Source organism: Nonomuraea sp. NPDC048892 (assembly GCF_040649735.1).
GTDB lineage: Bacteria > Actinomycetota > Actinomycetes > Streptosporangiales > Streptosporangiaceae > Nonomuraea > Nonomuraea maheshkhaliensis.
Window position 1 is genome coordinate 109,346 of the sequence record NZ_JBEZFZ010000016.1, and the last position, 54,987, is coordinate 164,332.

At 70.5% G+C, this 54,987-nt stretch carries 58 protein-coding genes and 1 tRNA gene (2 of these 59 only partly in view); 23 read left to right on the forward strand and 36 right to left on the reverse strand.

The window, feature by feature from the left end; genetic code table 11:
• Positions 1–72, forward strand: the 3' portion of a protein-coding gene (locus tag AB0C28_RS38335) for a hypothetical protein (protein ID WP_357848153.1). 495 nt of this gene lie to the left of the window's left edge; only the last 72 of its 567 coding nucleotides appear in the window; its start codon lies beyond the left edge, outside the window; the stop codon is at positions 70–72.
• Between the two features lie 52 nt (positions 73–124).
• Entirely contained in the window at positions 125–970 is an 846-nt protein-coding gene (locus AB0C28_RS38340) for an alpha/beta fold hydrolase (RefSeq protein ID WP_358080358.1), read from the forward strand.
• A gap of 45 nt (positions 971–1,015) precedes the next feature.
• On the opposite strand, the gene AB0C28_RS38345 is transcribed toward AB0C28_RS38340, so the two are convergent.
• The 5 genes from AB0C28_RS38345 to AB0C28_RS38365 form a co-directional block, all read right to left on the reverse strand.
• A complete protein-coding gene (locus AB0C28_RS38345) occupies positions 1,016–1,387 on the reverse strand; it encodes a hypothetical protein (protein ID WP_357848149.1) in 372 nt (123 codons plus the stop codon).
• 34 nt (positions 1,388–1,421) lie between these two features.
• Complete coding sequence (locus AB0C28_RS38350; RefSeq protein WP_357848147.1) at positions 1,422–1,796, reverse strand: roadblock/LC7 domain-containing protein; 375 nt, start codon at positions 1,794–1,796, stop codon at positions 1,422–1,424.
• 29 nt (positions 1,797–1,825) lie between these two features.
• Entirely contained in the window at positions 1,826–2,626 is an 801-nt protein-coding gene (locus tag AB0C28_RS38355; RefSeq protein WP_357848145.1) for a hypothetical protein, read from the reverse strand.
• Between the two features lie 3 nt (positions 2,627–2,629).
• A complete protein-coding gene (locus AB0C28_RS38360; protein WP_357848143.1) occupies positions 2,630–3,007 on the reverse strand; it encodes a roadblock/LC7 domain-containing protein in 378 nt (125 codons plus the stop codon).
• Between the two features lie 139 nt (positions 3,008–3,146).
• Positions 3,147–3,497: a helix-turn-helix domain-containing protein gene (locus AB0C28_RS38365; RefSeq protein ID WP_346111959.1), complete on the reverse strand. Its 351-nt coding sequence runs from the start codon at positions 3,495–3,497 to the stop codon at positions 3,147–3,149.
• 54 nt (positions 3,498–3,551) lie between these two features.
• On the opposite strand from AB0C28_RS38365, the gene AB0C28_RS38370 reads away from it, so the two are divergent.
• Positions 3,552–4,154, forward strand: a complete 603-nt coding sequence (locus AB0C28_RS38370; protein WP_357848141.1) for an NAD(P)H-binding protein — start codon at positions 3,552–3,554, stop codon at positions 4,152–4,154.
• A gap of 29 nt (positions 4,155–4,183) precedes the next feature.
• Here AB0C28_RS38370 and AB0C28_RS38375 read toward each other — a convergent pair whose 3' ends face one another.
• Positions 4,184–5,407 carry a DUF4032 domain-containing protein gene (locus AB0C28_RS38375; protein WP_357848138.1) on the reverse strand — a complete coding sequence of 408 codons (1,224 nt, stop codon included), beginning with the start codon at positions 5,405–5,407 and terminating at the stop codon, positions 4,184–4,186.
• Positions 5,408–5,429: 22 nt separating this feature from the next.
• Here AB0C28_RS38375 and AB0C28_RS38380 point away from each other — a divergent pair, with 22 nt between their 5' ends.
• Complete coding sequence (locus tag AB0C28_RS38380) at positions 5,430–6,998, forward strand: DUF885 domain-containing protein (RefSeq protein WP_358080359.1); 1,569 nt, start codon at positions 5,430–5,432, stop codon at positions 6,996–6,998.
• Positions 6,999–7,002: 4 nt separating this feature from the next.
• On the opposite strand, the gene AB0C28_RS38385 is transcribed toward AB0C28_RS38380, so the two are convergent.
• Positions 7,003–7,647, reverse strand: a complete 645-nt coding sequence (locus AB0C28_RS38385) for a class II aldolase/adducin family protein (RefSeq protein WP_357848134.1) — start codon at positions 7,645–7,647, stop codon at positions 7,003–7,005.
• A 19-nt stretch (positions 7,648–7,666) separates the two neighbouring features.
• Complete coding sequence (locus tag AB0C28_RS38390; protein WP_357848132.1) at positions 7,667–8,326, reverse strand: TetR/AcrR family transcriptional regulator; 660 nt, start codon at positions 8,324–8,326, stop codon at positions 7,667–7,669.
• 45 nt (positions 8,327–8,371) lie between these two features.
• Between AB0C28_RS38390 and AB0C28_RS38395 the strand changes: the two genes are divergently transcribed.
• Both AB0C28_RS38395 and AB0C28_RS38400 read left to right on the forward strand, forming a co-directional pair.
• Complete coding sequence (locus AB0C28_RS38395) at positions 8,372–9,286, forward strand: carbohydrate kinase family protein (protein WP_358080360.1); 915 nt, start codon at positions 8,372–8,374, stop codon at positions 9,284–9,286.
• A 31-nt stretch (positions 9,287–9,317) separates the two neighbouring features.
• On the forward strand, positions 9,318–10,532 hold the full coding sequence (locus AB0C28_RS38400) for an aminotransferase class III-fold pyridoxal phosphate-dependent enzyme (protein ID WP_358080361.1): 1,215 nt from the start codon (positions 9,318–9,320) through the stop codon (positions 10,530–10,532).
• 101 nt (positions 10,533–10,633) lie between these two features.
• Here AB0C28_RS38400 and AB0C28_RS38405 read toward each other — a convergent pair whose 3' ends face one another.
• A complete protein-coding gene (locus tag AB0C28_RS38405; protein WP_358080362.1) occupies positions 10,634–11,488 on the reverse strand; it encodes an alkyl sulfatase dimerization domain-containing protein in 855 nt (284 codons plus the stop codon).
• 17 nt (positions 11,489–11,505) lie between these two features.
• Entirely contained in the window at positions 11,506–11,874 is a 369-nt protein-coding gene (locus AB0C28_RS38410) for an MBL fold metallo-hydrolase (RefSeq protein WP_358080363.1), read from the reverse strand.
• Between the two features lie 144 nt (positions 11,875–12,018).
• On the opposite strand from AB0C28_RS38410, the gene ngcE reads away from it, so the two are divergent.
• From ngcE to AB0C28_RS38435, 5 genes are all read left to right on the forward strand, one after another.
• Positions 12,019–13,464, forward strand: coding sequence for an N-acetylglucosamine/diacetylchitobiose ABC transporter substrate-binding protein (gene ngcE, locus AB0C28_RS38415; RefSeq protein WP_358080364.1), 1,446 nt, complete (start codon positions 12,019–12,021; stop codon positions 13,462–13,464).
• Between the two features lie 3 nt (positions 13,465–13,467).
• Positions 13,468–14,382, forward strand: a complete 915-nt coding sequence (locus AB0C28_RS38420) for a sugar ABC transporter permease (protein ID WP_357848122.1) — start codon at positions 13,468–13,470, stop codon at positions 14,380–14,382.
• Positions 14,383–15,237: a carbohydrate ABC transporter permease gene (locus AB0C28_RS38425; protein WP_346111945.1), complete on the forward strand. Its 855-nt coding sequence runs from the start codon at positions 14,383–14,385 to the stop codon at positions 15,235–15,237.
• Positions 15,238–15,271: 34 nt separating this feature from the next.
• Positions 15,272–15,547: a 4a-hydroxytetrahydrobiopterin dehydratase gene (locus tag AB0C28_RS38430; RefSeq protein WP_358080365.1), complete on the forward strand. Its 276-nt coding sequence runs from the start codon at positions 15,272–15,274 to the stop codon at positions 15,545–15,547.
• Between the two features lie 95 nt (positions 15,548–15,642).
• Positions 15,643–16,182 (forward strand): hypothetical protein, encoded by a 540-nt coding sequence (locus AB0C28_RS38435; protein ID WP_357848117.1) that lies wholly within the window; start codon positions 15,643–15,645, stop codon positions 16,180–16,182.
• Positions 16,183–16,275: 93 nt separating this feature from the next.
• Here AB0C28_RS38435 and AB0C28_RS38440 read toward each other — a convergent pair whose 3' ends face one another.
• Complete coding sequence (locus AB0C28_RS38440; protein ID WP_358080366.1) at positions 16,276–16,824, reverse strand: sigma factor; 549 nt, start codon at positions 16,822–16,824, stop codon at positions 16,276–16,278.
• Positions 16,825–17,076: 252 nt separating this feature from the next.
• On the opposite strand from AB0C28_RS38440, the gene AB0C28_RS38445 reads away from it, so the two are divergent.
• Together AB0C28_RS38445 and AB0C28_RS38450 are read left to right on the forward strand one after the other, a co-directional pair.
• Entirely contained in the window at positions 17,077–17,247 is a 171-nt protein-coding gene (locus tag AB0C28_RS38445; protein WP_357848887.1) for a hypothetical protein, read from the forward strand.
• A gap of 37 nt (positions 17,248–17,284) precedes the next feature.
• On the forward strand, positions 17,285–17,710 hold the full coding sequence (locus AB0C28_RS38450) for a response regulator transcription factor (protein WP_358080367.1): 426 nt from the start codon (positions 17,285–17,287) through the stop codon (positions 17,708–17,710).
• Between the two features lie 34 nt (positions 17,711–17,744).
• Here the strand turns inward: AB0C28_RS38450 and AB0C28_RS38455 are convergent, their stop codons facing one another.
• The 5 genes from AB0C28_RS38455 to AB0C28_RS38475 all read right to left on the reverse strand — a co-directional run bounded on the left by AB0C28_RS38455 (position 17,745) and on the right by AB0C28_RS38475 (position 21,741).
• Positions 17,745–18,896, reverse strand: a complete 1,152-nt coding sequence (locus AB0C28_RS38455) for a DUF418 domain-containing protein (RefSeq protein ID WP_358080368.1) — start codon at positions 18,894–18,896, stop codon at positions 17,745–17,747.
• A gap of 17 nt (positions 18,897–18,913) precedes the next feature.
• Positions 18,914–19,555, reverse strand: coding sequence for a GPP34 family phosphoprotein (locus tag AB0C28_RS38460; protein WP_357848109.1), 642 nt, complete (start codon positions 19,553–19,555; stop codon positions 18,914–18,916).
• Entirely contained in the window at positions 19,530–19,802 is a 273-nt protein-coding gene (locus AB0C28_RS38465; protein WP_358080369.1) for a hypothetical protein, read from the reverse strand. The genes AB0C28_RS38460 and AB0C28_RS38465 overlap by 26 nt, the downstream gene beginning before the upstream one ends.
• Positions 19,803–19,807: 5 nt before the next feature.
• Entirely contained in the window at positions 19,808–20,758 is a 951-nt protein-coding gene (locus tag AB0C28_RS38470) for an SPFH domain-containing protein (RefSeq protein ID WP_357848105.1), read from the reverse strand.
• A 161-nt stretch (positions 20,759–20,919) separates the two neighbouring features.
• Entirely contained in the window at positions 20,920–21,741 is an 822-nt protein-coding gene (locus AB0C28_RS38475; RefSeq protein WP_358080370.1) for a fused MFS/spermidine synthase, read from the reverse strand.
• Between the two features lie 123 nt (positions 21,742–21,864).
• On the opposite strand from AB0C28_RS38475, the gene AB0C28_RS38480 reads away from it, so the two are divergent.
• The 4 genes from AB0C28_RS38480 to lat all read left to right on the forward strand — a co-directional run bounded on the left by AB0C28_RS38480 (position 21,865) and on the right by lat (position 25,990).
• Positions 21,865–23,325 carry a penicillin-binding transpeptidase domain-containing protein gene (locus AB0C28_RS38480; RefSeq protein ID WP_358080371.1) on the forward strand — a complete coding sequence of 487 codons (1,461 nt, stop codon included), beginning with the start codon at positions 21,865–21,867 and terminating at the stop codon, positions 23,323–23,325.
• Positions 23,326–23,378: 53 nt separating this feature from the next.
• Positions 23,379–24,026 (forward strand): hemolysin III family protein, encoded by a 648-nt coding sequence (locus tag AB0C28_RS38485; protein WP_357848099.1) that lies wholly within the window; start codon positions 23,379–23,381, stop codon positions 24,024–24,026.
• An 87-nt stretch (positions 24,027–24,113) separates the two neighbouring features.
• Positions 24,114–24,656, forward strand: coding sequence for an HdeD family acid-resistance protein (locus AB0C28_RS38490; protein ID WP_357848097.1), 543 nt, complete (start codon positions 24,114–24,116; stop codon positions 24,654–24,656).
• A 65-nt stretch (positions 24,657–24,721) separates the two neighbouring features.
• On the forward strand, positions 24,722–25,990 hold the full coding sequence (gene lat, locus AB0C28_RS38495) for an L-lysine 6-transaminase (RefSeq protein WP_357848095.1): 1,269 nt from the start codon (positions 24,722–24,724) through the stop codon (positions 25,988–25,990).
• A gap of 19 nt (positions 25,991–26,009) precedes the next feature.
• On the opposite strand, the gene AB0C28_RS38500 is transcribed toward lat, so the two are convergent.
• From AB0C28_RS38500 to AB0C28_RS38540, 9 genes are all read right to left on the reverse strand, one after another.
• Entirely contained in the window at positions 26,010–27,230 is a 1,221-nt protein-coding gene (locus AB0C28_RS38500; protein WP_358080372.1) for an NAD(P)/FAD-dependent oxidoreductase, read from the reverse strand.
• A gap of 157 nt (positions 27,231–27,387) precedes the next feature.
• On the reverse strand, positions 27,388–27,582 hold the full coding sequence (locus tag AB0C28_RS38505; protein WP_326636162.1) for a LuxR C-terminal-related transcriptional regulator: 195 nt from the start codon (positions 27,580–27,582) through the stop codon (positions 27,388–27,390).
• Between the two features lie 186 nt (positions 27,583–27,768).
• Positions 27,769–27,844: transfer RNA gene (locus AB0C28_RS38510), tRNA-His, on the reverse strand.
• A 68-nt stretch (positions 27,845–27,912) separates the two neighbouring features.
• Positions 27,913–28,506 (reverse strand): oligoribonuclease, encoded by a 594-nt coding sequence (orn, locus tag AB0C28_RS38515; RefSeq protein WP_346111927.1) that lies wholly within the window; start codon positions 28,504–28,506, stop codon positions 27,913–27,915.
• 68 nt (positions 28,507–28,574) lie between these two features.
• Positions 28,575–29,789, reverse strand: a complete 1,215-nt coding sequence (locus AB0C28_RS38520; RefSeq protein WP_358080373.1) for a DUF2510 domain-containing protein — start codon at positions 29,787–29,789, stop codon at positions 28,575–28,577.
• A gap of 135 nt (positions 29,790–29,924) precedes the next feature.
• Entirely contained in the window at positions 29,925–31,304 is a 1,380-nt protein-coding gene (locus tag AB0C28_RS38525; protein WP_358080374.1) for a hypothetical protein, read from the reverse strand.
• A 23-nt stretch (positions 31,305–31,327) separates the two neighbouring features.
• The gene (locus AB0C28_RS38530; protein ID WP_357848086.1) at positions 31,328–33,001 is read right to left on the reverse strand and encodes a protein kinase; all 1,674 of its coding nucleotides are present in this window, start codon (positions 32,999–33,001) and stop codon (positions 31,328–31,330) included.
• A gap of 109 nt (positions 33,002–33,110) precedes the next feature.
• Positions 33,111–35,504: a protein kinase gene (locus AB0C28_RS38535; protein ID WP_358080375.1), complete on the reverse strand. Its 2,394-nt coding sequence runs from the start codon at positions 35,502–35,504 to the stop codon at positions 33,111–33,113.
• Between the two features lie 86 nt (positions 35,505–35,590).
• The gene (locus AB0C28_RS38540) at positions 35,591–36,229 is read right to left on the reverse strand and encodes a pyridoxamine 5'-phosphate oxidase family protein (RefSeq protein WP_357848082.1); all 639 of its coding nucleotides are present in this window, start codon (positions 36,227–36,229) and stop codon (positions 35,591–35,593) included.
• 71 nt (positions 36,230–36,300) lie between these two features.
• Between AB0C28_RS38540 and AB0C28_RS38545 the strand changes: the two genes are divergently transcribed.
• The gene (locus tag AB0C28_RS38545; RefSeq protein WP_358080376.1) at positions 36,301–37,689 is read left to right on the forward strand and encodes a PLP-dependent aminotransferase family protein; all 1,389 of its coding nucleotides are present in this window, start codon (positions 36,301–36,303) and stop codon (positions 37,687–37,689) included.
• Here the strand turns inward: AB0C28_RS38545 and AB0C28_RS38550 are convergent.
• Positions 37,667–38,791: a DegT/DnrJ/EryC1/StrS family aminotransferase gene (locus tag AB0C28_RS38550; protein ID WP_357848079.1), complete on the reverse strand. Its 1,125-nt coding sequence runs from the start codon at positions 38,789–38,791 to the stop codon at positions 37,667–37,669. The genes AB0C28_RS38545 and AB0C28_RS38550 overlap by 23 nt on opposite strands.
• Positions 38,788–39,870: a GNAT family N-acetyltransferase gene (locus tag AB0C28_RS38555; protein ID WP_357848077.1), complete on the reverse strand. Its 1,083-nt coding sequence runs from the start codon at positions 39,868–39,870 to the stop codon at positions 38,788–38,790. Before AB0C28_RS38555 ends, AB0C28_RS38550 begins: the two co-directional genes overlap by 4 nt.
• Positions 39,871–40,027: 157 nt before the next feature.
• Here AB0C28_RS38555 and AB0C28_RS38560 point away from each other — a divergent pair, with 157 nt between their 5' ends.
• The 4 genes from AB0C28_RS38560 to AB0C28_RS38575 all read left to right on the forward strand — a co-directional run bounded on the left by AB0C28_RS38560 (position 40,028) and on the right by AB0C28_RS38575 (position 43,691).
• Positions 40,028–41,053, forward strand: a complete 1,026-nt coding sequence (locus tag AB0C28_RS38560; RefSeq protein WP_357848075.1) for a phosphotransferase family protein — start codon at positions 40,028–40,030, stop codon at positions 41,051–41,053.
• 40 nt (positions 41,054–41,093) lie between these two features.
• On the forward strand, positions 41,094–41,846 hold the full coding sequence (locus AB0C28_RS38565) for an SDR family NAD(P)-dependent oxidoreductase (protein ID WP_358080377.1): 753 nt from the start codon (positions 41,094–41,096) through the stop codon (positions 41,844–41,846).
• Positions 41,847–41,974: 128 nt separating this feature from the next.
• On the forward strand, positions 41,975–43,366 hold the full coding sequence (locus tag AB0C28_RS38570) for a xylan 1,4-beta-xylosidase (RefSeq protein WP_357848071.1): 1,392 nt from the start codon (positions 41,975–41,977) through the stop codon (positions 43,364–43,366).
• Positions 43,367–43,559: 193 nt separating this feature from the next.
• Positions 43,560–43,691 (forward strand): hypothetical protein, encoded by a 132-nt coding sequence (locus AB0C28_RS38575; RefSeq protein WP_357848069.1) that lies wholly within the window; start codon positions 43,560–43,562, stop codon positions 43,689–43,691.
• A gap of 103 nt (positions 43,692–43,794) precedes the next feature.
• On the opposite strand, the gene AB0C28_RS38580 is transcribed toward AB0C28_RS38575, so the two are convergent.
• From AB0C28_RS38580 to AB0C28_RS38595, 4 genes are all read right to left on the reverse strand, one after another.
• Positions 43,795–44,637, reverse strand: a complete 843-nt coding sequence (locus AB0C28_RS38580) for a hypothetical protein (protein ID WP_358080378.1) — start codon at positions 44,635–44,637, stop codon at positions 43,795–43,797.
• A gap of 272 nt (positions 44,638–44,909) precedes the next feature.
• Positions 44,910–45,575: a GNAT family protein gene (locus tag AB0C28_RS38585; RefSeq protein ID WP_358080379.1), complete on the reverse strand. Its 666-nt coding sequence runs from the start codon at positions 45,573–45,575 to the stop codon at positions 44,910–44,912.
• A 33-nt stretch (positions 45,576–45,608) separates the two neighbouring features.
• Entirely contained in the window at positions 45,609–46,889 is a 1,281-nt protein-coding gene (locus tag AB0C28_RS38590; protein WP_358080380.1) for a DUF418 domain-containing protein, read from the reverse strand.
• Positions 46,890–46,931: 42 nt separating this feature from the next.
• A complete protein-coding gene (locus tag AB0C28_RS38595; RefSeq protein ID WP_357848061.1) occupies positions 46,932–49,229 on the reverse strand; it encodes a hypothetical protein in 2,298 nt (765 codons plus the stop codon).
• A gap of 199 nt (positions 49,230–49,428) precedes the next feature.
• Here AB0C28_RS38595 and AB0C28_RS38600 point away from each other — a divergent pair, with 199 nt between their 5' ends.
• Entirely contained in the window at positions 49,429–49,680 is a 252-nt protein-coding gene (locus AB0C28_RS38600; RefSeq protein WP_358080381.1) for a hypothetical protein, read from the forward strand.
• Positions 49,681–50,401: 721 nt separating this feature from the next.
• On the opposite strand, the gene AB0C28_RS38605 is transcribed toward AB0C28_RS38600, so the two are convergent.
• The 5 genes from AB0C28_RS38605 to AB0C28_RS38625 all read right to left on the reverse strand — a co-directional run.
• Positions 50,402–51,718 (reverse strand): hypothetical protein, encoded by a 1,317-nt coding sequence (locus AB0C28_RS38605; RefSeq protein ID WP_358080382.1) that lies wholly within the window; start codon positions 51,716–51,718, stop codon positions 50,402–50,404.
• Positions 51,711–52,514, reverse strand: a complete 804-nt coding sequence (locus tag AB0C28_RS38610; protein ID WP_357848055.1) for a polysaccharide deacetylase family protein — start codon at positions 52,512–52,514, stop codon at positions 51,711–51,713. Before AB0C28_RS38610 ends, AB0C28_RS38605 begins: the two co-directional genes overlap by 8 nt.
• The gene (locus AB0C28_RS38615; protein WP_357848053.1) at positions 52,511–53,452 is read right to left on the reverse strand and encodes a glycosyltransferase; all 942 of its coding nucleotides are present in this window, start codon (positions 53,450–53,452) and stop codon (positions 52,511–52,513) included. The genes AB0C28_RS38610 and AB0C28_RS38615 overlap by 4 nt, the downstream gene beginning before the upstream one ends.
• Positions 53,453–53,466: 14 nt before the next feature.
• The gene (locus AB0C28_RS38620; RefSeq protein WP_357848051.1) at positions 53,467–54,300 is read right to left on the reverse strand and encodes a glycosyltransferase family 2 protein; all 834 of its coding nucleotides are present in this window, start codon (positions 54,298–54,300) and stop codon (positions 53,467–53,469) included.
• Positions 54,301–54,473: 173 nt separating this feature from the next.
• Positions 54,474–54,987, reverse strand: partial view of a GNAT family N-acetyltransferase gene (locus AB0C28_RS38625; protein ID WP_357848049.1) — the end only. 590 nt of this gene lie beyond the right edge of the window; only the last 514 of its 1,104 coding nucleotides appear in the window; its start codon lies beyond the right edge, outside the window; it ends in the stop codon at positions 54,474–54,476.

Genomic DNA, 54,987 nt, shown 5'->3' on the forward strand with positions numbered 1-54,987 from the left:
TTCTCGACCCGCGCGTGGGCCGAGCGTGACCGCAACCCGGCCACCCCGCCGCAGGACGAGGCCCAGAGCTGACGCAGGACGTCCGCCTTTGCAGAGTCAAGACCAGAATGTCATTCTGGTCTTCGTGACCAACCGCGCAGCCGCGAACGGCATCGACATCGCCTACGAGAGCTTCGGCTCACCGCAGGGCCGGCCCCTGCTCCTCATCATGGGCCTCGGCGCCCAGCTGATCCAATGGGACGAAGGGCTCTGTGAGCTCCTCGCGGAGCAGGGGCACCACGTCGTCCGGTACGACAACCGCGACGTGGGGCTGTCCACCCACTTCCACGACGCGGGCGTACCGGCGGCGGGATCGCCCGCCCCCTACCTGCTGGACGACATGGCCGACGACGCCGCGGCCCTCATGGACGTGCTCGGCTGGCCGTCCGCCCACGTGGTGGGGGCCTCGATGGGCGGCATGATCGCCCAGGCGCTGACCATCCGCCACCCCGAGCGGGTGCTGACCCTCACCTCGATCATGTCCACCCCCGCCCCGTCCGTCGCCCCGCCCACCGAGGCCGCCTCCGCGGCGCTCATGGGTCGCCCGCCCGCCGACCGCGAGTCGGCGCTGGAGCAGGCGGTGGAGCGGTGGGCGGTCATCGGCTCGCCCGGCTACGAGCTGGACCGCGAGCGGATCATAGAGATGGCCGGGCGTTCCTTCGACCGCAGCTTCGACCCGGCGGGCACGGCCAGGCAGTTCGCCGCCATCATGGCGTCGGGCGACCGTACGGAGGGGCTGAAGGGGGTGCGCGTGCCGACGCTGGTGCTGCACGGCGAGGCCGACCCGCTCGTCCCCGTGGCTGGCGGCCGGGCGACGGCGGCGGCCGTCCCGGGAGCGCGGCTGGTGACCTACCCCGGCATGGGGCACGACCTGCCGCGCGAGCTCTGGCCCGCCTTCACCGCCGAGATCACCAAGCTGACCTCCGCCTGAGGCGGCGAGCGGTGGCCCGCGCCGCGCGCGCGGGCCACGGCGCTGTCAGATCTCCAGCTTCTCCTCGATGCCCCGCAGCTGGTGCCGGGCCAGCGCCAGGTTGGCGCGCGAGCGGTCGAGCGCGAGGTAGAGGAACAGCCCCTTGCCGCCGCGCCCGGTGATCGGGCGGATGATGTGGTACTGGGTGCTCAGCGAGATCAGGATGTCCTCGATGCTCTCCTTGAGCCCGAGCGAGTCCATCGTGCGGAGTTTGGCCTTGACCACCTCGGTGTTGCCGGCCGCGGCGATCTGGAGGTCGAGGTCCTTGGAGCCGCCGAGCGTGCCCAGCGCCATGCCGCTGCCGTGATCGACGATGGCCGCGCCGATCGTGCCGTCGATGCTCATCATCTCTTTGAGAGAGACGTCAATTCCGGCCATGCTTCTTCCTCTCTTGTCTCTGAACGGGTTCCGCTCAGTGCTTGCGTGCTGCGACGGCGGCCACCGCGGCGGCCGTCTTCCTGCCCTCCAGCCGCAGCAGCCCGACGTTCGCGCCGGGTCCGGCCAGGACCGTGAGGACGATGGTGGGGCCGGCGGCGTAGAAGGCCACGAAGCCGGCGGTGCCGGAGATGAGCGTCTCCTCCAGGGCCCCCTGGCCGGTGATGACCAGCATCCGCCTGCTCATCGCGAGCAGCGCCGCCGACAGCGCCGCGATCTGCTCGGCGGTACGGCTCTCCAGGTCGCAGGCGATCGGCAGGCCGTCCACCGTGCAGGCGACGCTGCCGGCCACGTCCGGCGTACGTCCGCGGAGGAGCGTCATCTCCTCCAGCACCTCTTGTCGTAGCTCCACCGGTGGCCTCCTCCTGAGTGAGGGGAACCTCACGACAGCTCCTCCAGCGCCTTCTTCAGCCGCATCAGCAGCGCCAGATCGGTCGGATCGCCCGTGACGGGCGGCCCCAGCGGCTGGGGGGCCGCCCCGGGATCGTGCGGCGGTCTCCCCGCCGCCGCGTGCTGGCCGCGTTTGGGCAGGCCGGCGGGCTCCGGCTCGGCGAGCAGGCCCGAGGCGGCCAGCCTCCTGACGGCCAGCAGCACCGGGTATGCCGGCCGCCCGATCTGCTTGGCCAGCTCCAGCGGCGTCGCCTTGTGATCGGCCCGGACGACGACCTCCCACTGCACCCGGCTCAGCGTCACGCCCTGCCCGGGCAGCCGCGCCAGCGGGCGTACCGGAAGCGTGTCCACCTCGGCCGACGGCCAGATCTGGGCCAGGTGCGCCCGCCGCCGCGCGCACTCGCGCACCAGCCCCGAGACGTCGAAGAACCACTGCCCGCCCAGCCAGTGCCGCTCGCCCGGCCGGAACTTCGGCCGCGCCCCGCTGACCGGCAGCAGGAAGAAGGCCGCGTCCAGCACCCCGCCGAGCACCGCGTACTGCAGTTCGCCCGCCGTGAGTGGCCCCTCCTCGATCAGCCGCGCGCAGCCGCCGTCGTCCCGCAGCCGGCGCAGCGCCGCCTCGCTCATCAGGCCCCTGGCGGCCAGCAGCCGCTCGACGCTGGGCGCCTGGGCGCACTCCATGTACGTCACGCGCCCGTCCGCGAGGAAGATCGTGCCGCTCCTGCCGACCCGGAGCGCACCCGTGGAGCGCTCGCGGGCCAGGCCGGCCAGGAGGGTGTCCAGCCTGGTCATGGGTCACTTCGTCGTCAGGGCGCTGGAGATGTTCTGCAGGCGGTGCCTGGCCAGGGCCAGGTTGGAACGTTCCCGGTCCAGGCGTACGTAGATGACCAGCGGCCCCTCGAACACGGTCTCCAGCAGCCGCAGCAGATGGTGACCCTTGTCCGTGGTGACGAGCATGTCGTCGATGCGCACGACGTCGCCGGGGCACGTGCGGGCCAGCCCGTCGGTGGTCGCCCGCAGCGCCTCGGTGAGCGCCGCCGCCGACCGGTCGGCGTCCACCCCGGACGCGCTGCTGAAGGCCACCGCCATCCCGCTGGTGTGGTCGACCAGCATGGCGTCCAGCGCCCCCGGTATGGACATGACCTCTGCCAGGCAGGTGTCGACTCCGAGCACGGGACCTCCCTCGCCTTTCATGGAACGGAGGCAAGCGTAAGGGCCCGGCGTCATCCGCTCGCGGCGGAGGAATGGTGGTGTTGGGCTTTTATATGGCTACGGGTAAGAAAAACACCACCAGTACGGATAACTCTACGATTTATGAATGCATCTCACGGCTTCGGAGAATTTGGCCGACATTCTGCTCGGCCCACGTGGCCACCGCCGCCATCGGGCCGTGCAGCGAGTGTCCGAGGTCCGTGAGCGCGTACTCCACCCGCGGCGGCACCTCCGCGAACACCTCGCGCGTCACCAGCCCGTCCTGCTCCATGGCCCGCAACGTCTGGGTGAGCACCTTCGGCGTGACCCCGCCGATGCGCTCCCTGAGCTTGGTGAAGCGCATCGGGCCGCCGACGAGGCAGAGCAGCACCAGCGCCGACCACTTGTCGCCGATCCTGTCCAGAACCACCCTGGTCGGACAGTTCGGGTCGAAGACATCGCCGGTATCCATAAGGTACTTATAGCACGATGAAGTAACCAGTATCCGATGGATACTCTTGGTCGCATGAAGATCCTTCTCTTTGGCGCGACCGGCATGGTCGGGCAGCGCATCGCCGCCGAACTCAGCGACCGCGGCCACGAGGTCACCGGCCTCAGCCGCCGCGGCCCCGTCAAGGGCGACATCCACGACACCGCCACCCTGGCCAAGGGCTACGACGCGGTCATCTCCGCCATCGGTCCCGCGCGCGACGTGGACGAGCCCGAGCAGCCCTTCCTCGACGCCAACCGGGCCCTGCTCGACGGCCTGCGCGCGGCCGGGGTGAGCCGCGTGATCGCCATCGGCGGGGCCGGCAGCCTCCAGGTGGCCCCCGGCCTCGACCTGGTCGACACGCCCGAATTCCCCGAGGAGTACAAGAAGGAGTCGCTGGCCGCGCGCTCCGCCCTGCGCATGTATCGGGAGGTGGACGACCTCGACTGGACCTTCGTCTGCCCGCCCGCCGTCATCGCCCCGGGAGAGCGTACGGGGACCTTCCGGGTCGGTGGCGACGAGCTTCTGAGCGATGACGAGGGCAACAGTCACATCTCGGCCGAGGACTTCGCCGTCGCCATCGCCGAAGAGGTGGAGCGGAACGCCAACCCGCGCCGCCGCATCACCGTGGCCTACTGACCGGCCTACTGGCGGGCCTACTGGCGGGCCTACTGACCGGCGAGTTCCTCGCCGGGGTCGTCGGGCAGCAGCGCCTGCTCGTCGGGCTTGTGCACCAGCACGTTGTCCACGTACGACTTCACCGCGGCGGGCAGCCCGACGTCGGCGCCCTCCTGCTCCGACAGGTACCAGCGATGGTCCAGCAACTCGTGGAAGAGCTGCGCGGGCTCCAGCTTCCCGCGCAGCTCCATGGGGATGGCCTCGACCGTCGGCTGGAACACCTCCGCCAGCCACCGGTGCGCCACGATGGCCTCGTCCTCGTGCCGCAGCCCCTTCGCCACCCGGAAGCCGTCGAGGTCGTTGAGCAGCCGCCGCGCCTGGTTCTCCTCGACGTCGAGCCCGGTCAGCCGGAGCAGCCGCCGCTGGTGGTGGCCGGCGTCCACGACCTTGGGCCGGACGATCAGCCGCCCGGTGCCGACCTTGCGCCGCACCATCATCTCGGCCACATCGAAGCCGAGCAGGTTGAGCCGCCTGATGCGCTGCTCCACGCGGTGCCAGTCCACCTCCTCGATGATCTCGCTCTCGTTGATCTCGTTCCACAGGCGGTGGTAGCGGGCCACGATGTCCTCGGCGGTCTCCATCGGGTCGATCGACGGGTGTAGTAGCCCGCCGGCCTCCAGGTCGAGCATCTCGCCGAAGATGTTGGTGTGCGCGGTGTCGATGTCGCCCAGCCGCTGCCCCTCGCTGATCATGGGATGCATCTCGCCGGTCTCGGCGTCCACCAGATAGGCCGCGAACGCCCCCGCGTCGCGCCGGAACAGCGTGTTGGACAGCGAGCAGTCGCCCCAGTAGAAGCCGTTGAGGTGCAGCCGCACCAGCAGCACGGCGAGCGCGTCCAGCAGCCGGGTCAGCGTGTCGGGGCGCAGGGTGCCGGACATGACGGCGCGGTAGGGGAGCGAGTACTGCAGGTGCCGGGTGATCAGGGCGGCGTCCAGCCCCTCCTCACGGCCGGTGACGTACGCGACCGGCTCGACCGAGGGGGCGTCGAGCCTGGCCAGGTCCCACAGGAGCTGGTATTCGCGCTTGGCGTAGCGTTCGCTGATCTCCTTGATCGCGTACACCTTGCCGGACAGCCGGGCGAAGCGCACCACGTGCCGCGAGATGCCGCGCGGCAGATCGACCAGATGGCGTTGCGGCCAGTCTGCGAGCGGGACCTCCCACGGGAGGCGGATCAGGTCAGGGTCGCCTAGCGCGCCGGTGATCTGCAGGGGCATTTCCACAGGATAAGGTGCATCAGTGGACGAGTTTCTCAAGTGGTACTTTTCTCACAATCCCGTCGCCGCCGCCTCTCTCGGGGCCGAAGGCCACGACCACACCCTCGGTGATCTCACCGCCTCCGGCTGGCAGACACGCGAGCGCGAGCAGGTCCAGTGGCTCGACCGGCTCTCGGCGGCCGAGGCTCCGTCCCTGGACGACGCGATCGACAGGGATCTCGTCCTGTCGCAGCTGAGGGGCTCGATCGCGCTCGCGTCCTGGCCCGAGTGGCGGCGCGACCCCGCCGTCTACCTCTCGACGATCTTCGCGTCCATGTACACCCCGTTCCAGCGCCGGCTCAAGCCCGAGGCCGAGCTGGTCGAGTCGGCCCTGTCCCGGCTGGCCGAGGTGCCCGGGGTGCTGGCCGCCTGCCGCGCGAACCTGGACCCCGACCTGGCCGCCCCGCTGCTGGTCACGCGCGGGCTCGGCCAGGCGCGCACCGGCCGCAACCTGCTCACCCGCACCATCCCGGCCATGGTCGAGGACGCCGAGCTGCGCGCCCGCCTGGCCGAGGCCGCGGAGCCGGCCGCGCGCGCCTTCGACGACCTCGTCGCCTTCCTGGAGGGCTTCGAGTGCGGCGGCACCTGGCGGATGGGCGAGAAGCTCTACTCCACGCTGCTGCGCGAACGCGAGATGCTCGGGTACGGCGCGGCCGAACTGCACGCCAAGGGCCAGGCCGCCTGGTCGGAGCTGGACGCGCGCATGCGCGAGGTGGCGGTCAGGGTCAACGGCGGCGACGACTGGCGGGCGGCCATGGAGTCCCTCATGGACGACCACCCGCCGACGCTGGCCGACATGCGCGCCGAGTACGAGGCCGAGACGCGGCGGGCGCGCGAGTTCGTCCGCGAGCGGGACCTGGTGACGTTCGCCGACGGCGAGGAGTGCGAGGTGCTGCCGTCGGCCGAGTACACCCGGCCGGTCCTGGCCGTGGCCCACTACCTGGCGCCGCCGCCGCTCAGCGCCTCGCGCAGGGGCATCTTCTTCGTGCCGTACACGCCGGACGACTTCACCCCCGAGCAGGTACGCCAGCGCCTGCGCACCAACTCGCGGGCCCAGATGCCCTCCATCGCCGTCCACGAGGCCTACCCCGGGCACCACTGGCACCTGTCGTACATGGCGGGCAACCCCCGTACCGTCAGGAAGGTCTTCAGGACGCCGTACTTCACCGAGGGCTGGGCCCTCTACGTCGAGAAGCTGCTGCACGAGCAGGGCTACTTCGACACCCCGGCCACCGAGCTGGCCCACCTCGACTGCCGGATCTTCCGCGCCGCCAGGATCGTCGTCGACACCGCGCTGCACTGCGAGGACATGTCGGTCGAGGAGGCCGAGACGTTCATGTCCACGAAGGCGTCGCTGTCGCCGGGGACGGCCCAGGGCGAGGTGAGCCGCTACTGCGCCTGGCCCACGCAGGCGCCCTCCTACCTCACGGGTGCCATCGAGATCGACCGCATCCGCGAGTCGTTCCAGGGCACGCCGAAGGAGTTCCACGACCGGATCGCCGGGTCGGGCGGGCTGCCGCTCGGGCTGGCCGAGCAGGCCGCGCTCGCGTAGCCGATCAGCGCCGGCTGTCTGAGCGGGGGAAGGCGGGCGGGTTCGCCGCCCGCTCGATCACGGCGCCGAGCTGCTCGTCCGTCAGGACGGCCGGGCGGCCGACGCCGAGCCCACGCACGTAGACCTCGCACAGCCACTCCAGCAGCCGGGTGGCCTCGAACGCCTCCTCCAGGCTCGCCCCGATGCTCACCCCGCCGTGGTTGGCCATCAGGGCGGCCCGCTTGCCCTCCAGGGCGGCGCGCACGTTCGCGGCCAGCTCCGGGGTGCCGTACGTGGCGTACGGGGCCACCCGCACGACGCCGCCCAGCAGCAGCGCGTTGTAGTGCACGGGCGGCAGCTCGGTCATCGTCGTGGCCACCACCGTGCCGAACACGGAGTGCGTGTGCACGATGGCCTGCGCGTCGGTGGTCTCGTAGACGGCCAGGTGCATCGGGGTCTCGCTGGACGGCTGCAGATCGCCCTCCACGAGGTGGCCGCTCACATCCACGACCGGGCACGTCTCCGGCGTCAGCCGGTCGAGCGCGACCCCCGACGGCGTGACCGCGACCAGGTCGCCCTGGCGCACGCTGAGATTGCCCGAGGTGCCGATGACCAGGCCCAGCTCGACGGCGCGGCGGCCGTACTCGCACAACTGCTCGCGAAGGCTCATAGGCGTGGAATGTAGTGCATCACAGGCGATCGAGGGCCCTGAGCATGACGCGCTCGGCGTCGGCGCGGGTCAGGCGTTCCGGGTAGAGCAGCACGTGCAGGCTGAGGCCGTCCATCAGGGCGAGCAGGTGCTCGGTGAGGTCGTCCAGCTCCTCGGTGCCGCTCGGCTCGGTGGTGTGATCCGGGGCGGCACTGTTACGCAGCTCGCCGGCCGTGCGGGCCCGGCCGAGCAGGTCGCGTACGGCGGCGCGCAGCTCGTCCGCCTCCGCCCGCTGCACCTCGGCCAACCGTTCCGAGGCCAGGCTGCGGCTCCAGAAGCTCACCTCCAGCCGGGTCTCGCGGGCCCGCTCGTCGTCCAGCGGCAGGTTGTCCAGCAGCAGCTCGCGCAGCGCCGCGAGGGCGGAGCCGCCGGGACCGCCCGCGCCGGTCACTGCGCCGGTCACTGCGCCGGTCACTTTGCCGGTCAGCCGTGCGCGGATGCGCTGGTGCGACTGGCGCAGCGCCGACAGCAGGATCTCGTCCTTGTCGGCGAAGTAGTGGGCCAGCACGCCGTTGGAGTAGCCGGCCTCCTTGGCGATGGCCCGGGTGGTGGCGGCGTCGATGCCGTCCCTGACGATCACCCGGCCGGCCGCCGACAGGACCTCGCGCCTGCGCTCGTCGTGATCGACGATCTTCGGCATCGAACCTCCGTTGACTTTTTATTCGGACGTCTGTCTATTTAGACTATGACCGTCGTCACCGTCGGCGTCCACATCGTCGACATACTCGCCCGGCCCGTCGATCACATCCCCGAGGGCCAGGACACCGTACTGGTAGACCAGATCCGCCTCACCGCCGCGGGCGCCGCCGCGGGCACGGCGGTCGACCTGGTCAAACTGGGCCACGACGTGGTCACCATGGGAGCGATCGGCGACGACGAGCTCGGCGACTTCCTGCTGATGATCCTGGCCAAGCGCGGCGTGGACGCTTCACGTCTCGTCCGCAGGCCGGGGGAGCAGACGGCGGCCTCGATCCTGCCCATCAGGCCCGACGGCGGGCGGCCCAGCTTCCACGTGCCGGGCGCCAACCTCGGGGTCACCTTCGCCGACCTCGACACCGAGACGCTGCTCCAGGCGCGGGCGATCCACCTGGGCGGCATGGACGTCACGTTCGGGCTCGGCGATCCCGCGTTCTTCGAGCTGCTGGACACCGCCCGCGCGAACGGCGCCGTCGTCACCATGGACCTGCTCTCCGAGCTGCCCGACCTGCTCGGCATGGCCCGCGCGTTCCTCCCGCACGTCGACTACGTGCTGCCGAACGAATCCCAAGCTTTACTCATGGCCGGCTCCGACGATGTGGAGTCCGCCGCGCGGGTCCTGCTCGCCGACGGGCCGCGCGGCGTCCTCGTCACGCTGGGCGAGGCCGGCAGCCTCGTCGTGACCGAGGACGGCGCACGGCAGGTCCCGGCGCTGAAGACGGACGTGGCCGACACCACGGGCTGCGGCGACGCCTACTGCGCCGGCTTCATCACGGGCCTGCTGCATGACCAGGACGTTCTGACGGCCGCCCGCTGGGGCACGGCCGCCGCCGCCCGGGTCGCCACCGGCCTCGGTTCCGATGCCGGCCTGACCGACCTCGACTCCACCCTCGCCCTCCTCTGAGATCTCCTCCACTCAACCCCAAGGACCCCTCATGACCGACGCAGAGCTCCGCCTGCGGGCCCAGAAAGTCGTCCCGGGCGGCATGTACGGCCACCTCAACGCGGCCCTGTTCGCCCCCGGCTTCCCCCAGTTCTTCGAACGCGGCGAAGGCTGCCGCCAGTGGGACGTGGACGGCCGCGAGTACATCGACTTCATGTGCAGCTGGGGCCCCATCGTGCTCGGGCACCGCCACCCCCGCGTGGAGGAGGCCGCCGCCCGCCAGGCCGTACTCGGCGACTGCCTCAACGGGCCGGGCCCGATCATGGTGGAGCTGGCGGAGCTGGTGGTCGACACCGTGCCGAGCGCGGACTGGGCGATGTTCTCCAAGAACGGCACGGATGCCACCACGCAGGCGCTCATGGTCGCCAGGGCCGCGACGGGGCGCACCAAGGTGCTGATGGCGCACGGGGCCTACCACGGGGCGGACCCGTGGTGCACGCCGTCCCTGTCGGGCACCACACCGAACGAGCGGGCCGACCTGGTGGAGTTCGCCTACAACTCGCTGGAGTCCCTGGAGGCTGCGGCGGCCACCGTGGAGGGCGACGTGGCGGCGATCATCGTCACGCCGTTCAAGCACGACTCGTTCGAGGATCAGGAGCTGGTCGAGCCCGCCTTCGCCCGCGGCGCCAGGGCGCTGGCGGACCGGCTCGGGGCGGCGCTGGTGATCGACGACGTGCGGGCCGGGTTCCGGATCGACCTGCGCGGGTCGTGGGAGCCGTACGGCGTGCGGCCGGACCTGACGGCCTGGTCGAAGGCGATGGCGAACGGCTACCCGATCGCCGCGGTAACCGGGACCGACGCGCTGCGCGGGCCCGCGCAGACGCTGTACTCGACGGGCTCGTTCTGGTTCTCGGCGGTGGCGATGGCGGCGGCCAAGGCGACCATCGAGACACTGCGCGACGAGGACGGCATCGGCGCCATGGAACGGGCGGGGACGCAGTTGCGTGACGGCCTGTGCGCGCAGGCCAAGGCGCACGGGTTCACGGTGAACCAGACGGGGCCCGTGACGATCCCGTGGCTCAGCTTCGACGGCGACGCCGACCTGTCGGTGGCCATGTGGTGGAGCGACGCCTGCCTGCGGCACGGGGTCTACCTGCACCCGTGGCACAACTGGTTCATGTCGGCCGCGCACACGGAGGCGGACGTGGCCAAGGCCCTGGAGGGTACGGACCAGGCGTTCGCGGAGACCCGCGCCCACTTCGGCTGAGGCGCCCGGATCAGCCGCCCGAGACGGGCCCAGCCGCCCGTGACGAGCCTGGCCTGCTCGTGACGGGCGCGAGCCCGCCCGTCACGCCGGCCGAGGTCTCCCTACTCACCCGCCCGCCGCTCGGACTCCGCGGCGGCCCAGGTGAAGACGCCCGTGGCCATGGTGGACAGCTCGTTCGCCGCCCTGGCGGCGAACACCTCCGCACGTACGCGGTGCACCCCCGCGTCGTCGGGCGCCGCCAGGGCGGCCATCTCCGCGAGGTGGCCGGCCAGCCGCTCGTCCCCCTCGGACAGCGCCTTGCGGGCCGCGTCCGCCAGCGCGGCCGGGCCGCCGGCGAGCTCGGCCACGGCTTTGGCCAGGACGGCGTCGGGGGCGGGCTTGAGATGGGCGGGGTTCCCGTCGTACCAGCCGCCGTAGAGCCGCCACAGGTTGCGGACCACGAACTCCGGCTCGTCGTAGCGCGCCCGCAGGTAGGGCCGGTCGGACAGGTGCGCCGGCGGCCGTACGGAATGGACGATCTCGTCCAGTCGCGCGCCCGCGTTGAGCAGGTCGAGCGTCTGCGTGACCAGAGACTCCAGCCATTCGGCCGTCTCCAGCAGCGCCTGCCGGATGCGGTCGGCGCCGAAGATCGGCGCGCCGTGACTGGGCAGCATGATCTCCGCCTCCAGCCCGGCCATCAGGCGCAGGGCGTGCACCCACTCCCTGGGGTAGCGCTGCACCTTCTGTGGGTTGCCGCAGTTGGGCGTCACCCAGATGAACAGGTCGCCGGGGAGCAGCAGCCGGTGCTCGGGCACCCAGCCGATGCTGGCGTCGTCGGTCTCGCCCTTGGCGTGGATCAGGTCGAACGTCAGCCCGCCGCGCCGCACGGTCAGCCGGTCGGCGTAGGTGACGTCAGGATGCCGGTAGGCGTCTGGCCAGCGCAGTCGCGGCGCCTGGAACTGGCGCTGGTTGATCACCGCGTTGTAGCCGTTGGTCAGCAGGTAACGCTCGAAGCGGGCGACGACCGCCTCGTGGGCGTAGACCGTGGCCCGCCGCCCCTCCTCCTCTCGAAGGGGCCCGTGCCGAAGACGTGGTCGATGTGCCCGTGCGAGTAGAACGCGGTGGTCAGCGGCGCGCGCGTCCAGGCGCGGACGTCCTCGTGCAGCCGCTTGGCCGAGAAGGGGCTGCTGGTGTCGAACAGCGCCAGCTCACCCTCGGTCTCGAACGCGATCACGTTGCCGAAACCCGGCCACCAGCCCACGCCGCCGGCGACGGTGAGGACGCCCCTGCCCTGCATGCCCGGGTCGACGATGCTGTCGTCGGCCTCGCCCCGCCACACGCGCTCCGCGTACTCGGCAATCATGGATCAACTCTAATTCTAGAATTTTGTTCTGTGCAAGCCCGTCACGGCAAGGTCACGTCTCGATCGCACCCCCTTGACGCCCCCGCGGACCCGTTCGTACGTTGCGGAGATCGTTTAGGAAACTTTCCTAATTCAGGAGCCCCCATGACCCACCCCGGTGACATCACCAGGCGTCAGCTGCTCCGCCGGATCGGCATCACCGCGCTCGCCGCCGGCCCAGGCGCCGGACTGCTGAGCGCCTGCGCCACCGCCGGCACCGGAGGCGAGCCCTCCGCCGCCCCCTCCACCTCGCTCCCCGCCTCCGCCGACCCGAAGAACCCCTTCGGCGTGGACGCCAAGAAGCCGCTCGAAGTGGTCATCTTCAGCGGCGGGTACGGCGACGCCTACGCCAAGGACCTGCACGAGGAGCTCTACAAGAAGTCCTTCCCCGGCGTCACGATCAAGCACACCGCCACCCAGGAGATCGGCACCCAGCTCCGCCCGCGCCTGATCGGCGGCGACGCCCCCGACGTGATCAACAACTCGGGCCCCAAGTCGATGGACCTGGCCGCCCTGGCCGCCGAGGGGCACCTGGCCGACCTGACCCCGCTGTTCGACGCCCCTTCGGTGGACGACCCGGCCAAGAAGGTGCGCGACACGATCACCCCGGCCGTGCTGGAGAACGCCAAGGTCACCGGCAAGGACCTGGTGCTCAACTACTCGGTGTCGCACCGGGCCCTCTGGTACAACGCCAAGCTGTTCGCCGCGAAGGGCTGGACGGTGCCGGCGACCTGGGAGGAGTTCACGGCGCTGGGTGAGACCGCCAAGAAGGAGGGCATCCTGCTCTTCGCGTATCCGGGGCAGAAGGGGCCGTACTACCAGCTCTGGAACGTCCTCTACACCGCCGCCAAGATCGGCGGGAACCAGGTCATCATCGACATCGACAACCTGGTCGACAACGCCTGGAACGCCGAGCCCATGAAGCGCGCGGTCACCGTCTGGGCGGACGTCCAGGCGAAATATGGCGACAAAGCGTACTTCGGTCTCGACCACACCCAGACCCAGATCAAGCAACTGCAGAACAAGGTCCTCTTCTACCCGGTCGGCTCCTGGATCGAGAACGAGATGGCCAAGGACATGCCGGACGACTTCGAGTACGCCATCGCCCCCATCCCCGAGGTCACCGGCTCCGACCGGATGCCGTACGGGGCCATCCAGGTCGGCGTCGGCGAGAACTTCGTGGTCACCGCCAAGGGCAAGAACCCGCAGGGCGGGCTGGAGTACCTGCGCCTCATGCTCTCCAAGGAAGGCGCGCGCGGCTTCACCGAGAAGACCAAGAACGTCACGGTCGTGAACGGCGCCGCCGAGGGCGTCGACCTGCCCGCCGGCCTCATGAGCGCCGCCAGGGCCCAGGACAAGGCCGGAGCGAACATCATCACCGAGGCGCGCTTCGAAGGCTGGTACAAGGAGCTCTTCGACTACGGCACCGAGCAGATCAACGTGGTCATGGCCGGCCGGATCACCCCCGAGGAGTTCTGCGCCAACCTGCAGAAGAAGGCCGACGCCGTCAAGGCGGACGACGCGGTCACCAAGCAGACCCGGAGCCAGTGACCGATGGAGCGGCTGCGCAGGTACGGGTTCGTGGCCGGCTTCCTCGCCGTGCCGCTCGTGCTCTACACCGTCTTCGTCATCAGCCCGTACGTCCAGGCGTTCCAGCTCGCGCTGACGAGCTGGAACGGCTACAGCTCGATCGTCCGCTACGTCGGGCTGGACAACTTCGGGCGGCTCTTCCAGGACGAGGTCTTCTGGCGGGCCCTGCGCAACCACGGGATCCTGCTGCTGGTGCTGCCGCTCGTGACCATCCTCATCGCGCTCGTCTTCGCCTTCCTGCTCAACCTCGGCGGAGGCACGCGCGGCAACGGCATGAAAGGGGTGTGGGGGTCGAACTTCTACCGGATGGTGTTCTTCTTCCCCCAGGTCCTGGCCGTGGCCGTGGTCGGCGTGCTGTTCCAGGCCGTCTACCGGCCCGACGAGGACGGCGTGATCAACGGCGTGCTGGCCCGGTTCGGCATCGACCCCGTCGGCTGGCTCATCGAGCCGGACCTGGCGCTCTGGTCGATCATCGCGGTGATGGTCTGGCAGGCGGTCGGCTTCTACGTGGTGCTGTTCTCGGCGGGCATGGCCGCGATCCCCAAGGACTACTTCGAGGCCGCCGCGCTCGACGGGGCCAACCGGCTGCGGCTCTTCTTCTCCATCACGCTGCCGCTGCTGCGCGACACAGTACAGGTCGGGTGGATCTATCTCGGCATCGCCGCCTTCGACGGGTTCGCGCTCATCCAGGTGCTGGCCGGCGACAAGGGCGAGCCCGACGGGGCCACCACCATCCTGCCGATCACCATCTATAACACCGCCTTCTCCTACCAGAAGGTCGGCTACGCCTCCGCCATGGGCGTGGCGCTGTTCTTCCTCACCGTGACCTTCGCGGTGCTGACCTTGCGGACGACCAGGCGGGAGAGGGTTGAGCTGTAGATGGCCGCTCGCAAGCTCGAAAGACCCCGGATCGGCGTGCTCAACGGGCTGTCCCACGTGGCGCTGGCCGTGTGGGCGCTGCTCATCGTCGCGCCGCTGCTGTGGACGTTCCTGGCCTCGTTCAAGAGCAACGCCGAGATCTTCGGCGACCCGCTGCAACTGCCCGGCGCGCTGCGGCTGGACGCCTGGGGGCGGGCCTGGGACACGGCGCACATCGGCCGGTACATGCTCAACACGGTCATCGTCGTCTGCTTCGGCACGGCGGGCACGATGGTGTTCGGCTCGATGGCGGCGTACGTGCTGGCGCGCTACCGCTTCCCCGGTGGCAGGCTGATCTACTACTACTTCGTGGCCGGGCTGGCGTTCCCGGTGTTCCTCGCGCTCGGGCCGCTGTTCTTCGTGGTCAAGCAGGTCGGGCTGCTCAACTCGCACGTCGGCCTGGTGCTGGTGTACGTGGCGTACTCGCTGCCGTTCACCGTGTTCTTCCTCGCGGCCTTCTTCAGGACGCTGCCCGAGGCCGTCGCCGAGGCCGCCCAGATCGACGGCGCCTCCCACACCCGCACGTTCTTCCAGATCATGGTGCCCATGGCCAGGCCGGGCCTGATCAGCATCACGATCTTCAACGTGCTCGGGCAGTGGAACCAGTATCTGCTGCCCCTGGTGCTCCTGGCCGGCGACCCGGACAAATGGGTGCTCACCCAGGGCATCGCCAGGATCTCCACTCTGGCCGGCTACGAGGCGGACTGGCCCGGCCTGTTCGCCGCCCTGTCCATCTCCATCCTGCCGGTCATGATCGTGTACATCATCTTCCAGCGCCAGATCCAGTCGGGGCTGGGCTCGGGGGCCCTGAAGTAACGTGGGCGCGTAGGCGACGCACGCGGGAGGCCCCATGGACGTGGACAGCAGGCTCGCCGGCCTGCCCGGCTGGCGGCGCGAGGGCGACGAGATCAGGCGCACGCTCACCGCGCCCGACTTCCCCGCCGCCATCCGCATCGTGGACGAGATCGCGGTCAAGGCCGAGGAGTTCGGCCACCACCCCGACATCGACATCCGCTGGCGCATCCTCCACCTGGCCCTGACCACGCACGACGCGGGCGGGCTCACAGAGCTCGACTTCAAGCTGGCCGCCGTGATCGACGACATCGCGGAAAAACATGGCGCCTAGCCGCTAATTACCCAGCGTGACCATGCTGTCACTGGTTAGAGTGGGTGCTCTCTCTGAGCCCTCGTGCCGGTGGGGCTCTCGTCATGGGGGGTCTCATGCGCGTGCCCGCGTTCCTGCTCATCATGCTGACGGCGGCCTGTGCCGCACCGCCCGCTCCCGTACAGAACGCCAAGACCGCCCCCGAGCAGTCGGTCAACCTGTCCGCCGCGGGCGAGTTCAGCAACGACGACACCGCGGCCATCGCCTACGACCGCAAGCTCGCCCCGAAGGGCAGCCAGGCGAGCGTCACCGTCGAGTCCGGCCACGGGCAGACCCGCACCTCCCTCGTCGCCGAGGGCCTGCTGCCCGACCGCCGCTACGGCGCCCACCTGCACACCAAGCCCTGCGGCGCCAAGCCCGACGACTCGGGCCCCCACTACCAGCACCACCCCGGCCAGATCGACCCGACCAGCGAGGTCTGGCTCGACTTCACCACCGACGGCGAGGGCGCCGGGCGCGCCAGCGCCCGGCACGAGTGGACCCTCGACCCGGCCAAGGTGCCCGGCTCGCTCGTCATCCACGCCAAGGCCACCAAGCCCTCGGGCCCGCAGGCCGGCACGGCCGGCGACCGCATCGCCTGCCTGACGCTCAAGTGACCCGTCAGAGGGTGCCGTCATAGGCCGCTACCGTCAGCGTTCCCGCGCGCTGCCGGTAGCCGGGAATGGGCGCCTCCAGCCGGACCCTGATCGTCAGCGTCTTCTCGCCGCGTGGTTGCCTGCCCAGGACGAGGAACCCGGTCCCGCGGGGGTCGGCGGGGCGGCGCAGTCATGGGGCCCCTTGATCGGGCGCCCGTTCACCCACACGTCGGTGGTGAGCCGCCCGGCGAGACCGTCCCCGCAGTAGGTGACGATGGCCACTCTGCGACCCCTGTCCGGCACGGTCAGCGTCACCTCGCGGGTGCCGGGCCAGGTGGCGCTGCCCTTGGTGACCAGGTGGAGACTCCCGGCGCTGATCGTCGCCGGCGGCTCGACCGGGGGCGCGGGGGGTTGTGGGGTGGCCGGCGGTGTCCACTCGTACACGCCGAACCGCCACCAGGAGATGTGCAGACGCACGATGATCTTGCGTACGTACGCCTCACGCTCCGCCTCCAGGCGCGGCCAAACCTGCCACGCCTTCAACAGCGCCGTCTGCACCAGGTCCTCGGCCACGCCCCAGTCACGGGCGAGCAGGTAGGCGGTGCGGAGCAGCCGGTGCCACGACGCTTCGACGAACGCGTCGTACTCCGATCGATCCGCCATGCGCGATCCTTCCTCAGGGGACAATCACCCGTCTTACGCCCTCGGAAGCACAGAAGGTTGCACAGAAGGTCGCACAGCCCGCGGAATCGTACGCCTGCTTTTAGGAGTGCACTTATAAGAAGTGCACTCCTAAAAGAATCGACAGGTCAGGGCCTGCTGGTCAGGGTTTGGTGAGCAGGGTGAAGGCGGCGCGGGAGACGATCAGCTGGTCCAGGGTGTCCTGTTCGGTGATCGGCGCGGCCGGACGGCCGCCTGAGCGCCACGGTCGCCGACGACGGCAAGGGCTTCGACCCGCACACGACGAGTCGCAGGGGCCTGGCCACGCTGGCCGACCGGTTGGACGCGCTCGGCGGAGAACTGACGGTGGACAGCGAACCGGGGAAGGGAACACGGGTGAACGCGTGGGTGCCGATCGGTGGATGACGTGATCCGCACAGTGAATCGCCCAATGATCCGCCCAATGATCCGCACGGTGGTGGCCGACGACCACTACCTCGTGCGCGAGGGCACCAGGCGGCTGCTGGAGATGTCGGGCGAGGTGACGGTCGTGGGCGCGGTGGGCGACGCCGACGAGCTCATGGACGCTGTACGCAGGCTCGGCCCCGAGGTCGTGATCACCGACATCCGGATGCCGGGCTGGCAGTGGCGGCAGGGTTTCGAGGGCATCGACGCCGCCCACCGCATCCGCGCCGCGCATCCCGGCGTCGGGGTGGTGGTGCTGTCGCAGTTCGCGGACGCGCTGTTCGCCTTCGAGCTGTTCAAGCACGGCACGGAGGGGTACGCGTACCTGCTAAAGGACCGGGTGGGGGACCTGGACGAGCTGCTCGGGGCGATCAGGGCGGTGGCGTCGGGCGTGCTGGCCTACCTGGGGCCGGAGCCCTCGTAACCGGCCCCAGGCAGACGGCTCATCAGCAGCTGGTTCAGCGGTAGGACAGGCGGCGGAGCAGGATCTCGGCCGGGCCGCGGTGGCCCACGCGCCGCATGACGTCGGCGAGCACCAGCGAGACCAGCCAGGTCAGCGCGGCCACCCCGGTGGCGGCGGCGAGGCCGAGGTCGTCCTGCAGCCCCAGACCGTAGGGGTAGAAGACCAGGACGAACACGACGGACTGGAAGAGGTAGAAGGTCATCGAGCGCTGCCCGAGCGCCTCGACCATCGTGGTGAGCCGCCCCCTGCTCCGGGAGGCCCGGATCGCGATCAGGGCGACGACGGCCGCCAGGCCGATGCCGCCCGCGTACCCGGTGAGCGGCTGCGCCATCGCGGCCGCCCAGACCGCCGCGTCCGGCGCGCTCCACGCCCCGATCTGCAGGAGACCCGCGGGCAGGCCCCCGGCGACGGACACGACGGTGCTGATCACCGCGAAGCGGATGAGCAGGGCACGGTGGTGGTGGGGCTCGTCCAGGATGCGGCGGCGCGCCGCCCACATGCCCAAGGCCATCCCGGGAAGGACGGTGACGACGGCGGAGAGCACGCCGAAGGGCCAGACGAGGGTCCGTTCGACGAGCAGCTCTCCGAAGCTCTGGGCGCCGGCCGCGACGCTGCCCTTGGTGTAGCTGGACACGCCCTGCGACAGCGGGAACCACATCACGGCCCCGATCACGGCGGTGGCGGGGATCAGCGTGAGCCCGGCCGTCCACAGCAGCGCCTTGTCGCCGCGCCGCAGCAGGCCGGTCAGCAGGACGGCGCCGAACCCGTAGACGGCGAGGATGTCGATCGGCACCAGCGCCACCGTGTGAGCCAACCCGATCGCCATCAGCCACCAGCCCCGCCGGCGCAGCAGCTTGCGGGCGCTCACCCAGGAGTCGCCGCGGGCCAGCCGCCGATCGAGCAGCTGCACCAGCGCGTACCCGAAGAGGAAGGCGAACATCGGCCGCGCGTGGTTGCCGACGAAGAGGACGTGGAAGAGATCGGTGATCGTGTTGGCCACCGCCGGGCCGCGATCGACGGCGGTCACGAACAGCGGCGCGTGGGCGAATCCGATGGCCAGCAGCATCGCCCCTCGGGCGAGGTCGGGGGCCAGCGCGCGGCCGGTGGCGACGCCCGGGGGGCCGGGCGCCTGGGTCAGCGTGGTCATTGTTCTCCTTCCGCGGGTCAGCCCGCCGTCGCGGCGCTCCTGGCCGCGTCGATGTTCTTGCGCAGGGCGGTCGTGATCGGCTTGACGGGCTCGGACAGTTGCTCGATGCGCTTGCGGTGCCGGTAGGACTCGGTCCTGGTCAGGACCACCTTCATCCGGGCGGCGGCGGCCAGCGCCGCCAGCACGCGGGCGTCCTGCTCCATCCGGGTGACCGGCCGGCCGCCGCGGATGGCCTGGCCGACGCGCTCGGCGAGCCTGCGCCACAGGTACGCCTTGCGCGGCAGGACCACCGTGAGCGGGAACAGCAGGAACCGGCGCCGTTCGACGCTGATCACCCGGTCGTGCGCCAGCTCGTCGCGCACCAGGCGGACCGCCTTGCCACTCTCCTTTCGGATCCAGTGACGCCAGGAGCGGGGCGGGGAGTTGGAGATCTGCTCCCACACGACCTCTGGCAGCCCGCCGGAGTGGGGCGCGCTGCGGGCCCGCGGCTTGCCGGACTCGTCGGCCAGGTGCCCCGCCAGCAGCAGCTCGGCCAGGGCCGCGGCACGCAGCAGGTAACCCAGCTCGCCGCGGTTGGTCAGGCGCTCCTTGCTCAGGTCGAAGGCCAGCATGAAGGCCGCCCTGGTCAGCGGCTCAGTCTGCTTCGCCGGTGTCTCCATCCGCCTGCTCCTGTTCGTCCCGGCCCTTATCCTGGCCCTCGTCCTGGCCCTCTTCTGGGACCTTCTTCGGCCGCCCGCGCGGGCGGATCCGCCCCACCCCGTCGGGCATCCGGCCGGCTTCGGTGAGCGCCCTGCGCAGCAGGAACTCGATCTGGGAGTTCGTACTGCGCAGCTCGTCGGACGCCCACCGGGCCAGCGCGTCGTGGACCACGGGGTCGAGCCGGAGAAGGATCTTCTTACGTTCCACGGTGGTTACTGGTAGAGCGTGCCGGTGTTGACCACCGGCTGGGTGTCACGGTCGCCCACCAGCACCACGAGCAGGTTGCTCACCATGGCGGCCTTGCGCTCCTCGTCGAGCTCGACCACGTCGTGCTCGGCGAGCTTCTCCAGGGCCATCTCGACCATGCCGACCGCGCCCTCGACGATCCGCTGCCTGGCCGCCACGACCGCCCCGGCCTGCTGGCGGCGCAGCATCGCGTGGGCGATCTCGGGCGCGTACGCCAGGTGGATGATGCGGGACTCGATGACCTTCACGCCGGCGGAGGCGACCCTGGCCCCGATCTCGGTGGAGAGCTGGTCATTGATCTCCTCGGCGTTGTCGCGCAGCGACAGCCTGGGCTCGCCGTGGGCGTCGTACGGATAGCTGCCCGCGATGTGCCGCACCGCCGTCTCAGCCTGGATGGCCACGAACTCCACGAAGTCGTCCACCTCGAAGACCGCCTGCGCGGTGTCCTGCACCTGCCAGACCACCACGGTCGCGATCTGGATGGGGTTGCCGTCGGCGTCGTTGACCTTGGTCACGTCGGTCTCGTGGTTGCGGATCCTGGTGGAGACCCGCCGGCGCTGGGTGATCGGGTTGATCCACTGGAAGCCGGGGGTGCGCAGGGTGCCGATGTAGCGGCCGAGCAGCTGCACCACCCTCGCCTCGCCCGGCGCCACCGCGGTGAGGCCGAAGTAGAGGAAGAACCCGGTGAGCCCTACCAGGACGCCCGCGACGAGCGCCCACACCCCGGCCTGCCCGCCGTCCATGGTGAGCACGACGATCCCGACGATGAACAGCGCGATGCCGGCCAGCTCCAGCGCCGTCGCCACGCCCGCCATCACGAATCCGTTGGCCGCGCGCAGCGGCCGCTCGCTCGTCTGGGGCTCCGGCATGTCCACGACCGTGCCTTCGAGCGCGACCCCGCCCGATGTGTTCGCCATCGACCTGTCTCCCTTCCCATGTGACTTCACCTTGCTAGCAAAGTGATATCACTTTTTGCGGGACGGGGAAACCCTTCGGCGGATGGGACCTTCATGCGGGCATGGCGATGTCACCGCGGGGGCACATGCCGCCGGCGGCTCTCAGGTGCGGGGCTCGGGGGTCAGCCGAAGACGGCGGGGGGTGGGACCGGGGCGAGGACCGAGTCGCCGTCCTTGATGGGGGCCGCGCCGGCGACGAAGTTCGTCAGCGCCTCCCCGTGGACGCAGCGCGCCTGCGTCAGGCCGCCGGCCGCCCGCCGAGTCAGCAGGTCCATCGGCAGCTCGGTACGGGAGGCGGCCACGATGAGGTTGCCGAAGCGGCGCCCGCGCAGGATGCCGGGCTCGGCCAGCAGGGCCACGTGCCGGAACGTGCCCGTGACCGTGGCCACCAGGCGCCGGGCGAAGGCGAGGCCCTTGCCGTCGGCCAGGTTGATCAGCAGGGTCCCGGACGGGCGCAGGACACGGGCGATGTCACCCATGTACTCGGCCGTGGCCAGCTCGACCGGCATCGTGGCCCCGGTGAACGCGTCGAGGACGACCAGGTCGGCGGTCTCGTCCCACACCTTGGCCGTGCCCTCGCGACCGCCCGCGATGATGACCTTCAGCCGGGGCACCGAGCGCAGGTCGAGCTGCTCGCGTACCAGGTTGACCAGCAGGCCGTCCGGTTCGATGACGATGTGCCGGGTGTCGGGCCGGGTGGCGGCCACGTAGCGGGGGATCGTGCAGGCGCCACCGCCCACATGGACGCAGCTGAGCGCCCCTTCTGGCAAAAGGTCGATCACATCCGCCATGAGTCGTACATACTCAAATTCCAGAAATGTCGGGTCTTGTAGATCTACATACGACTGAGGTACGCCATCCTTGGACAGCACCCAGCCGTCCTGCCTGTCCAGATCCCGGAGCAGCTCGATCTCGCCGAAAGTCACCGGGTACAGGCCAGGCATCGGCTCTCGCTGTCCACGTGCCACGTCTGATCCCCTCCTGGGAGAAACCGTATGCGACGACGAAGGCTGATTGTGCTCGTTATCGCCGTTGTCGCGGTAGTCGGGGCGGGTGCCTTCGCCGTCATGGCGTCGAGCCGGGTCAAGGGCAGCGCCGCCGAGACGGCCTCCAAGTACTTCGCGGCCTGGCGTGAGGCGGACGCGACGGAGATGGCCCGCCTGGTCTACCAGCCTCCGCCGGACTTCGTCGTACGGCACCGCGCGCTGAGCGACGACCTGCACGTCGAGTCCATCGAACTCGTGCCCGGCCCGGTGAAGAGTACGGGGGAGGAGAGCGCCGAGGTGCCGTTCTCGGGGGTGCGGCAGTTGTCGGAGTTCGGGGCGTGGCCGTTCGACAGCGTGTTACGCCTGGCCGTACGCGACCGGGCCTGGAAGGTGCTGTGGGCGCCCGAGACCCTGCACCCGCTGCTCAAGGACGGTGGCACGCTGGAACTGGCGGAGATCGACGCCTCGGCGGCCGAACTCGTCACGGCGGAGGGCGACAAGATCCCGAACGACAGCTACGCCGACGCCTACCTCAACCCGCTCAAACCCGAGTTCGAGCAGGCGGTGCACGGCTGGGCGCTGGTCTCCAAGGTGCCGGGGCAGCCGGACAAGCAGCTGATGACCCGGCGGCCCGAGGCGAACGTCGAGCGCACCACCCTGTCACGTCCTGTCCAGGCGGCGGCCGCGCGGGCGCTGGACGGGGTGGAGGACTCCACGATCATCGTCATCCGGCCCAGCACCGGCGAGATCATCGGCCTGGCCGACCGGCTCAAGGACAACTACAGCGCCGTCCGCGACGTCTTCCCGCCCGGCTCCGTCTTCAAGACGATCACCGCGGCGGCCCTGCTCAAGAGCGGGCTCGACCCGGGGGCCCAGGTCGGCTGCCCGGGCACGTACCAGATCCCCTTCCACGGCCTGTACGAGAACGACGGCGAAGTGGACCGCGGGGTTGTCACGTTCACCGACGCCTTCGCCCACTCGTGCAACACCACCTTCGTCGAGCAGGGCACCACGAGGCTGGCGGGCGCCGCCCTGCGCGAGACGGCGGACGAATGGGGTTTCGGCCGGCCGATCGCCACCGGCATCGGCGGGACCTGCGGCACCGTGCCGGAGACCACCGACCTCGACATGCTCGCCGCCGACGTCATCGGTCAGGGCGAGGTCGTCGCCACCCCGCTCTGCATGGCCGCGCTCGCCGCCGCCGTGGAGAGCGGCACCTGGCGCTCGCCGCGGCTGCTGTCCAAGGAGCAGGTACGCCGCATCGACGGCGTCCCGCACGGCGACGTCGTCATGGACGGGACGATCGTGGCCGCGCTGCGGGACATGATGTCGGCCGTCGTCGACCACGGCACCGCCCGCGACATGGGACTGCCCGAGGGGGTCGCGGGCAAGACCGGGACCGCCGAGGTGGAGGGGGAGACCTCGCACGCCTGGTTCATCGGATACCGCGACGACCTGGCCTTCTGCGTCTTCATCAGGAACGGCGGCTCGGGCCGCGCGGCGGCCGTCCCGGTGGCCGCCCGCTTCCTGCAGGGCCTGTGATTCCACCGGGGCCGGAAGGAGAGCGTCCGCTAACCTACGGTACCGTAGGTTTCATGACGACCATCACCGTAAAGCCCAGGCTGCGAGGCTGGTTGCACACCGGAGCACTGCCTGTCACCCTCGTCGCGGGGTTCGTGCTCGTGGCGCTCGGGCCCACCTTGCAGGCGCGCGCCGCCGCCGCCGTCTACGCCGTCACCTCGGCCCTGCTCTTCGGCATCTCCGCCACCTACCACCGCAGTGAGCTCGGCCCCCGGCTCGCGGAGTTCCTGCGCCGGGTGGACCACGCGAACATCTACCTGATCATCGCCGGGACCTACACCCCGTTCGCCCTCCTCGCGCTCGACGGCGTGCCCCGCGTCGCGGTGCTCTCGGTCAGCTGGGGCGGCGCCCTGGCCGGCGTGCTGTTCCGGGTGTTGTGGATGAACGCGCCGCGCTGGCTCTACACGGTGCTCTACCTGGGGCTCGGCTGGACCGCGGTCTTCGTCATGCCGCAACTGCTCGAAGGCGCCGGCGTGGCCGCCGTCGTGCTGGTGGCGGTCGGGGGCGTGTTCTACTCGGCCGGAGCCGTCGTCTACGGCCTGCGCCGCCCCGATCCGTCCCCTCGCTGGTTCGGCTTCCACGAGGTATTCCACGCCTTCACCGTCGCCGCGTACCTGGTGCAGTACATCGCGGTGTCGATCGTGGTCTACTCCCACGTCTGATCTCCACTGATCCCCACGCGGTGGTAAAAGGCATCATTTGACCCGACGCTGGTCTGTTCGAGGGCGCTCTGCGGAAAGCAGACCAGCATGGGGGATATCGCTCGTTCGTGGTGGTTGCTGCTGATCCGGGGCCTGGCAGCCATCGTCTTCGGCATCCTGGCGCTCATCTGGCCCGGGATCACGCTGCTCGTCCTGGTGGTCTTCTTCGGCGTGTACGCCATCGTCAGCGGCGTGTCCGAACTGTTCGCCGGGTTCCGGCACGGGGAACGGTCACGTGTCTGGCTGATCGTCTCGGGCATCCTCGGCATCCTGGCCGGCATCGTGGCCTTCGTCTGGCCGGGCATCACCGCCGTCGCCCTGCTTTACATCATCGCCTTCTGGGCCATCTTCAGCGGCATCGCCGAGATCGTGGCCGGCGTGCAGCTGCGCAAGGTGATCGACAACGAGTGGATGTTCATCGTCGGCGGCATCCTGTCGGTGATCTTCGGTGTCCTGCTGCTCATCTGGCCCAAGGCGGGTCTGCTGGGCCTGGCCTGGCTGATCGGCGTCTTCGCCGTCCTCTACGGCATCGCGATGATCGCTCTGTCTCTACGCGTGAAGAACTTCACTTCGGGGGCAGGTATCCCGTAAATTTTGTATGGATGCCGACATTCTTCAAGAGGAATGTCAGGCACCCGATTCGCTGCGGAGGCGCTATGGACGTACACGCCCGCCTTGCCCGCCACCTTCTCGTCGACGGATACCGGCTCGTGCTCGACCTGGAGCTCAGCCACGGCTCCTGGCTGGTCGACGCCAGGAACGGCCGCCGCTACCTCGACTTCTACACCTTCTTCGCCTCGGCCCCCCTGGGCGTGAACCCGCCCTTCGACCCCGACTTCACCCAGCTGCTCGGCCAGGTGGCCCGCAACAAGCCGGCCAACCCCGACATCTACACCGAGCACCTGGCCGACTTCGTCGACACCTTCGCCCGCGTGCTCGGCGACCCCGCCCTGCCGCACCTGTTCTTCGTCGAGGGCGGCGCCCTCGCGGTCGAGAACGCGCTGAAGACCGCCTTCGACTGGAAGAGCCGCCGCAACGAGGCCGCGGGCCGATCACGCGACCTGGGCACCCAGGTGCTGCACCTGACCAAGGCCTTCCACGGCCGCAGCGGCTACACGCTGAGCCTGACCAACACCGAGCCGGGCAAGACCGACCGATTCCCCACCTTCGGCTGGCCGCGCATCGACGTGCCCGCCATCCACTTCGGCGACGTCGAGGCGGCCGAGGAGCGGGCGCTGGCCCAGGCGCGGGCGGCGTTCGAGCGCCACCCGCACGACATCGCCTGCTTCATCGCCGAGCCCATCCAGGGCGAGGGCGGCGACAACCACATGCGGCCCGAGTTCCTCCAGGCCATGCAGCGGCTGTGCCACGAGTACGACGCCCTGTTCATCCTCGACGAGGTGCAGACCGGTGGCGGCACGACCGGGACGCCGTGGGCGTACCAGCAGCTCGGGCTGGAGCCCGACGTGGTGGCCTTCGCCAAGAAGGTCCAGGTCGGCGGGATCATGGCGGGCCGCAGGGTGGACGAGGTGCCCGACAACGTCTTCCGGCAGAGCGGCCGGATCAACTCGACGTGGGGCGGCGGCCTGGTGGACATGGTGCGCAGCCGCGGCATCCTGGAGATCGTCGAGCGCGACGGCCTGATCGCCCGTGCCGCGACCGTGGGAGAGATGCTGCTCGAACGCCTCACCAAGCTGGAGGCCGAACGGCCCGAGATCCTGTCCAACGTGCGCGGGCGCGGGCTGATGTGCGCCTTCGACCTGCCCGACCAGGCCGCCCGCGACGCGCTGGTGACCCGGCTCAGGGAGGAGCACGCGGTGCTGGTGCTGCCGTGCGGGCCCAGGTCCGTACGCCTGCGCCCGGCGTTGAACATCCCCGAGCCCGACCTCGACCACGGCCTGACCGCCCTGTCGGCGGCCCTGTAGACAGCACTCTCGGTGGGGGCTACTGGGTGACGCTGGTGGCGGTGCGCCTCGGCCCGGCGTACCGCCAGAAGAAGTTGAGCAGGACGCTCACCCGGTTGCGCCCGCCCAGCAGGTACGCCACGTGAATGAAGATCCACACCAGCCACGCGGGCAGCCCGCGCATGGTCAGCCCGTTGGCCAGCTGCAGCACGGCCTCCGCCTTGCCCACCGTCGCCATGATCCCCGGATCCTGGTACGCGAACGGCTCAAGCGGCCGGCCCTGTATCGCCGCGGCGATCTGCTTGCCCACGTGCTTGCCCATCTGGATCGCCGGCTGGGCGAGCTGGGGCAGCGGATCCGGCTGCCCGGCCAGGTCTCCTGCCACGAAGATCTCGGGATGCTCGGGCACGGTGAGCGCTTCCGTGACCGTGATCCGGCCGCCCTTGCCCTGCGGCAGCCCCCAGGCGCCCACCTCGGGCGGCGCGGTGACGCCCAGGGCCCACACGGTCACGTCGCTGGGCAGCCGGGTGCCGTCCTTGAGCACCACCGCGTCCGGTTCGACGGAGGCCACGGTGGAGCCCAGCCGCAGGCGCACGCCGCGCTTGCGCAGCGCTTTGGCCGCCGAGTCGCGCAGCCGCGGCTTGTACGGCGCGAGCACGTAGTCGAACCGCTCGACCAGCGTCACGCTCGTCTGGTCCGGCCGCACCTCGGGATGCGTCAGCGGGATCGTGCGCCGCCGCAGCTCGGCCAGCGTGCCGGCCATCTCGACCCCGGTCGCGCCCGCGCCCACCACCACGACGTGGGTGCCCTCGCGCCGGCCGGCCGCGGTGTCCTCCAGGCAGTGCTGCATCAGCCGGCGCAGCCTGGCGGCGTCGTTGAGCGAGTAGATGGGATGCGCGTTCTCCTGCGCGCCCGCCACGTTGAGCCAGTTGGTGGTGACCCCGGTGGCCAGCACCAGGTAGTCGTAGTCGAGCGTGGTCCCGTCGTCGAGCTCGACCCGCCGCTCGTCGGCCAGCACCTTGCTCAGCGAGGCCCGCCGGGCTCGCACGTTGGGCCACTTGGCGGCGAACGTCCTGATCGGGTAGGACACGTCGGACGTCCCCATCCCCGCCGTGGCCACCTGGTATAGCAGTGGCTGGAACGTGGAGTAGGGGTTGCGGTCGACGATCGTGACCAGGGCCCCGCGCCTGGCCAGCTCCCGCGTCGCGTTCAGCCCCGCGAAACCCGCGCCCACGACGACGACCCGCGCTCTCTTCACCATGACAGAGTCCTTCCCCCTCGGCCGCGTCATGGATGCCTATGGCACCGCCAGCATCTCTTAAACCACTGAATACGGGATCGGTGCGAAATTTCGCCGCACGCAAGAGGGCCCTCTCGCGTGATCGGGGGAGCGAGAAGGCCCGTGACGGGGCCGGCGGCTACTCCTGGCGTGAGCGCCACAGGCCGATGGCCGTGACGCGGGAGTCGACGCCGAGCTTGGCGTAGATCCGGTTGACGTGGTTCTTCACGGTCTTCTCGCTGAGGAACAGCCGTCGCGCGATCTGCCCGTTGGACTGGCCAGTGGCGATGAGGTCCATGACCTCGGCTTCGCGTTTGCTCAGGGACGTGAACACGCTATCGAACGCTGCGTCGTCGACTCTCATCCGGCCTCCGGGGGCGCGCAGACGGTCAGATCGCCGAGGGCCCCCGTGCTTCCGGCGTTAGCGGTAGACAGCGAGCATAACCCGCATTGTCATGATTTGGGGCCGTTGTCGGTAGAAAAGACAAACGGCCGGTCCCGAAGGACCGGCCGTTCGCGCTGGGGTGAGTGAAGGGACTTGAACCCTCGACATCCAGGACCACAACCTGGCGCTCTGCCAACTGAGCTACACCCACCATGACCACCCGCTGTGTGGTGGCACAGGAAAAGTGTAGCGGGATTCGGGAGTCTTTACGCCACCCGTTTAGCCGCTGACCCGCTCTGCCAGCGCTCTCGCGGTCGCCGAATCGGGCCCCGGCTGCCCCACGAAGATGGCCGCGCGGTAGTAGCGCAGCTCCCTGATGCTCTCCGTGATGTCCGCCAGAGCACGGTGTCCGCCCTGCTTTTCCGGCGCGGCGAAGTAGACCCGCGGATACCACCGGCGCACCAGCTCCTTGATCGACGAGACGTCGATCATCCGGTAGTGCAAATACGAATCCACCCCGGGCATGTCGCGGGAGATGAACGTGCGATCGGTGCCGATCGAGTTGCCGCAGAGCGGGGCCTTCTTCGGCTCGGGCACGTGGCGGCGGATGTAGTCGAGCACCATCGCCTCCGCCTCCGCCAGCGTCACCCCGCCCGCCAGCTCGGGCAGCAGCCCGGAGGCGGTGTGCATCTCCCGCACGACCTGCGACATCTGCTCCAGGGACTCGGGCGGCGGTTTGATGACCACGTCGACGCCCTCGTCCAGCTGGTTGAGCTCGCTGTCGGTGATCACGCACGCCACTTCGACGAGCGCGTCTCGCCCCAGGTCGAGCCCGGTCATCTCACAGTCGATCCAGACCAGCACGTCACTCATTCGATCTCCTCGCCCAGCGGCTCGGAGCAATCCGCCCGCTTGTTACCCCACCAGCCTAGTGCTATTGCTCAGGCGGGCTTGAGCGAGCCGAGAACCTGCTCGACCACGTCGGTGCCCAGATTGTCGGGAACGGAGACGTACGCGATGGCCGGCCTCTGCCCGTCACCCCGGTCCACGAGCACGATCGCCCCGTTCTCCTTCTTCCACTTGAAGCCCTTCTCCTCCGAGATCTTGGTGAAGTCGAGCTCGAACTGCAACAGCCACGCGTCCTTGTCGCCGACCTTCATCGCCTTGTCCGCGACGATCTTGCTCTCGTGGGCGGGCGCGTAGTAATGGGTGGTGAAGTCCACGAAGACGGCCTTGGCGGTGTCGCCGAGACCCGAGACGCCGGAGTAGGGGTAGAGCTCGTTGAGCACGCCCGTGAAGACGTTGCCGATCCAGTCGGCCTCGCGATCGTAGTTCTCCTGCGCGTCCTGCTTGACCGCGGCCGTCCACTGCTGCTCGGCCGGGCTGCCGCTGTTGACCTCGTTGACCGCGGCCACCTGCCAGCCGCTGGGCACCTTGAAGGCCAGTCCGCTGCGCGGGTCGGTGATCACGCCGTCGACCGGCTGCGGGAACTCGGCTCCCTGGCTCGGCAGCGGATCCTGGGACGGGGGATCCTGGGACGGAGGATCTTCGGTGGGGAAGCGCGGCTCCGCCGTCTCGCTGGGCGGCGACGCGACGAGCGTGCTGTCCCGGTTGATGAAGAAGATCCCGGCCACCACGATCAGTGCGAGCACCACCAGCGCCGCCAGGCCGCCGAACACCCACGGCAGCGGGTTGCCCTGCTTGGGCGGCGGCGGGTAGCCGGGCCCCGGCAGTGGCCCGCCCCACTGCTGCTGCGTGGGGGGCTGCATGGACGGCTGCATTGGCGGCGGCTGCGTGGGGGGCTGCATGGACGGTTGGGCGGGCCCGCCGGGCGCGCCGTAGGCCGACTGTCCGTAGGTGGGGTGGCCGAACTGCAGCGTGGGGTTCGCCGGCGTCGCCGCCCAGCCTGGACCGGTCTGCGGTTGGGGTTGGGGCTGTGATGAGGGCTGTGATTGGGGCTGGGGCTGGGGGAACGCCTGTGTCGGGGCCTGGGCGGACGGCTGGGAGGAGGGCTGCGGCTGGGGTCCGGACGCCGGCTGCCGGCCCGGCGGCTCCTGGGCATGGAGCGCGTCCGTCCACTGGCTGCCGTCCCACCAGCGGAGCTGAGGCTCTCCGTAGGGGTCGGGGTACCAGCCCGCGGGGGTCTGCGTGGTCATGTTCGCCAGATTAGTAAGAACCGCTTTGATATGCATTGCTGAGCTCGATCGGACGGTCTCAGCGCGGCCGTCCCGTCACCCCTCGCAGGAGCCCGTCACCCCTCGCAGGAGCCCGTCAGCACTTGTACGAGCCCGTCAGCACTTGTAGGAGAATGTCGCCTTGTCCGAGCGCACCGGCCCAGGCGTGAGGATCCGCAGCGTGGCCGTGGCCTTGACGTTGCTCCTGCCCCGCAGCGTCCACCGCAGCGGCACCGTGTACGACGTCTTGTCGGCCTGCGTGCGTAACGTCCCCTTGACGACCTCCTTGTCCAGGTTCTTCCGCCACTCGTAGGTGATCTCGCCCGGCGCCCCGTTCGTGACGACCGTGCCGGTGATCACCACAGCGCGGTCGCAGCCCTGCGTCTTCTTCGGCGCCGTCACGTTCACCGACGTGACCGCCAGGTCCGGCCCCGTCCCCAGCTTGAGCCAGGCCAGGACGGCCCCCGCCATCACGATCGCGAACACGACGGCCGACAGGATCGTGCGCCGCCGCCGGGCTCGCGCGACCTTGTCGGCCCGCCCGCCGGGCCGGTGCATGGTGGCCGCCTCGTCGCGCCCCGCCCGCCAGATCCGCTCGGCCTCCGTCTCCTGCCGATTCTGCTGCGGCTGGGTCCCGACCCCCGGCCCGAACTGGACCGGTCCCGCCGAACGGCCGGGGACGTGCAGCAGCGTGACGATGTCGCCCTCGTCCCTGTTCGGCGGCAGGACCGGCGGCGCCACCGAGGCCCGCCCGTACGCCGGCGCCTGAGCGAACGCCGATCTGCCCCGCGCAGCGGCGGCCAGCGCGTCCCTGCTGATGCGGCCGCCCGGCAGCGTGCCGCGCTCGTTGACGAGCAGATCGCGGGCGGCAGCCAGGCCCAGGGTGCCGGCCGTGTTCGCGGCCCGTTCGAACAGCGCGGCCACCTCGGGGGCCTGCCGGCCGGCGGAGGCGCCGAGGCCGCGGGCCAGGGACGCCCAGCCGGCCGCGTCCCGTTCGCGCGGAGAGACCCGCGCCCTGATCGCGTCGGACAGCCCGCGCTCCGACAGCAGCGAGACGCCCTCGGACGTGACGACCACCGTGCCCGGATGCACCGAGCCGTGCGTGACCCCGGCCGAGTGCAGCGCGAGCAGCGTCTGGGCCGTCTCCACCAGGACGGAGGCCGCCCCGCCCGGATCGACGGGACCGGCCGCGAGCAGGTCGGCCAGCGTCGGGCTGACCGCCTGCGCGGTGAGCAGCCACACCTGCTCGCCCGCCGCGACCACGTCCGCCACCGGGATCAGCCCGCTCAGCCCGGCCAGCACGAGCCGCTGGTCGGTCATGACCGCCTGCACGACGCGGTCGCGGACGCCGGGCAGGCCGACGATCTTGGGATCGAACAGCAGCGCGCCGGCCCTGCGGCCGTCGGGCGAGATGGCGTCGATCCAGTTGCCGAGTTCGGTCATCCAGGTGTGCTCGGTGAGCCGGAATCCGGCGATACCGTGATCAGGGTTGTTCATCGCCGCCTGCCCCCCGGGCGCGTCTAGCGCTTCCTTCTGTGACGTCCCGCCATACGGCGCCTCACCGCAAGTGTGACCGGTAGCGCGCCCGTCGTCATCAGGCCGAGCGCGAGCAACGCGCCTGCGGCGCCTCCTCCGGCGGCCCGTGGCACCTCAGGCTCGGCGCGTGGCGGCTCCTGACCGCCCCCGGTCGCCGTCGCGCCGCCGTCGCCTCTCGTGGGGCTGGGCTCGCCCTGGGTGGGCGAGGCCGTGGTCGGTTCGGGGATCGGGTCCGGCCGCCTGGTCGGAGGCGTGGAGCTCGGGGCGTCAGGGGTGGGAGGCCGCTCGCCGTCGGGGCGGTAGACGTCGCCGTTCAGCTCGGGCTCCTCGGTGTCGGTCGCCGTGGGCTTCGCGGTGGTGGGCTTCGGGGTCGGCTTCCGCGTCCTGACCGGCGTCCGCGCCGGGGTGGGGGTCGGCTTCCTGGTTGCCGTGGGCCGCACGACCGGTGGCGCGACACTGCTCGTGGCCGTCGGGACCGGCGCGGAGGTGCTCTCCTCCGGAGTGGGCTCCTCGGGCTGCTCGGTGGCCTCGTCGGGCACGTCCTCCGGAGTCTCCTCGGCGGCCGGATCGGGCTCGGAGGCGGTCGGCGTGACCTCGGTGGTCTGCGCCTGGAGCACCGGTTCCTCGGATCCGGTGCTGACGAACATCACCACGGCCGCGACGAGCACGCCCGCCGTCACCGTGGCCAGGGCGATCTTGACGGGCAGCTTGCTCAGAAGGCTCGGCGGGTCCTCGAAGCTCGTCTCGGCGAGCGCGGTCTCCGTCTGCGCGGGCTCCTCCAGCGCGCTCGGGAAGAGCAGCACCAGCATGCCCGCGAGCGCGGCCAGGCGGCGGCGCCCGCGCTCCTCCCAGTCGTCCCCGTACGCCTGCGCCGCGACGGCCTCCAGCTCGGTCAGGAACGCCTCCGCCGACGGCGGCCGCTGCGCCGGGTCCTTGGCCAGGCCGCGCTCGACCAGGTCGCGCAGCTGCCCGGGGATCTCCTCGGTCGGCGGGGCCACGGCCTGGTGCTGGTGGGCCAGGGCGGCGAGGTTGGGGGCGCGGAAGGGGCGGGTGCCGGTCAGGCACTCGAAGAACACGACGGTGGCCGCGTAGACGTCGGTCGCCGGCCCCGCGGGCTTGCCGGCCCACTGCTCGGGCGCCATGTACGGCGGCGTGCCCGCGGCGCTCGCGTGCTCGCCGGTCCTGACAGCGATGCCGAAGTCCACCAGCTTGGTGGTGCCGTCGCGCTGCACCATGACGTTCTCGGGCTTGAAGTCGCGGTGCACGACCCCGATGGCGTGCGCCGAGGCGAGACCCTGCAGCGAGCCCTTGAGCACCGTCAGCGCCGCCTCGGGCCCTGTGGGCCCCTCGGAGCGCAGTAACTCGCGCAGCGACACCCCGTTGATCAGATCCATGATGATCGCCGCGCCTTGCCCGGCCTCGACGTAGTCGATCAGCCTGGCGTGGTACGCGCTCTGCAGCGTCGCCAGCAGCCTGGCCTCGTGGCGGAACCTGGCCACGAACCCGACGTCGGATCTCAGCTCGTCACTGAGGTATTTGATGGCGACCTCGGCGCCGTCGTAGTCACGCCTGGCCAGGACCACCCGGCCCGCGGCCCCCGAGCCCAGCTCGCGGACCTCGGTGTAGCCCGGGACCCCCCACGGCCCATCACCGTACATAACGGTTCTCCTCTGGAGTAACTAGGGCCCCCACCCTCATCAAACGGTCCGTAGCTTAACCAGAGGGAGCCGCTTTCCCGCTACCGTTATTCAGACAGGCGGGGAAATGTCACCCAACGGTACCGGGAGAGTCGGGCCTCGGTGTGATCTTCGGCGTCGCTCGCGGCGTCTCCTTCGCGGGCTCCTGCGGCTTCTCGCTGGGTGTGTCCTGCGGTTTCTCCACCGGCTTGTCGCTCGGCGGCTCCTTGGGCGGCTCCTCCTCCTGGCACGCCGGAGTGGCGCCGCTACGGCTGTCGCCCCCGCCGGCCGCCGCCGGGTCGGTGGCGGCCGTCACCGACCACTTCGAGCCGCAGGGCAGCTTGGCCCGGTAGGTGAACGAGCGGCTGTAGGAGGTATCGCCCGACAGGGTCACCGCCTGCGTGTCGGCCCCCTCTCCGGCCGCGAGCCTGACGGTGAGCTGTACCGGACCGGTGCCCGCCGTGGTGACCCTGACCTGCGCGGTGATCCCGCCGCTCCCCGCGCCCGCCTCGACGATCGCCACCTGCCGCACCTGCGGCGGGCACGGCACCGAGACCCGCGCCGTGTCGGTCCTGCCGCCCGCGCTCACCCGCACCGACAGCGTCGAGCCGCAGGGACGGGACCTGAACGTGTGGGTGAAGGCCCTGGAGTAGGAGGTGCGGCCGGACAGGGTGGCCTCGCGGGTGCCCACCGCCTCGCCGTCCACCGCGAACCTGGCCTCGACCGGGATCGCGCCGGTGCCGCTCGCGGTGAGCCTGACCCGGGCGGTGGCCGTGCGTCCTGGCGCCTCGGGCAGGCCGAGGGCAACGCTGAGGGCGCTCACCCTGACCGGGCAGGCCGGCACGGACAGGGAGGCCGTCCTGGTGCCGCCGGGGGCCGCAGGTGACGTGGCGACGCTCAACGTGACCGTCCTGCCGCAGGGACGCTCGCCGATCCGCCAGGTCAGCGTGCGGGTGTAGGAGGTGGCGCCGCTGAGGCGCAGGCGCTGGACGGTGCCGTCCGCGCCCCGCGCCGCCCAGGTGGCGGTGACGGTGACCGCGCCGGGGCCGTTCGTGCGGAACGTGACCGTGCTGCGGGCGACGTCGTCGTCGCCGAGCGTGATGCCGCCCACGCTCACTCCCAGCACCGAGGGGGCTGGCGGCGTGCTCGGCTCCGTCGGCGTCGGGGTCGGGGTCGGGGTGGGAGTGGGGGTCGGCGTAGGAGTGGGCGTTGGGGTGGGAGTCGGCGTGATCGTGCTGCTCGGCCGGGTCCCGGGCCTGTCCGGATCCTGGTCGTCGGCTCCTGGCGGGTCCTGCGGGACGGCCTGCGGCGTGGTCCCGGGCTCGGCGGCGGGATCGACGTCGGGATCGGTACCAGTACTCGGATCGGGCTCTGGCTCCGACGGCGGATCGGACGTCGGCGCGGCGACCGGCGCCGTCTCGACCAGGCTGGGCGGCACCGCCGCCGCCGCTCCGACCGGCGTCTCCGGCGGCGGCTGCCGGTTGACCAGCACGACCACCACCGCCACGGCCGCCGCCGAGGCCACCGCGCCGCCCATGGCCAGGCGCCGCGTGTTCGAGCGCAGGCCGCGGAAGACCGTCCTGGCCAGCGACGTGGCCACCTCGGGCGCGGGGGCGGTCTGCGGAGTCGGTAACAGCAGCGCGAGCAGCGCCACGAGCGCGGCCAGCCGGCGCCTGCCGCGCTCTTCCCAGTCCTCCCCGTACGCCGCCCTGGCCACCGCCTCCAGCTCGGCCACGAACGCCATCGCCCCGTCGGGCCGCCGCGCCGGATCCTTGGCCAGCCCGCGCCGCACCAGCTCGCGCACCGGCTCCGGCGCGTCGAGGAAGGGCACGGGGGCGTGCACGTGCTGGTAGCCGAGCACGCTCGGCTCCGTGGAGCGGTAGGGCCGGTGCCCCGTCAGGCACTCGAAGAAGACGGCCGTGGCCGCGTACACATCGGTGGCCGGCGAGGCCGGCTGCCTCTCCCACAGCTCGGGCGCCATGTACGGAGGCGTCCCCTCCGGCTGCACCGTCGTGCCCTGCCTGACCGCGATGCCGAAGTCGACCAGTTTGCTGGCTCCGTCGTCGCGGACGATCACGTTCTCCGGCTTGTAGTCCCGGTGGACCAGCCCCATCTCGTGCGCCTTGGCCAGCCCCAGCAGCGAGCCTTTGAGCACGACCAGCGCCGCCTCCGGCTCGGTCGTGCCGTTCTCGCGCAGCAGCGCCCGCAGGGAGACGCCGTCGACCAGCTCCATCACGATGGCCGCGCCGCCGAAGTCCTGGACGTACTCCCACATCGTGGCGATGTTCGGATCGCGCAGCGTGGTCAGCAGCCGCGCCTCCGACTGGAACCTGGCCAGCGCGGCCGGATCACGCCGCAACTCCTCGGACAGGTACTTGATCGCCACCCTGACCCCGGTGTCGTCGTGCACAGCCTGGACGACGCGCCCGCTGGCACCCGCCCCGAGCTGCTTTATCTCCGTGTAACCGGGAGCACTCCACTGCATATCCGCTCTCCCATCAGGAGCCGGCCCACCTGATGAGACGCGTGATCAAGGGCTGGGGTTTTCCAGGTGGTACCGGATTCATGGAACTACTCCCGATGGAGGATGTGAACAGGCGTATCGATACCTTCTGGGAGCACCGAATCCCGCTCGGGTTCGCCCCACGACGTGACCAGCGGCAACACCCCGGCCCACACCGGCAGGTCGTAGTCCTCCTCCTCGTCCACGGGACCGCCCCTGCGGATCTTGACCGAGGCCTCGTCCAGCGGCAGCGCCAGCACCGCCGTGGCGGCCAGCTCCTTGCGGTTCGGCTTGCGCACGTAGTCCCACTGGCCCGGCGCGAGCTGCTCGGCCAGCGCCCGCAGCCCCTCCATGCGCTCGTCCTCGTCCGTCACCAGCGTGGCCCGGCCGTACACGATCGCCGAGCGGTAGTTGACGGAGTGGTGGAAGATCGAGCGGGCCAGCACGATGCCGTCGAGGTGGGTGACGGTGACGCAGACCTCGGTGCCCTCGCCGGCGCGCAGTGACAAGGCACCGGTGGAGCCGTGCAGGTAGAGGGTCTCGCCGATGCGGCCGTAGCCGGTCGGCACGACCATGGGGTGGCCGTTCACGATCACGCCCAGGTGGCAGACGAGGCCGGTGTCGAGCACCTCGTACAGGTCGTCACGGTCGGTGCTGCCGCGCTCCTTCGAGCGTCCCAGCGTCGTACGGGGAGTGGTGGAGAGCATGATTCGACCGTAGCCAGGAAGTGGACCTACGCTGTAGGGCCACTATCCACCCCTTCGCAGAGACCACTTCCATGCGCAACCACGTTGACCTGCCCATATCGCTCTCGCGCGAGGCGGACGAACCGCTCACCGCCCAGCTCGCCGGCTGGCTGCGCCACGCCATGCTGGACGGCACGCTGGCCGCGGGCGAGCGGCTGCCGTCCACCCGCGGCCTGGCGGCCCAGCTCGCGGTCAGCAGGACCGTGGTGACGGAGGCGTACCAGCAGCTCTACGCGGAGGGATGGCTGGACGGGCGGCACGGCTCCGGCACGTTCGTGGCCGACATCGAGCAGCCGGCGCGCCCGCCCGCGCCGGCCGAGCGCGGCGTGTCCGCGCCCGCCCCGCCGCCGCCACCGGCGGACGTGATCGACCTCACGGCCGGCCGGCCCTGGGTGCGCGACTACGACCGGGCGGCCTGGAAGCGGGCCTGGCGCCGGGCCGCCGACCTGCCGCCGAGCGCGGACCCCGACCCGTACGGCCTGCCACGCCTGCGCGAGCTGCTCGCCGAGCACCTCAGACGCGCCAGGGGCATGGCCGTCGGCCCCGAGAACATCATGGTCACCCGGGGCACCGGCAACGGCCTCGACCTGTGCGCGCTGGCCCTGCTCCGCCCCGGCGCGAAGGCCGGCGTGGAGGACCCCGGCTACCACGTGGCGCGCACGGTGTTCGGGGTCAGGGGCGCCGAGGTGGTGCCCTGCCCGGTCGACGCCGACGGCGTGATCGTCGACACGCTGCCGTCCGACCTGCGCGTGCTCTACACCACGCCCGCCCACCAGTACCCGCTGGGCGGCCGCCTGCCGATCCCGCGCAGGGAGCGCCTGCTGGCCTGGGCGCGGAGCACGGGCGCGACCATCGTGGAGGACGACTACGACGCCGAGTTCCGCTACGACGTCGCCCCGCTGCCCGCGCTCTACGGCCTCGACCCCGAGCGGGTGGTGCTGCTCGGCACGCTGTCCAAGATCCTCGCGTCCGACGTGGGCGTGGGCTGGCTGGTCGGGGAGGCCGGGCTGGTCGGCCGGCTCGCCGAGCTGCGCCGCGCGATGGGCGACCGCACCAGCGGGCCCGTCCAGCAGGCGGTGGCGACCCTGCTGGAGCGCGGCGACATCGACCGGCACCTGCGCAGGATGCGCTTGGAGTACGCGCGCCGCCGCGCCGCCGTCGTCGAGCTCCTCGGCCCGGTCTGCCGGCTGCGCGGCGACACGGCCGGGCTGCACGTCCTGGCCGAGCTGCCCGCGCCCCTGGTGCCCGTCGTCGTGGCGCGGGCCGGGGAGCAGGGTGTGCTGCTCGACTCCACCGAGCGCCACCACCACGCCGGCACGCGCCTGCACGGCCTGGTCATCGGGTACGGCTCCGCCTCGCTCCCCGAAGTCAGGCGGGGCTGCAAGATCCTGGCCGCCCTCATCCGTGCGGGCCGGCCGTAGGCGGCTCCAGAAGGCGCAGAACGGGCAGGGAGCGGGCGGTGTACATCGGGTCCACCGGCAGCACGTGCCTGGCCCACCAGCGCGCGGGTGCGGGGTCGGGGGAGTGCTCGGTGAAGGCGGGGGCGTAGTCGTCGTACGGCGGGTCGTACAGGTAGCCCGTGGAGACCCCGTGCCGCTCCAGCTCGGCGATGGCCGCGTCTCTGTCGCGCACCAGGAGCGGCACCCGGAACAGCGGCCGCCGCAGGTCGTCGAGCACGGCCGGCGCGACCGTGGGCAGCTCGGCCAGGCGCTGCACGCCCGCCAGCCGGCGCGCCCGGTCGCGGGGCACCTTGGCCACCCGCCGCGCCTGGTACCAGCGGGCCACCCGCCCCCGGCGGGCGCGGTAGAGGTGCAGGTCGGCGTGGACCCAGGGGTCGAAGGGCGCCAGCGAGGGGATCTGCTTGAGCGCCCGTTCGAGCTCCGGCGCGGCCAGCGCGATGCGGAAGCCCTCACGCGGCTCCTGGAGGCCGAGACGGCGCATGAGCTTGAGCGCGGGGCGCACCAGGTCGAGCTTGAGCGCCGCCTGCCGGGCCATGGACGTGCCCACGCTCAGCAGGTCGGCGCGCAGGGACCCGCGGGTCAGCAACTCGTCACGGGCGCGGGTCAGCGCCTTGAGATCGGCCTGGCTCTCCACGGCCAGCACGCCGCCCGAGCCCGCGCCGGGGTGCTTGGACAGGCTGAACACCCCGGCCTGGCCGAAGGTGCCGAGGGGCCGTCCGCCGAGGTCGGTCTCCATCGCGTGCGCGACGTCCTCGATCAGGATCTTCCCGGCGAAGGCGGGGGCGTCGTCGGGCAGGCCGTACAGGTTGGTCGTCAGCACGGCGTCGACCGCGCCGAGATCCACCCGGGCGACGTCGATGTTGCCGTCACGGGGAGACAGCGGCGCGATCACCGGGCGCAGCCCGGCCGCGAGCACCAGGAAGAGGATCTCGTCGGCGGAGATGGGGGACATCAGCAGCCGCTGACCGGGCCGGCACCAGTGGCGTAGCGCCAGGTAGAGGCCGAGCCGGTTGGACGGTAGCGACAGGCAGTGACGGCCTGTGCGCTCTGCGATGCGTTTCACCCTTGTAGGACAGTACGCAGTCTTCCGTACGTTTTCAACGCCTTGTCAGCAGTTTTGAGCAGCAACGGATTGGCCATGACCGTCGCGCGGGTCTTGCGCGCGGGCACCCGCATCAGCCAGTGCACCCCGGCCGCCACGCCCACCCTGGCCACGCGCCCCTCGGCCACCTCCAGCTCGCCGTTCTTGAGCTTGTCCTTGTACTCCTTCTGGCCCCGGCCCATGTCGACGATCTCGATGCCGGACTCGGCGGCCCGTTCGGCCATCGCCAGGTGGTGGATGAGGCCGGGGGAGTATTTGCTGTATTGCGGGTCGTAGGCGGGGAACCAGCCCGCGAGCGTGGTGCGGGTGCGGATGCCGAAGTGGCCGGCCACCGGCCGGTCGTCCACGTAGATCATGTCCAGCACCCCGGCGAAGCTCTCGGACTGCGTGGCCAGCAGCCGCTCGACCAGCTCCACGATCCACTTGTGGGCGAACCTGTCGGTGCGGCCGGTGCGCCGGTATTGATCGGTCTTCCAGCCCAGCAGCGTGCGCAGGGGCGCCAGGTCGGTGGTCGCGTAGTCGTGGCGCATCGGCCCGGCCTCGCGCTGGAGCTTGCGCGACTTGGCCAGGGTGGACTTGTACGTCTTGCCGGAGTGCAGGCGCAGGAACTCCGTGTAACGTTCCCAGCCGTCGCGCAGGTCGATGATCGGCGAGGGATGCCGCTCGTGATGCTCGCCCATCAGCGGCTGACCGGCCACCAGGTGGTCGAACTCGTAGACGGACAGCCCGCAGGCCTTGATCAGCCGGACCGGGTCGATGTGCACGTCCTTGGCGTGCACCAGCCCCTGCGCGTCGGTGAGCCCGGAGGCGACGGGCTTGCCGACGCCCAGGGGATGTCGCTCGAACGGGAAGAAACCCACGATCTCCTGGCCGTCGTGGACGACGGCGACTCTGACGTCATCGCGGAGTTCGCCCACCGTGAGCGTGAACTCGGGGGAGAGGAAGGGATTGTCGAAGGCGGCGTGCGCTTCCTGGAGTGCGCGCCATCGGGTCACTTCCGTCGGGCCCAGTTCGCGAGGCAGGGCAAGGGTGATGCGCATGGGCTCCTACTGTCGGCATGCACTCTTCGTCCGGCGTGGGCGGGGGGTGTTCTACAGCCAGATTAAAGGATCTCGCCTTGTGGTATAGCCGCAGGTCCGGAACGTTACACAACTCCCAGGTGGTGTTCAGGACCGAGTGACGTTCTAATGTGTGTTCATGACCGTACCTGGCATCGACCACCCCCGATTGGTCGAGTGGATGGGCCGTAACGTGCCCGACGCCGGCGAGCCGCAGTCCGTCGCGCTGATCTCGGGCGGCAGGTCCAACCTGACCTACGTGGTCGAGGCCCGGGAGCGCCGTCTCGTGCTGCGCCGGCCGCCCCTCGGGCACGTGCTCCCCACCGCCCACGACATGCGACGCGAGTGGCGGGTCATCTCGGCGCTCGCGCCGACGCCGGTGCCCGTGCCCGAGCCGGTCGCGTTCTGCGCCGACGAGGACGTGATCGGGGCGCCGTTCTATCTCATGGGGTACGTCGAGGGCGTCGCCGTACGCGAGAGCGAGCAGCTCGGCGACCCGACGCCCGAGCAGACCCGCCGCCTGTCGGAGCGGTTGGCCGAGGTGCTGGCCGCCATCCACGCCGTCGACTACCGCGAGGTGGGCCTGGGCGACTTCGGCCGGCCCGAGGGCTACATGGCGCGCCAGCTCGACCGCTGGTGCCAGCAGTGGGAGCGGTCGAAGACGGCCGACCTGCCCGACTACTACCGGCTCGTGGAGCGCCTGCGCGAGCGGCTGCCCGCCGAGGCGGCCGGCACGCTGGTGCACGGTGACTACCGGCTGGACAACACGCTGCTGCGGCTCGGCGACCTGGAGATCACGGCCGTGGTCGACTGGGAGATGTCCACGCTCGGCGACCCGCTGGCCGACCTCGGGCTCACCCTGACCTACTGGCACGACCGCGGTGACGACGAGCGGGCCCGCATCCCGGTGGCCGGCGACGTGACCGTGGCGCCGGGCTTCCTGAGCGCCGCCGAGTTCGCCGCCCACTACACGAAGGTCTCCGGGCGCGAGATCTCCGACCTCGGCTTCTACGTGGCCTTCGGCAACTTCAAGCTGGCCGTCATCGTGGAGGGTATCCACGCCCGCTTCCGGCAGGGTAAGACCGTGGGAGAGGGATTCGACCGCATCGGATCCGCCGTGCCCACCCTGATCTCCCGCGCGCACCGCATGCTCGACCAGCACTGAACGCCTCGACCACGGGTTCCGACCCCCGCAAGGAGCGCCCATGAGCACAGTTGCACTGATCACCGGAGCGGCGAGCGGCATCGGGGCCGCCGTGGCCCGGCGTCTGTCGGGCGGGGGCGCCAGGTGCGTCCTCGTCGACCGTGACGGCGAGGGCGTCGAGCGGCTGGCCAAAGAGGTGGACGGCGCCTTCCTGGCGGCCGACGTCAGCACCGAGGAGGCCTCGCTGGAGGCCGTGGCGCTGGCCGAGAGCCGCTTCGGGCGGCTCGACCTGATGCATCTCAACGCCGGCGTCAGCGGCGGCGTCGACCTGGCCGACTTCGACCTCGAACGCTACCGCCAGGTCGTCGGCGTCAACGTCGACGGCGTGGTCTTCGGCGTGCGGGCCGGCCTGCCGCTGCTCACCCGCTCGGGCGGCGGCGCGGTCGTGGTCACCGCGTCGCTGGCCGGGCTCGTCGGCTTCTCGGGCGACCCGATCTACACCATGACCAAGCACGCCGTCGTGGGCCTGGTCAGGGCGCTGGCCGAGCCGCTGGCCGCCAAGAACGTCCGCATCGGCGCGGTGTGCCCCGGCTTCACCGACACGCCGCTGGTGGCCGGATCGCGGGAGATGTTCGTCAACGCCGGCTTCCCCCTGCTCACCGCCGAGGACGTGGCCGCCGCCGTCGAGACCGCCTTCTACTCCGAGACCCCGGGGACCCTCCTCATCGTCCAGCCGGGCCGCCAGCCGGTGCCGTACCGCTACGCCGGGGTGCCTGGACCGGCGGGCGGGCAGCGACCTCCACGTGCAGATTGACGGCAAGTGCCTTGCAAGCGGGACTATTACCGTAGAAGGGGCCGGGCTGCTGCCCGGCCCCTTCTACCTATGCGAATCTTGTAGGTTCGTGATCCTCCCTAACGTCTCGCGAGGATGAGGAGCGTTCAGTGATACCGACCGACGGCCGGCACGCGCGCCGACGATCGCCGTGGCCGATCGCACTTGGAGCCGGCATTCTCGCGGTCGTCCTGGTGGCGGGCATCATGGTCTACGCTGCCCTGCGCACCAAGGCCCGCGGCGAGTTCAGGGGCAGCGAGGTGGCCACCAACGTGCCCACCGAGCCGGCGCCCCAGCTGGAGCAGCCGCCCGCGCTGTCCAACTGGCCGCGCTGGGGCATCACCCACACGCAGTACAGCGCCGACAACGAGCCGCAAGGCGTCGTGGAGGAGGCCAGAGGCGTGCTGGGCCGGGTCCCGATGCTGCAGAACCAGCACATCATGGGCTGGGGCGTCGGCAACCCCGAGCCGAGCCCTGGGCAGTTCAACTTCCGTGACCTCGACCGGCGGCTGACGTTCATGTCGTCGTCCAGGGGCGTGCCGATCATCACGCTCTGCTGCGCGCCCGACTGGATGAAGGGCGGGCAGGCCGGGCGTACGGACTGGAACAAGAACCACACGGTCGCGCCCGAGCGGGAGCACTTCGACGACTTCGCCAAGCTCGCCACGCGGGTGGCCAAGCAGTACCCGACGGTCAAGCACTACATGGTGTGGAACGAGTTCAAAGGCTTCTGGGACCCGACCACCAACCGGTGGGACGCCGAGGCGTACACCGAGATGTACAACAAGGTCTACACGGCGCTGAAGAAGGTCAGCAAGGACATCAAGGTCGGGGGCCCCTACATCCCGATCGAGAGCAACGCCGCCCGCGGCGGGCCGTCGGAGCTGCGCGGGCCCTGGGGCTCGGTCGACCAGCGGGCGCTCGAAGCCGTCAAGTACTGGATCGAGCACAAGAAGGGCGCCGACTTCATCGTCGTCGACGGGGCGTCGATGACGAACGACAAGGGCAACGTGCCCGACGACTTCGGCGCCCAGGCCAAGTTCGGCGCCATCACCACCTGGCTGCGGCAGAAGAGCGACGACCTGCCGGTGTGGTGGGCCGAGTGGTACGTCGAGCCGGAGAACTCGCAGTGGAGCGAGGCGAAGCGCACGGCCGTGCAGGCGAGCGCGCTGATGGAGTTCGCCAAGAGCGGCGTCACCACGGCCCTGTACTGGAACCCCCAGCTGAAGGGGAAGGGCGAGTGCGCCGGCTGCCTCTGGGGGCCCAAGGTGGGCGGTGAGCTGCCGATGGCGGGGCTGCTCAGCGGCTTCACCAAGTGGTTCCCCTCCGGGGTGCGGGTGCAGGAGGTGGAGTCCTCCAATCCGAAGGTCAAGGCCATCGCGCAGGAGCGGCAGACCGTGATGGTGAACACCACGGGCGAGGACGTCACGGCGACCGTGGACGGGCGTCAGGTCACGCTGGCGCCGTACGAGATCAAGTGGTCGGGACGCGGCGGCGCCTGACCCGGCGTCCGGGATCGGCGCGGGCCTGACAGGGCCCGCCCGCATCACCGCTCAGTTCGGCCCGGCCCCGGGGTCGAGGAACCGGCGGACAGCCGTTGGCGCTGAGAAGGATCAAGACACGCTTAGGACTGAAAGATCCTCACTTGTAACGCATTAATCGCTATGAGTTGATCGCGACCGATATGGCGCTACCGTGCTCGCCCGGCACCTCGAGGACTTCCTCACTGACCTGGCCAATGCCGGGAAGTCGGCGCACACCCGGCGCGCCTACCGCGGCGACCTGATCGCGTTCGCCCCCACCACGGCGAAGAACTCGCCGAGCTGACCGCGACGCCGGTCCGCGCTTTTCTGGCCGAGCTCGCCGAGCTGTCGCCGGCCAGGCGATCCGCTGTCCTACGACACCGCCGCGCGGGACGCCCCCGGACGCCTCACTCCGCGACGATCATCCCCAGGTCGTAGGAGCTGTCCTTCAGCGCCAGCCAGGCCAGCTCCCACGCGTGCATCGGGCGCATGTTCCGCAGCACCGGGAGCAGGTCGTCCTTCGTCGCCAGCTCGCCCGTCACCTCCACGAGCGCGTTCCCCCGCACGGTGACCATCGTCGAGCCCAGGTCCACGTGATCGCCCCAGATTCCCGGGGCTACTTCCTCGCACGCGCCCCGCACCCCGGAGCCGCAAGCCTGCCCGGCCGTCAGCCCATAAGGTGCCTGGACGGTGACGGCCACCTCCAGACCATCGCGCCGGCGCTCGTAGTGGAGGAAGAGGATCCCTTCCTCCTCCTCGACGGAGTCGAGACGGTAGTCCGGCTGGTCGGTGGCGATGACGGGCACGTGTTCACGCGCCGTCGTCTGTGCGGCGACCAGCGCCGAGAGGGGTCTGTCTCCCAGGACGGCGGCGATGCCGAGGACGAGGACCGTCCCGATGGTGGCCACGCGCGTCACCGTGCCCAGCGGCAGCGCCGTGGCCCCGGCGAGCAGGTAGCCGGCCGCTCCTATCCCCATGAAGGCCAGAAGGCTGCTCCACCCGCCCATCTCCGCGATCTCGGCAGGCGGGACCGGAACCGCGATGAAGCCCATGACGACGAAGACCGGTCCCAGGATCGAGATCAGCCACCACAAGGGCAGCCGGCCCCAGAGAGTCAGCAGCATGCCCGCGGGAAAGGGCATGGCCAGCATCACCAGGAACACGAGGATGTCGTCATCCACCTGCGCCAGGGCGGCTTCCCCGATCCCGATCACGGCCCCCACCAGGGCCGCCCGGATTAAGGCGTTCATACCCGATCATGGTCCATGACCGGGCATGAACGTCAAGCTCTGGGCTTCAGCGTCCACGTCGAACACCGGACGGCATCGGCGACCACCACCCGCACAACCCGCCCTACTGGGGGGCCAGACCAAGTACGAGAAAAGGGGCAGCGTCTTGCCCATGATGAGCTGCCAAGAGCAGCCTCACCTCACCGCAATCAAGATCCTTTTCACCGCCAACGGCTGTCCGCCCGTTCCTCAACCCCGGGCTCGATCGGCGTCGTCCGGTCAGCGTCGTCCGGTCAGCTCGGCTCGGGCCGGTCGGCGTCGCTCGCCGGGCTCAGGCCGAAGTGGGGCAGGCAGGGCTCAAGGCCCTTGACGTCCACCGGCACCGGGCTGGTGAACTCGTCCCGTTCGAGCCGGAGCCGCTGCTCGACGGCCCGCCGCCCGCGGACCTCGTGCACCGACACCCCGTCGGGCCGGTAGCCCAGCTTGCGTGAGACGCCCAGCGAGGCCGGGTTGTCGACGAACGCGCCGCTGCCCGCCGTCAGCGCGCCCAGCCCTGCGAAGGCCAGGTGCAGGACGGCGGCGCGCATCTCCGTGCCGAACCCCTTGCCCTGGTAGGCCTGGCCCAGCCAGGAGCCCGTGCTCACGTGGCGGGTGACCGCGAACCCGCGCGCCGAGAGGTCCTGGACCCCGATCACCCGTCCCTCGTGCACGACGGCGAAGTTGCAGTACCAGTCGTCCGGCTGCCACCGGGACATGACGCCGAGGTGGTAACGGATCAGATTGGCCGGCAGCTCGTCGGCGGGCGCCTCCGTCCACGGGACGAAGAACGGCATCCGCTCAGGGTCGTGGATGCCCTCCAGGGCGCGATCGGCCAGCTCGTCGAGGTCATCGAGGGTGGGCAGCCGCAGCTCCAGGCGGGGTGTGGTCAGGCGCAGGCCGAAGAGGGGTAGGTGGCGCATGCCGCGCCATTGTTCCAGCTCACGCCGCCGCGGTCATGCCATTTTCGCCGGCGCCCCGTGCCGCCCGCGCCTGGCGCCGCCCGTCTCGCCGCCTCCCGTGCCGCTGCTTCCGCCCGTACGATCGGCGGGTCTGCGCCAGTACGTCAGGTAACGCAGCCACCACTCCACCGGCCCGTAGCGATGCCCCTTGAGCCACCACCGGCTGTAGCCGACCTGGAGGGCGAAGATCCCGAGCGCGATCAGCACCTCCACCGGCGGGCTGACCCGCTCGATCAGCGCCAGCCCGTACCCGGTGAAGATGAGCGAGCAGATCAGCGACTGCGCCAGGTAGTTGGACAGCGCCATCCGGCCCGGCGCCGCCAGCGCCCGCCCGAGCCGCGGCAGGTACGGCAGCAGCCGCAGGAACGTCGCCGCGTACGCCGCCGCCAGCAGCGGAGCAGTGACCAGGTCCACCGCCTCGCCCCAGAACTTGTGCGCCGCGCCGTTCCAGGCCGACAGCGTGTAGTAGAGCGCGCCGGCCAGCCCGACCGTGAACCCCGTCCACTGCAGCCGGCGCAGCGTCCCCGTGTAGGCCCGCACGTCGCGCAGCGCGCCCAGCTTGCCCACCGCCAGCCCGATCAGGCACGCGGCCAGCACCGCCGGTCCCTGGAAGAACACGCGGGCCACGATGATCAGCGACAGCTTCCTGAGGTGCTCGGAGACGATGTCCCAGAACGCCCCGCCCAGGGCCGAGTCGGACGCGGCGGCCTGCGCGGACCCGTCCGCGACCCGGCCCGACATGTCCATCCCGCTCGTGGCCAGCACCGCCAGCAGCGCGAAGCCGAGCGCCAGCAGCACCGTCAGCGCCACCGCGAGCAGCACCGCCGTCCTGGGTCTGACCGCGCGGAACAGGAGCAGGGCCAGCCCCACGGCCGCGTACGTGGTCAGGATGTCCCCGGGGAACAGCAGCACGGCGTGCGCCAGCCCGAGCAGCCCGAGCCCCGCCAGCCGGCGCAGGAACATCGGCGTGAACGGCAGGCCCCGGCGCGCGGCCGAGTCGACCTGCAGCGTGAAGCTGTAACCGAACAGTAAAGAGAACAGCAGATAGAACTTGTTCTCGAAGAGCAGCGTCACGACCCACCGCACGCCCCAGTCGAGGGACGAGTCGAACGCGGGCTCCGCCAGCCCGGCCATCCGGTAGCCGGAGGCCAGGAAGGCGATGTTCACGACGAGGATGCCGAACAGCGCGAAACCCCGTAAGGCGTCGACGGAGGCGATCCTCGCTGCCGCGAGTGGTGCGTCCGGCCTGGCGGGAGATGTCCCCTGTGTCCTCATCGAGGGACATCATCCCGCACAACCTGAGTGTTTCCTGTGAATTCAGTTATTTTGCGCGATGTAGATGAACCGCTCGACGATCACCGCGAGGGCGATCGCGAAAGCCGGCACCGCCAGGAACAGCAGGCGTTTGCGCGCCCTCGGCGCCCGGGTCGGGCCGTTCAGCCGGATGATCTCGTAGCTGAAGAGAGTGAGCCAGGTCACGGCGAGTGCGGCGATGCCGACCGGCGTCCACGGCGTCGTGGGGTCGCCTCGCCCCTTGTAGGGGTTCGGCTCGGGGATCTCGGTGCCCCTGACGAACTTCTTCCAGGTGTAGAGCGCCGCGTCCTCGTTCGAGAGCACCTTCTTCAGGTCCGGCGACTTGTCCAGCGCCGCACGGAAGCGCTCGCCCCAGTCCTCCGGGAAACCCTCGTTGAGCTGCAGATAGCTCACCTGGCCGCGGCTCACCATCAGGTAGGAGTTACGCGGCTGCGTCTTGAGCTTCTCCACGGCGTTGTCGATCCGCGACGGGTCCTTGAACACCAGCGCCTGTTCGGCGAAGTTGACCCGCTCCACGTCCCGCTCGCCCCACGGCAGCGTCGGCGTGACCTCCGGGCCCTCCTTCGGCACCAGGTAGAGCACCTTCGCGCTGGGCTTGTCGTGGTCGTAGACGTAGTGCAGCGCGGCCACCTCGCCGGTGGTGACCCGCTCGAACTTCTCGTTGCCGTACCGCGCCAGGAAGAACGCCATCGCGAACATGATCGCGAAGCAGGCGGCCAGCACCAGCGAGATCTTCTTGGTCAGCTCGGGGTTGAAGCGCACGTTCCGCTTGCGCAGCGGCACGGTCTCCTCGCGCACGTCCGCGCTGTCGGCCGGCAGGTTCGGGAAGAACGCGTACGCGGCCAGCAGGCACGCGCCCGGCAGCGCGAACATGTAGATGCGCAGCCCGATCTCGCCGCCGTAGCTCTGCAGGCCGAGCGCCAGCACCGGCACGCACAGCAGGATCAGCGCCGACCGGTCGAACACCCCGCGCCGCAGCCGCCGGAACAGCCCGGCCGCCGCGCAGGCCAGGATCGCCGCGAGGATGCCCAGCCGGGCCTGCAGCACCAGCGCGTGCGCGGGGTCGCTGCCCTCGATCCGGTCGCCGGTGTTGCTCTGCAGGTTGGCCAGGATGTTGCCCAGGCCGCCGAAGATCGTGTCGATCTGGCTGGCCCAGAAGCCCACCGTCATGTAGCTGATCCAGGCCAGCACGATCAGCCCGAGGAAGAACGGCAGCGCCCACGTCAGCGTGGTCCGCTTGAAGATCAGGAACGCCGTCACCACGCCGAGCATCATGAACGGCGTGATCTGGTGCGAGGCCACCGACGCCACGAACAGCGCGATCAGCATCATCAGCATGAGCAGCTTGTCGGCCCTGAACGTGCCGGTGTTGGCCAGCTCGCCCGGCGTCATCGCGTCCAGCTTGCCGAGCAACTTGCGCAGGCCCTTCGGCGGGACCGGCTTGGTCCGCGTCTCCACCCGGCCGAACCAGCGCAACAGGATCGCCACGAACGCCAGATAGAGGGCGAAGGTGAAGCCTTGTGGCGAGAAGTAGTCCTGACCGATCCACTGCACCAGCACGAACAGCAGCGCCGCGAACCACCTGGCCCGCGTGGTGGCCACCACCTGACGCAGGATCAGCACGAACGGGAGCAGGTAGAGCAGGTTGGACAGGAGCGGCGTCCACTGCAGGATCGTCGTCATGTCGCTGATGCCGGCGGCCTTCGTCACGAACGCGAACAACGCGAAGAAGCCCGGCCAGCCCATGCGGGCGTCGATGTTGATCGCCGTCTCGCCGGTCCTGCCGATGAACTCCACGAAACCGGCGTGGATGTAGGCCGTCGGGAAGCGCGGCTCCTCCGCCACCAGGGCGCCCGCGCCGTGCAGCGCGAACGTGATGGCGGCGATCTGGAACAGCAGCAGGAACTTACGGTCCGTGCTCTGGGAGACCGTGACGAAGAACGACACGAGCATGATCAGGATGGCGATGAACGCCGAGGTCGGCAGCGCCGAGATCAGGCCCAGTCCGTCGATGTCGGCCGGGTTGACCCCGCGCAGGGGGCCCGGGGGCACCTTGAGCGCGAGGATGTACATGACCAGGCCCTCAAGGGTCAGCAGCACGGGCAGCCACTTGGGCGCACTCGCGATCAGCGCCCCGGCCCTCGCCCGCAGCGTCCCGGGCTTCGCGGGGGCCTGCTGCGTCTTGCCCTGCGGCCGCCCCTGCGCTTCGCCCTGCGGCGGAGGTCCGGCCTGAACCGGCGCCCCCTGCGGACTCTGCGCGGGCGCACCCCCGCCGGGCGGCGGCGCGGTGGCCGGCCGCACCAGATCCTTGAGACTGTGCGCCGCCCCGGCTCCTGCACTGCCGGGTGCCGCACCACCGAGGGCTGCTCCGGTCGCGGGCCCACCGGACGGATGAACCCCCGCGACCGCACCTCCGGCACCAGGCCCGGCCTGAGCGGGCGCCGCCCCGGCAGCCCCCGCCTTGCCCGGGTCACCGGCGACTGGGGTGCCGGGAGCATTGGTGGACGGTGTGCCAGAAGCCGGAGTGCCGGTGGCGGACGTGCCGGTGGCGGACGTGCCGGTGGGCTGGACCTTCATCGGCTGGGTGCCGGCTACGGGGCTCGCCGTGCTCGGCCGTGCCTGTGCCGGAGTCGTGCCCTTGGCGGGCGTTCCGGGCTTGGTGCCGGTGCCACCGGGCGGGCGCGGGCTTTCCGGCTTCGGGCCGGTGGCGGGACGGGAACCGTCGGTCGGCTCAGCGTCGCCGGACGGCTGAGGGCCAGAGGGCTGGGGGCCGCTTGGCTGAGGGGTGCTGGACGGCTTTGAAGGCGAGCCTGGCTTCGTCGCAGTGGTCGCCTGAGCCCCAAGGGCCCCTTGCTTCCCACCGGCCGTCTGAGGCCCGCTGGGCGGCTGCGAGCGCAGCCCGGGCCGGGTGGGAACCGCCCCGTCGTCGTCGGCCCGCCCCGTGGGCGGTTGGCCGATGTGCAGCGGCGAAGGCAGCCGGATCGCCGTGGTCTGGTCGGCGCTCGCCTCGGAACCGTCGTCGGCGGGCCCGCCGGAAGGACCGCCGGAGCCCCCCGACGAGCTGGCCGAGTGCCCAGAAGAGCCGGCCGAGTTCCCCGAAGGGCCGGCCGAGTTCCCCGAAGGGCCGGCGGAGTCTCCCGGAGAACCGGTGGCGCTCCCCGAAGAGCCGGTGGCGGTCTTGGGCGCGTTGGCAGGGTTCGTGGGGGAGTCGGTGTCGCCGGAAGAACCGGCGGTGCTCCCGGAGGAGGCAGCGGTGCTCTTGGGGGAGTCGTCAGCCGCGCCGGAACCCTCGCCCGCGGGCGGAGGGTCGAACGTCAGCTTCGGGATGACTCCCGTAGCTTCCGGATCGAAGGGCACGTCTGACTCCTCCTTGTCCGCGCGCACGTCCTCACGTACGTCGTCCCCGCGCACGTCCGGAGAGCCGGTGCCCCCGGTTGCCATGCCATCGCCGTCCCGTTGCCTCACGTTGACCATCATGCGGCCCCGGACGACCCCTGGGTGACAGTCGGCCTACCGCTTTCGCCGTACTTGAGAATTTTGCGAAGATTTCCGAAGATCAAAAGTGCGACGAGTACCTCGCTGAGGAGCAATCCGTACCCCACCGCGTTCACCCCGAAGTACGGGAACAGCGCCAGGGTGGACACCAGCACCGCCACCGCCAGCCCGATCTGGACGGCGGCGAGCGTGCGCGCCTTGCTCTGCGCCCGCAGCGCGCTCAGATAGACCTCGATCAGCACCCGAGGCAGCACGGCCAGCGCCATCAGCCGCAGCAGCGTCGTGCCCTCCTCGGCGAACTCCGAGCCGAAGATGCGCAGGATCAGCGGCGCCCCGAGGATCGCCACCGTGATGATCGGCGTGACGATCATGAAGGCCCGCCGCAGCGCCCGCCGGCAGTTCTCGGCCAGTTTGGCGCGATCCAAAGAGCCCTCGACAGTCAGCGACACCGCCATGTTCATGGCCAGCAGCTCGATCATGCTGGCCAGCGTGTGCGCCATCGAGAAGCGCCCGAACGTGGCCTCGCCCACCTGCGTGGCGACGACGACGGGCACCAGGTAGACGATCGCCAGGATCGACAGGGTGCCGGGGAAGTCGCCCGCCAGGAACCGGCCGACCTCCCGCAGCCGGGGCGGCTCGTGGACGGGGGCGGCCTGCTTGAGATGCCGGGGCACCACGACGCCGAAGATCAGCCAGTTGACCGGGATCAGCGCGAGCGCGGTCGGGATCACCCACGAGACGAAGACGCCGCCCGACGGCAGAGCCCCCGCCAGGGCGACCAGCAGCCCCATCTTGACCAGGCCGAAGATCAGGTTGTTCATGGGCACGAACGTGGCCCGGCGCAGCCCGGTCAGCACCACGTCCTGCAGCGTGAACACGGCCCACACCACGACGGAGGCCAGGAAGAACAGCCCGGGCCCGAACCCGCCGAGCACCTGGTACGTCTGCCCCCACAGCGGCAGCGTCAGCAGGAAGCCGAGCGCGGCGACCCCGCCCGTGGCGGCGGCCAGGCCGTACCCGCGCAGGATGAGCTCGGGCGTGCGGCGGCCCGCCACCGGCAGAAAACGGGCCAGCGCGCCCACGAACCCCAGTGCGGTCAGTGACGCGAACAGCCGCATCGCCGTGATGACCGCCTGACCGCGGCCGAACTCCTCGGGCGTGTAGAAGTGGGCGGCCAGCAGCCAGTAGCCCATGCCCAGCACGCCCGTGACGACGGTGTTGGCCATGAGCGCGTAGCCCTGCCGGAACAGCGGGTTACGCAGGTCGGTGCGGACCTTCGCCCAGACGCTAGACATTTCCGCGCACCCGCTGCAGCCCGTACCTCGTCCTGCGCACGACCGCGTACCCCTTGGTGAGGATGCGCTCGCGCAGGTAAATGAGGGGTACGGCGTTGCCTTCCACGGCGCGCTTGAACATGTTGATGGTCGTGCCCTTGCCGACCGTCAACCGGGGGATGGCGAGCATGTCGTGCCGGTCGGCGGCGATCGTGTTGCTCACGGCGCAGGCGGCGAAGTAGCCGGCCTTGCGCACCTCGCGGCGGACGCGGGCGCTCGAATATCCGTAGGGGTAGGCCATGGTGGCGACCGGCGCGCCGATCTTCTCCTCCAGCAGGCCCTTGTTCTTGCGCAACTCCTGCCGCAGGTCCTCCATGCGGAGCTGGTCGAGCTGCGGGTGGCTGTGGCTGTGGCCGCCGATCTCGATGCCGGTCTGGGCGGCCTCGCGGGCCTGGCCCCAGGACAACATGTCGTCGAGGGCCCTGCCAGCGGCGTCCTTGCCCGCGTCGGACACCCAGCCGCTGGTCAGGAAGACCGTGGCGGGGAAGTTGTAGCGTTCGAGCAGGGGCAGCGCGTGGCTGTGGAAGTCGGCGTAGCCGTCGTCGAACGTCACCACGATCGGCTTGTCCGGCACCGAGCGGCCGTTGTTCTTGTTCAGCGAGGCCACCAGGTCGCCCAGCGTGAGCGGCGTGAAGCCGCTCTCGGACAGGTAGGCGAGCTGCTCGGCCAGGTCGCCCGGCCGCACCGCGTGCGGCCTGGTCTCGTCGTTGGGCGCGTCGGTGACCGAGTGGTACATCAGGATCGGTACGCGGATCATGATCGTGCCGCCTTCAGCCGTACGGAACCGACGACGTAACCCCAGGTCGTCCAGGCCAGCCCGATCACGATCGCGGCGGCCCGGCCGAGCCCGCCCACGTCGCCGCGCAGCGCCTCGCCGACCCCGCGCAGCGCGCCGAGCGGCAGCGTCTTCAGCGCGTGCGCCCGCTCGCTGGACAGCCCGTCCTGGGTGCCGACCTCGCGCGTCACCAGCGCCTTCGACAGCCCCTCCGCGTAGCACCTGGACCTGAAGTACGCGAACCGCTCGCGCGCCGTGGACACCTTGTGCCCGATCACGGCGCGCGGCTCGAACAGCATCACCGAGCCCGGTCTGCGCTGGCTCAGCCTGATGCAGAACTCGGTCTCCTCGCAGCCCAGCGGGCGCGACTTGCGGCCCTGCACGCTGCGCCCGATGCCGCTGTGGAACCCGCCCACCTCGGACACGGCGTCACGCAGGAAGGCGGCGTTGCCGCCCATGACGTTGCGGATCGGCGCCCTGACCGCGGGCATGCCGCGGTAGGTGCAGCCGACCGTCCAGTCGAACTCGTACGGGAACCACCGCGGCCGCCGGCCCGACGCCCACAAGGGGTCGGTCCGGCCGCCGACGCCCACCACGCCGGGTTCCTGGAAGCCCTCCTCCAAAGCCTCCAGCCACCCGGCGTCGGCGACCGCGTCGTCGTCGAGGAAGGCCACGATCTCACCGTTGGCCGTGGCCACACCGGTGTTCTTGCCTCCTGACAACCCCTGCTCGTGCGTGTTCTCCACCACGATGGCCTGCGGGTACTCAAGCTTGAGCTTGAGGTGCAGGTCCGGGTTGTGGTCGACCACCAGGATCAGCTCGTGTGCCGGGCGTGTCTGGTTCTCGACCGACTCGACTGCCTGCCTGATGTCCTCCCACCGCTCGTCGGTGTAGACGCAGATGACAACAGACGTGTTCACAACGGTCCTCTTTTTTATGCGACGCCTCGGTCAGCGGCGGGAGTGGCGGTGGGCTCAGGCTGAGGGGGAGCGGGCTGGCGACGCCACTCCTTCAGGATGGTCTTGAGCACGCGGAAGCCATCTCGTACGACGTGAAGGTTGCTCTCGCCGTGGATGCGGTTGCGCTCGTGACTCGGCACCTCGTGCACCTTCAACCCGGCCTTGGCCGCCCGCACGTTCATCAGCGTCTCCACCTCGAAGCCGTCGCAGTCGAGGTCGAGCGTGTCGAGGTGGCGGGCCCAGAAGGCGTTGTAGCCGTAGCACAGGTCGGTGTACTGGGTGCGGTACATCACGTTGACGATGCCGGTGAGCACCTTGTTGCCGAGCCGCCGGTTGATCGTCAGGTCGTCGCTGCCGCCTCCGGCGGCGTAGCGCGAGCCCTTGACGAAGTCGGCGCCGGTCACGAGTGCCCCGACGAAGTTGATGATCTCGCGGCCGTCGGTCGAGCCGTCGGCGTCGATCATCACGATGATGTCGCTGGTGCACGCGGCGAAGCCGGCGGACAGGGCGTCGCCCTTGCCCTTGCCGGTCTGCGTCACGACTTTCACGTTGGGCCGCAGCCGCTTGGCCACGGCCACCGTGTCGTCCACGGAGTTGCCGTCGACGAGCACGATCTCGTCCACCCACTGCGGGATGGTGGCGAACACGTGGGGCAGGTTCTCGGCCTCGTTCATGGCCGGGACGACCACGCTGACCGTCGGTGAGATGGCCAGGTGCGGCGTCACGGGGGTGAAGCTCGAAGGCGGCGGCATCGAGCGGAGGGGCGAGGAGTGAACCTTGCCGTTGTGCTTGGTGATCTCGGGACTCATGGCGAGGGAAATCCTTCCGGGGCCCTACGGTGCGAACCGGACGGTGTCATCCCCGGGTGCTGCGGGAATGGCGAAGCCGGCGAACGGTGCATCGGAGGGTCCTGTGCGTGTGAGGGTGTGCTGTGCCGGGGGTCTTTCTGGGGCGGAACGCGGGCGCTCCGTTTGCTGCTGGGTTACGTGTTGGGTGACTCCTGTTGCTGCATGGAACTGCGCACCCGACCGAAACCCTTGAGTACACGGTCGGCTGCCCTATAGAGAGACGGCCGATCCATGACAATTGTTCGGGCTTTGTTGAAAGGAGTTCGGCCCATCCAGTGAACCGTCGCCGCCGGGGACGGTCTTGAGATGCGGCCCTCGGCGACGTACAGGACGCCGCTCTTGAGCCAGTCCTTGTACTCCTTGCCGCCCTTGCCCATGTCGACCATGTGCAGACCGGCGTTCGCGGCGGCCTCGGCCATCTGGAGATGGTGGACGATGCCCGGCGAATAGCGGCCGAACTCGGTGTCGTAGGCGGGGAACCACCCTACAAGCGTGGTCGCCGTACGGAGGCCGAAATGCCCGGCCACCGGGACGTCCCCGGCATACAGCATGGTCAGGACGCCCGCGAAGTCCGATGAGTTCTCGGCATGCATCATGTCGGTCAGCTCGACGATCCACGGCTGGGCGAACCTGTCGACCCGTCCGGTC

Bases quoted from the DNA above. Each gene is read 5' to 3' on its own strand.
- AB0C28_RS38345 (WP_357848149.1), bottom strand. From the start codon at position 1,387: ATGGCCGGAATTGACGTCTCTCTCAAAGAGATGATGAGCATCGACGGC.
- AB0C28_RS38355 (WP_357848145.1), bottom strand. From the start codon at position 2,626: ATGACCAGGCTGGACACCCTCCTGGCCGGCCTGGCCCGCGAGCGCTCC.
- AB0C28_RS38365 (WP_346111959.1), bottom strand. From the start codon at position 3,497: ATGGATACCGGCGATGTCTTCGACCCGAACTGTCCGACCAGGGTGGTT.
- AB0C28_RS38370 (WP_357848141.1), top strand. From the start codon at position 3,552: ATGAAGATCCTTCTCTTTGGCGCGACCGGCATGGTCGGGCAGCGCATC.
- AB0C28_RS38375 (WP_357848138.1), bottom strand. From the start codon at position 5,407: ATGCCCCTGCAGATCACCGGCGCGCTAGGCGACCCTGACCTGATCCGC.
- AB0C28_RS38385 (WP_357848134.1), bottom strand. From the start codon at position 7,647: ATGAGCCTTCGCGAGCAGTTGTGCGAGTACGGCCGCCGCGCCGTCGAG.
- AB0C28_RS38390 (WP_357848132.1), bottom strand. From the start codon at position 8,326: ATGCCGAAGATCGTCGATCACGACGAGCGCAGGCGCGAGGTCCTGTCG.
- AB0C28_RS38395 (WP_358080360.1), top strand. From the start codon at position 8,372: ATGACCGTCGTCACCGTCGGCGTCCACATCGTCGACATACTCGCCCGG.
- AB0C28_RS38400 (WP_358080361.1), top strand. From the start codon at position 9,318: ATGACCGACGCAGAGCTCCGCCTGCGGGCCCAGAAAGTCGTCCCGGGC.
- AB0C28_RS38410 (WP_358080363.1), bottom strand. From the start codon at position 11,874: ATGATTGCCGAGTACGCGGAGCGCGTGTGGCGGGGCGAGGCCGACGAC.
- ngcE (WP_358080364.1), top strand. From the start codon at position 12,019: ATGACCCACCCCGGTGACATCACCAGGCGTCAGCTGCTCCGCCGGATC.
- AB0C28_RS38420 (WP_357848122.1), top strand. From the start codon at position 13,468: ATGGAGCGGCTGCGCAGGTACGGGTTCGTGGCCGGCTTCCTCGCCGTG.
- AB0C28_RS38425 (WP_346111945.1), top strand. From the start codon at position 14,383: ATGGCCGCTCGCAAGCTCGAAAGACCCCGGATCGGCGTGCTCAACGGG.
- AB0C28_RS38430 (WP_358080365.1), top strand. From the start codon at position 15,272: ATGGACGTGGACAGCAGGCTCGCCGGCCTGCCCGGCTGGCGGCGCGAG.
- AB0C28_RS38435 (WP_357848117.1), top strand. From the start codon at position 15,643: ATGCGCGTGCCCGCGTTCCTGCTCATCATGCTGACGGCGGCCTGTGCC.
- AB0C28_RS38440 (WP_358080366.1), bottom strand. From the start codon at position 16,824: ATGGCGGATCGATCGGAGTACGACGCGTTCGTCGAAGCGTCGTGGCAC.
- AB0C28_RS38450 (WP_358080367.1), top strand. From the start codon at position 17,285: ATGATCCGCACGGTGGTGGCCGACGACCACTACCTCGTGCGCGAGGGC.
- AB0C28_RS38455 (WP_358080368.1), bottom strand. From the start codon at position 18,896: ATGACCACGCTGACCCAGGCGCCCGGCCCCCCGGGCGTCGCCACCGGC.
- AB0C28_RS38460 (WP_357848109.1), bottom strand. From the start codon at position 19,555: ATGGAGACACCGGCGAAGCAGACTGAGCCGCTGACCAGGGCGGCCTTC.
- AB0C28_RS38470 (WP_357848105.1), bottom strand. From the start codon at position 20,758: ATGGCGAACACATCGGGCGGGGTCGCGCTCGAAGGCACGGTCGTGGAC.
- AB0C28_RS38475 (WP_358080370.1), bottom strand. From the start codon at position 21,741: ATGCCTGGCCTGTACCCGGTGACTTTCGGCGAGATCGAGCTGCTCCGG.
- AB0C28_RS38480 (WP_358080371.1), top strand. From the start codon at position 21,865: ATGGCGTCGAGCCGGGTCAAGGGCAGCGCCGCCGAGACGGCCTCCAAG.
- AB0C28_RS38485 (WP_357848099.1), top strand. From the start codon at position 23,379: ATGACGACCATCACCGTAAAGCCCAGGCTGCGAGGCTGGTTGCACACC.
- AB0C28_RS38490 (WP_357848097.1), top strand. From the start codon at position 24,114: ATGGGGGATATCGCTCGTTCGTGGTGGTTGCTGCTGATCCGGGGCCTG.
- lat (WP_357848095.1), top strand. From the start codon at position 24,722: ATGGACGTACACGCCCGCCTTGCCCGCCACCTTCTCGTCGACGGATAC.
- AB0C28_RS38500 (WP_358080372.1), bottom strand. From the start codon at position 27,230: ATGGTGAAGAGAGCGCGGGTCGTCGTCGTGGGCGCGGGTTTCGCGGGG.
- orn (WP_346111927.1), bottom strand. From the start codon at position 28,506: ATGAGTGACGTGCTGGTCTGGATCGACTGTGAGATGACCGGGCTCGAC.
- AB0C28_RS38520 (WP_358080373.1), bottom strand. From the start codon at position 29,789: ATGACCACGCAGACCCCCGCGGGCTGGTACCCCGACCCCTACGGAGAG.
- AB0C28_RS38525 (WP_358080374.1), bottom strand. From the start codon at position 31,304: ATGAACAACCCTGATCACGGTATCGCCGGATTCCGGCTCACCGAGCAC.
- AB0C28_RS38530 (WP_357848086.1), bottom strand. From the start codon at position 33,001: ATGTACGGTGATGGGCCGTGGGGGGTCCCGGGCTACACCGAGGTCCGC.
- AB0C28_RS38535 (WP_358080375.1), bottom strand. From the start codon at position 35,504: ATGCAGTGGAGTGCTCCCGGTTACACGGAGATAAAGCAGCTCGGGGCG.
- AB0C28_RS38540 (WP_357848082.1), bottom strand. From the start codon at position 36,229: ATGCTCTCCACCACTCCCCGTACGACGCTGGGACGCTCGAAGGAGCGC.
- AB0C28_RS38545 (WP_358080376.1), top strand. From the start codon at position 36,301: ATGCGCAACCACGTTGACCTGCCCATATCGCTCTCGCGCGAGGCGGAC.
- AB0C28_RS38555 (WP_357848077.1), bottom strand. From the start codon at position 39,870: ATGCGCATCACCCTTGCCCTGCCTCGCGAACTGGGCCCGACGGAAGTG.
- AB0C28_RS38560 (WP_357848075.1), top strand. From the start codon at position 40,028: ATGACCGTACCTGGCATCGACCACCCCCGATTGGTCGAGTGGATGGGC.
- AB0C28_RS38565 (WP_358080377.1), top strand. From the start codon at position 41,094: ATGAGCACAGTTGCACTGATCACCGGAGCGGCGAGCGGCATCGGGGCC.
- AB0C28_RS38580 (WP_358080378.1), bottom strand. From the start codon at position 44,637: ATGAACGCCTTAATCCGGGCGGCCCTGGTGGGGGCCGTGATCGGGATC.
- AB0C28_RS38585 (WP_358080379.1), bottom strand. From the start codon at position 45,575: ATGCGCCACCTACCCCTCTTCGGCCTGCGCCTGACCACACCCCGCCTG.
- AB0C28_RS38590 (WP_358080380.1), bottom strand. From the start codon at position 46,889: ATGAGGACACAGGGGACATCTCCCGCCAGGCCGGACGCACCACTCGCG.
- AB0C28_RS38605 (WP_358080382.1), bottom strand. From the start codon at position 51,718: ATGTCTAGCGTCTGGGCGAAGGTCCGCACCGACCTGCGTAACCCGCTG.
- AB0C28_RS38610 (WP_357848055.1), bottom strand. From the start codon at position 52,514: ATGATCCGCGTACCGATCCTGATGTACCACTCGGTCACCGACGCGCCC.
- AB0C28_RS38620 (WP_357848051.1), bottom strand. From the start codon at position 54,300: ATGAGTCCCGAGATCACCAAGCACAACGGCAAGGTTCACTCCTCGCCC.